The organism is Paraburkholderia sp. CNPSo 3281, from assembly GCF_024206515.1.
Taxonomy (GTDB): domain Bacteria; phylum Pseudomonadota; class Gammaproteobacteria; order Burkholderiales; family Burkholderiaceae; genus Paraburkholderia; species Paraburkholderia nodosa.
Genome location: NZ_JAMBPS010000004.1, coordinates 228164 through 283525, shown reverse-complemented (window position 1 = coordinate 283525; position 55362 = coordinate 228164). Strand labels below are relative to the sequence as shown.

57 protein-coding genes, 6 pseudogenes and 2 riboswitches (2 of these 65 only partly in view) are annotated in these 55362 nt (G+C 64.0%); of the genes and pseudogenes, 18 read left to right on the top strand and 45 right to left on the bottom strand.

What is annotated here, in order from left to right; all coding sequences use genetic code 11:
- A riboswitch (cobalamin riboswitch) is annotated at positions 1-102 on the bottom strand (it extends 33 nt beyond the left edge of the window).
- A gap of 90 nt (positions 103-192) precedes the next feature.
- Positions 193-375, top strand: a riboswitch (cobalamin riboswitch).
- 102 nt (positions 376-477) lie between these two features.
- Positions 478-2424, top strand: coding sequence for a TonB-dependent receptor domain-containing protein (locus M3I56_RS07240; protein WP_254353177.1), 1947 nt, complete (start codon positions 478-480; stop codon positions 2422-2424).
- Positions 2425-2472: 48 nt separating this feature from the next.
- Here the strand turns inward: M3I56_RS07240 and M3I56_RS07235 are convergent, their stop codons facing one another.
- Positions 2473-3114: a glutamine cyclotransferase gene (locus M3I56_RS07235; protein WP_254353176.1), complete on the bottom strand. Its 642-nt coding sequence runs from the start codon at positions 3112-3114 to the stop codon at positions 2473-2475.
- A gap of 35 nt (positions 3115-3149) precedes the next feature.
- Positions 3150-4370, bottom strand: a complete 1221-nt coding sequence (locus M3I56_RS07230) for a helix-turn-helix domain-containing protein (protein WP_254353240.1) — start codon at positions 4368-4370, stop codon at positions 3150-3152.
- A gap of 148 nt (positions 4371-4518) precedes the next feature.
- On the opposite strand from M3I56_RS07230, the gene M3I56_RS07225 reads away from it, so the two are divergent.
- Together M3I56_RS07225 and M3I56_RS07220 are read left to right on the top strand one after the other, a co-directional pair.
- Complete coding sequence (locus tag M3I56_RS07225) at positions 4519-5283, top strand: DUF899 domain-containing protein (RefSeq protein WP_254353175.1); 765 nt, start codon at positions 4519-4521, stop codon at positions 5281-5283.
- An 8-nt stretch (positions 5284-5291) separates the two neighbouring features.
- Complete coding sequence (locus M3I56_RS07220) at positions 5292-6101, top strand: DUF2182 domain-containing protein (RefSeq protein ID WP_254353174.1); 810 nt, start codon at positions 5292-5294, stop codon at positions 6099-6101.
- 234 nt (positions 6102-6335) lie between these two features.
- Here the strand turns inward: M3I56_RS07220 and M3I56_RS07215 are convergent, their stop codons facing one another.
- The 10 genes from M3I56_RS07215 to M3I56_RS07170 form a co-directional block, all read right to left on the bottom strand.
- Positions 6336-6713: a BON domain-containing protein gene (locus tag M3I56_RS07215; protein WP_254353173.1), complete on the bottom strand. Its 378-nt coding sequence runs from the start codon at positions 6711-6713 to the stop codon at positions 6336-6338.
- Positions 6714-6746: 33 nt separating this feature from the next.
- Positions 6747-7898, bottom strand: a complete 1152-nt coding sequence (locus tag M3I56_RS07210; protein WP_254353172.1) for a porin — start codon at positions 7896-7898, stop codon at positions 6747-6749.
- A 109-nt stretch (positions 7899-8007) separates the two neighbouring features.
- Positions 8008-9639, bottom strand: coding sequence for a 3-(methylthio)propionyl-CoA ligase (locus M3I56_RS07205; protein ID WP_254353171.1), 1632 nt, complete (start codon positions 9637-9639; stop codon positions 8008-8010).
- A gap of 59 nt (positions 9640-9698) precedes the next feature.
- Positions 9699-10031 carry a Rieske (2Fe-2S) protein gene (locus tag M3I56_RS07200; protein ID WP_254353170.1) on the bottom strand — a complete coding sequence of 111 codons (333 nt, stop codon included), beginning with the start codon at positions 10029-10031 and terminating at the stop codon, positions 9699-9701.
- 31 nt (positions 10032-10062) lie between these two features.
- Positions 10063-10773 (bottom strand): DsbA family oxidoreductase, encoded by a 711-nt coding sequence (locus M3I56_RS07195; RefSeq protein ID WP_254353169.1) that lies wholly within the window; start codon positions 10771-10773, stop codon positions 10063-10065.
- Positions 10760-11320: an alpha/beta hydrolase gene (locus M3I56_RS07190; RefSeq protein ID WP_254353168.1), complete on the bottom strand. Its 561-nt coding sequence runs from the start codon at positions 11318-11320 to the stop codon at positions 10760-10762. Before M3I56_RS07190 ends, M3I56_RS07195 begins: the two co-directional genes overlap by 14 nt.
- A gap of 22 nt (positions 11321-11342) precedes the next feature.
- Positions 11343-12191 carry a TauD/TfdA family dioxygenase gene (locus tag M3I56_RS07185; protein WP_254353167.1) on the bottom strand — a complete coding sequence of 283 codons (849 nt, stop codon included), beginning with the start codon at positions 12189-12191 and terminating at the stop codon, positions 11343-11345.
- 10 nt (positions 12192-12201) lie between these two features.
- Positions 12202-13182 carry a quinone oxidoreductase gene (locus M3I56_RS07180; protein WP_254353166.1) on the bottom strand — a complete coding sequence of 327 codons (981 nt, stop codon included), beginning with the start codon at positions 13180-13182 and terminating at the stop codon, positions 12202-12204.
- Positions 13183-13256: 74 nt separating this feature from the next.
- On the bottom strand, positions 13257-14588 hold the full coding sequence (locus tag M3I56_RS07175) for an MFS transporter (RefSeq protein ID WP_254353165.1): 1332 nt from the start codon (positions 14586-14588) through the stop codon (positions 13257-13259).
- A gap of 127 nt (positions 14589-14715) precedes the next feature.
- The gene (locus tag M3I56_RS07170) at positions 14716-15771 is read right to left on the bottom strand and encodes a 3-keto-5-aminohexanoate cleavage protein (protein WP_254353164.1); all 1056 of its coding nucleotides are present in this window, start codon (positions 15769-15771) and stop codon (positions 14716-14718) included.
- A gap of 234 nt (positions 15772-16005) precedes the next feature.
- On the opposite strand from M3I56_RS07170, the gene M3I56_RS07165 reads away from it, so the two are divergent.
- Positions 16006-17007 (top strand): AraC family transcriptional regulator, encoded by a 1002-nt coding sequence (locus tag M3I56_RS07165; RefSeq protein WP_254353163.1) that lies wholly within the window; start codon positions 16006-16008, stop codon positions 17005-17007.
- 52 nt (positions 17008-17059) lie between these two features.
- On the opposite strand, the gene M3I56_RS07160 is transcribed toward M3I56_RS07165, so the two are convergent.
- Together M3I56_RS07160 and M3I56_RS07155 are read right to left on the bottom strand one after the other, a co-directional pair.
- The gene (locus tag M3I56_RS07160; RefSeq protein ID WP_254353162.1) at positions 17060-17701 is read right to left on the bottom strand and encodes a response regulator transcription factor; all 642 of its coding nucleotides are present in this window, start codon (positions 17699-17701) and stop codon (positions 17060-17062) included.
- The gene (locus M3I56_RS07155; RefSeq protein WP_254353161.1) at positions 17698-18996 is read right to left on the bottom strand and encodes an ATP-binding protein; all 1299 of its coding nucleotides are present in this window, start codon (positions 18994-18996) and stop codon (positions 17698-17700) included. Before M3I56_RS07155 ends, M3I56_RS07160 begins: the two co-directional genes overlap by 4 nt.
- Positions 18997-19196: 200 nt before the next feature.
- On the opposite strand from M3I56_RS07155, the gene M3I56_RS07150 reads away from it, so the two are divergent.
- The 3 genes from M3I56_RS07150 (at position 19197) to M3I56_RS07140 (ending at position 22513) form a co-directional block, all read left to right on the top strand.
- Positions 19197-19376: a hypothetical protein gene (locus M3I56_RS07150; protein WP_254353160.1), complete on the top strand. Its 180-nt coding sequence runs from the start codon at positions 19197-19199 to the stop codon at positions 19374-19376.
- A gap of 693 nt (positions 19377-20069) precedes the next feature.
- The gene (locus M3I56_RS07145; RefSeq protein WP_254353159.1) at positions 20070-21584 is read left to right on the top strand and encodes a DUF3300 domain-containing protein; all 1515 of its coding nucleotides are present in this window, start codon (positions 20070-20072) and stop codon (positions 21582-21584) included.
- An 11-nt stretch (positions 21585-21595) separates the two neighbouring features.
- Positions 21596-22513: a DUF2950 domain-containing protein gene (locus M3I56_RS07140; protein WP_254353158.1), complete on the top strand. Its 918-nt coding sequence runs from the start codon at positions 21596-21598 to the stop codon at positions 22511-22513.
- A 41-nt stretch (positions 22514-22554) separates the two neighbouring features.
- Here the strand turns inward: M3I56_RS07140 and M3I56_RS07135 are convergent, their stop codons facing one another.
- The 14 genes and pseudogenes from M3I56_RS07135 to M3I56_RS07070 all read right to left on the bottom strand — a co-directional run bounded on the left by M3I56_RS07135 (position 22555) and on the right by M3I56_RS07070 (position 34247).
- Positions 22555-23388 (bottom strand): hypothetical protein, encoded by an 834-nt coding sequence (locus M3I56_RS07135; RefSeq protein WP_254353157.1) that lies wholly within the window; start codon positions 23386-23388, stop codon positions 22555-22557.
- 19 nt (positions 23389-23407) lie between these two features.
- A complete protein-coding gene (locus M3I56_RS07130) occupies positions 23408-24040 on the bottom strand; it encodes a PqiC family protein (RefSeq protein ID WP_254353156.1) in 633 nt (210 codons plus the stop codon).
- Positions 24037-25656 (bottom strand): intermembrane transport protein PqiB, encoded by a 1620-nt coding sequence (locus M3I56_RS07125; protein ID WP_254353155.1) that lies wholly within the window; start codon positions 25654-25656, stop codon positions 24037-24039. The genes M3I56_RS07130 and M3I56_RS07125 overlap by 4 nt, the downstream gene beginning before the upstream one ends.
- Positions 25640-26974, bottom strand: a complete 1335-nt coding sequence (locus tag M3I56_RS07120) for a paraquat-inducible protein A (RefSeq protein WP_254353239.1) — start codon at positions 26972-26974, stop codon at positions 25640-25642. The genes M3I56_RS07125 and M3I56_RS07120 overlap by 17 nt, the downstream gene beginning before the upstream one ends.
- Positions 26975-27046: 72 nt before the next feature.
- A complete protein-coding gene (locus tag M3I56_RS07115) occupies positions 27047-27433 on the bottom strand; it encodes a response regulator transcription factor (RefSeq protein WP_028208093.1) in 387 nt (128 codons plus the stop codon).
- Positions 27434-27529: 96 nt separating this feature from the next.
- Positions 27530-28120, bottom strand: a complete 591-nt coding sequence (locus M3I56_RS07110; RefSeq protein ID WP_254353154.1) for a copper-binding protein — start codon at positions 28118-28120, stop codon at positions 27530-27532.
- Between the two features lie 12 nt (positions 28121-28132).
- Positions 28133-28711, bottom strand: coding sequence for a YSC84-related protein (locus M3I56_RS07105; RefSeq protein WP_254353153.1), 579 nt, complete (start codon positions 28709-28711; stop codon positions 28133-28135).
- A gap of 188 nt (positions 28712-28899) precedes the next feature.
- On the bottom strand, positions 28900-29361 hold the full coding sequence (locus tag M3I56_RS07100; protein WP_254353152.1) for a glycine zipper family protein: 462 nt from the start codon (positions 29359-29361) through the stop codon (positions 28900-28902).
- A gap of 302 nt (positions 29362-29663) precedes the next feature.
- Entirely contained in the window at positions 29664-30830 is a 1167-nt protein-coding gene (locus M3I56_RS07095; RefSeq protein ID WP_254353151.1) for a porin, read from the bottom strand.
- A gap of 197 nt (positions 30831-31027) precedes the next feature.
- On the bottom strand, positions 31028-31312 hold the full coding sequence (locus M3I56_RS07090) for a DUF3325 domain-containing protein (protein WP_254353150.1): 285 nt from the start codon (positions 31310-31312) through the stop codon (positions 31028-31030).
- Between the two features lie 59 nt (positions 31313-31371).
- Positions 31372-31515, bottom strand: a pseudogene (locus M3I56_RS07085) (PepSY domain-containing protein); the annotation flags it as partial.
- Between the two features lie 344 nt (positions 31516-31859).
- Positions 31860-32630, bottom strand: coding sequence for an SDR family oxidoreductase (locus M3I56_RS07080; protein WP_254353149.1), 771 nt, complete (start codon positions 32628-32630; stop codon positions 31860-31862).
- 35 nt (positions 32631-32665) lie between these two features.
- The gene (locus M3I56_RS07075) at positions 32666-33517 is read right to left on the bottom strand and encodes an alpha/beta fold hydrolase (RefSeq protein ID WP_254353148.1); all 852 of its coding nucleotides are present in this window, start codon (positions 33515-33517) and stop codon (positions 32666-32668) included.
- A gap of 34 nt (positions 33518-33551) precedes the next feature.
- The gene (locus M3I56_RS07070; RefSeq protein WP_254353147.1) at positions 33552-34247 is read right to left on the bottom strand and encodes an alpha/beta fold hydrolase; all 696 of its coding nucleotides are present in this window, start codon (positions 34245-34247) and stop codon (positions 33552-33554) included.
- A gap of 123 nt (positions 34248-34370) precedes the next feature.
- Between M3I56_RS07070 and M3I56_RS07065 the strand changes: the two genes are divergently transcribed.
- On the top strand, positions 34371-35003 hold the full coding sequence (locus tag M3I56_RS07065; RefSeq protein ID WP_254353146.1) for an ABATE domain-containing protein: 633 nt from the start codon (positions 34371-34373) through the stop codon (positions 35001-35003).
- Positions 35004-35088: 85 nt separating this feature from the next.
- Entirely contained in the window at positions 35089-35280 is a 192-nt protein-coding gene (locus M3I56_RS07060) for a hypothetical protein (RefSeq protein ID WP_254353145.1), read from the top strand.
- A 91-nt stretch (positions 35281-35371) separates the two neighbouring features.
- On the opposite strand, the gene M3I56_RS07055 is transcribed toward M3I56_RS07060, so the two are convergent.
- A complete protein-coding gene (locus M3I56_RS07055) occupies positions 35372-36031 on the bottom strand; it encodes a glutathione S-transferase family protein (protein ID WP_254353144.1) in 660 nt (219 codons plus the stop codon).
- A gap of 175 nt (positions 36032-36206) precedes the next feature.
- On the opposite strand from M3I56_RS07055, the pseudogene M3I56_RS07050 reads away from it, so the two are divergent.
- A pseudogene (locus M3I56_RS07050) lies at positions 36207-36621 on the top strand (hypothetical protein).
- A gap of 37 nt (positions 36622-36658) precedes the next feature.
- Here the strand turns inward: M3I56_RS07050 and M3I56_RS07045 are convergent.
- Positions 36659-37141, bottom strand: a pseudogene (locus M3I56_RS07045) (SDR family NAD(P)-dependent oxidoreductase); the annotation flags it as partial.
- Here M3I56_RS07045 and M3I56_RS07040 point away from each other — a divergent pair.
- The 3 genes and pseudogenes from M3I56_RS07040 to M3I56_RS07030 form a co-directional block, all read left to right on the top strand.
- Positions 37129-37575 (top strand): annotated as a pseudogene (locus tag M3I56_RS07040) (LysR substrate-binding domain-containing protein); the annotation flags it as partial. The pseudogenes M3I56_RS07045 and M3I56_RS07040 overlap by 13 nt on opposite strands.
- Before the next feature lie 38 nt (positions 37576-37613).
- A complete protein-coding gene (locus M3I56_RS07035; protein ID WP_254353143.1) occupies positions 37614-37829 on the top strand; it encodes a DUF3820 family protein in 216 nt (71 codons plus the stop codon).
- A gap of 58 nt (positions 37830-37887) precedes the next feature.
- Positions 37888-38298: a VOC family protein gene (locus tag M3I56_RS07030; protein ID WP_254353142.1), complete on the top strand. Its 411-nt coding sequence runs from the start codon at positions 37888-37890 to the stop codon at positions 38296-38298.
- A 15-nt stretch (positions 38299-38313) separates the two neighbouring features.
- On the opposite strand, the gene M3I56_RS07025 is transcribed toward M3I56_RS07030, so the two are convergent.
- On the bottom strand, positions 38314-39597 hold the full coding sequence (locus tag M3I56_RS07025) for an adenylosuccinate synthase (RefSeq protein WP_254353141.1): 1284 nt from the start codon (positions 39595-39597) through the stop codon (positions 38314-38316).
- Positions 39598-39742: 145 nt separating this feature from the next.
- Between M3I56_RS07025 and gcvA the strand changes: the two genes are divergently transcribed.
- From gcvA to M3I56_RS07010, 3 genes are all read left to right on the top strand, one after another.
- Positions 39743-40642 (top strand): transcriptional regulator GcvA, encoded by a 900-nt coding sequence (gene gcvA, locus M3I56_RS07020; protein ID WP_254353140.1) that lies wholly within the window; start codon positions 39743-39745, stop codon positions 40640-40642.
- 130 nt (positions 40643-40772) lie between these two features.
- Positions 40773-41084: a winged helix-turn-helix transcriptional regulator gene (locus tag M3I56_RS07015; RefSeq protein ID WP_254353139.1), complete on the top strand. Its 312-nt coding sequence runs from the start codon at positions 40773-40775 to the stop codon at positions 41082-41084.
- A gap of 34 nt (positions 41085-41118) precedes the next feature.
- Positions 41119-42504, top strand: coding sequence for an MFS transporter (locus M3I56_RS07010; RefSeq protein WP_254353138.1), 1386 nt, complete (start codon positions 41119-41121; stop codon positions 42502-42504).
- Position 42505: 1 nt separating this feature from the next.
- Here M3I56_RS07010 and M3I56_RS07005 read toward each other — a convergent pair.
- The 8 genes and pseudogenes from M3I56_RS07005 to M3I56_RS06965 form a co-directional block, all read right to left on the bottom strand.
- Positions 42506-42737, bottom strand: a pseudogene (locus M3I56_RS07005) (GNAT family N-acetyltransferase); the annotation flags it as partial.
- Between the two features lie 202 nt (positions 42738-42939).
- On the bottom strand, positions 42940-43326 hold the full coding sequence (locus tag M3I56_RS07000) for a BON domain-containing protein (protein ID WP_254353137.1): 387 nt from the start codon (positions 43324-43326) through the stop codon (positions 42940-42942).
- Positions 43327-43358: 32 nt separating this feature from the next.
- Positions 43359-44504 carry a porin gene (locus tag M3I56_RS06995; protein ID WP_254353136.1) on the bottom strand — a complete coding sequence of 382 codons (1146 nt, stop codon included), beginning with the start codon at positions 44502-44504 and terminating at the stop codon, positions 43359-43361.
- 81 nt (positions 44505-44585) lie between these two features.
- A pseudogene (locus M3I56_RS06990) lies at positions 44586-44972 on the bottom strand (long-chain fatty acid--CoA ligase); the annotation flags it as partial.
- Between the two features lie 277 nt (positions 44973-45249).
- On the bottom strand, positions 45250-46086 hold the full coding sequence (locus tag M3I56_RS06980; protein ID WP_254353135.1) for an SDR family NAD(P)-dependent oxidoreductase: 837 nt from the start codon (positions 46084-46086) through the stop codon (positions 45250-45252).
- Positions 46087-46088: 2 nt separating this feature from the next.
- Complete coding sequence (locus M3I56_RS06975) at positions 46089-47369, bottom strand: MFS transporter (RefSeq protein ID WP_309249133.1); 1281 nt, start codon at positions 47367-47369, stop codon at positions 46089-46091.
- A gap of 74 nt (positions 47370-47443) precedes the next feature.
- A complete protein-coding gene (locus M3I56_RS06970; protein WP_254353134.1) occupies positions 47444-48499 on the bottom strand; it encodes a 3-keto-5-aminohexanoate cleavage protein in 1056 nt (351 codons plus the stop codon).
- A 44-nt stretch (positions 48500-48543) separates the two neighbouring features.
- Entirely contained in the window at positions 48544-48951 is a 408-nt protein-coding gene (locus M3I56_RS06965) for a carboxymuconolactone decarboxylase family protein (protein WP_254353133.1), read from the bottom strand.
- 142 nt (positions 48952-49093) lie between these two features.
- Here M3I56_RS06965 and M3I56_RS06960 point away from each other — a divergent pair, with 142 nt between their 5' ends.
- A complete protein-coding gene (locus M3I56_RS06960; RefSeq protein WP_254353132.1) occupies positions 49094-50125 on the top strand; it encodes an AraC family transcriptional regulator in 1032 nt (343 codons plus the stop codon).
- 233 nt (positions 50126-50358) lie between these two features.
- Here the strand turns inward: M3I56_RS06960 and M3I56_RS06955 are convergent, their stop codons facing one another.
- Positions 50359-51216, bottom strand: a complete 858-nt coding sequence (locus M3I56_RS06955; protein ID WP_254353131.1) for an MBL fold metallo-hydrolase — start codon at positions 51214-51216, stop codon at positions 50359-50361.
- 410 nt (positions 51217-51626) lie between these two features.
- On the opposite strand from M3I56_RS06955, the gene M3I56_RS06950 reads away from it, so the two are divergent.
- Positions 51627-52814, top strand: coding sequence for a TIGR03118 family protein (locus M3I56_RS06950; protein ID WP_254353130.1), 1188 nt, complete (start codon positions 51627-51629; stop codon positions 52812-52814).
- A gap of 314 nt (positions 52815-53128) precedes the next feature.
- On the opposite strand, the gene M3I56_RS41545 is transcribed toward M3I56_RS06950, so the two are convergent.
- From M3I56_RS41545 to M3I56_RS06925, 5 genes are all read right to left on the bottom strand, one after another.
- Positions 53129-53209 (bottom strand): BBE domain-containing protein, encoded by an 81-nt coding sequence (locus M3I56_RS41545; RefSeq protein WP_375541689.1) that lies wholly within the window; start codon positions 53207-53209, stop codon positions 53129-53131.
- Positions 53206-53532, bottom strand: coding sequence for a Tar ligand binding domain-containing protein (locus M3I56_RS06940; protein ID WP_302056685.1), 327 nt, complete (start codon positions 53530-53532; stop codon positions 53206-53208). Before M3I56_RS06940 ends, M3I56_RS41545 begins: the two co-directional genes overlap by 4 nt.
- A 71-nt stretch (positions 53533-53603) precedes the next feature.
- The gene (locus M3I56_RS06935) at positions 53604-54347 is read right to left on the bottom strand and encodes an SDR family NAD(P)-dependent oxidoreductase (RefSeq protein WP_254353129.1); all 744 of its coding nucleotides are present in this window, start codon (positions 54345-54347) and stop codon (positions 53604-53606) included.
- Between the two features lie 30 nt (positions 54348-54377).
- Entirely contained in the window at positions 54378-54923 is a 546-nt protein-coding gene (locus tag M3I56_RS06930) for a hemerythrin domain-containing protein (RefSeq protein WP_254353128.1), read from the bottom strand.
- 27 nt (positions 54924-54950) lie between these two features.
- Positions 54951-55362, bottom strand: partial view of a cupin domain-containing protein gene (locus M3I56_RS06925; protein WP_254353127.1) — the 3' portion only. It continues 122 nt past the right edge of the window; 412 of the gene's 534 nt are visible here — the last part of the coding sequence; its start codon lies beyond the right edge, outside the window; it ends in the stop codon at positions 54951-54953.

Here is a 55362-nt window from a genome sequence, read left to right as displayed (position 1 = left end):
TGGCTCGATTGACAGCCAGTCACAGTGGCGCGACCGCGCCGGCTTCCCACCGGCTTCCCTGCTGCATTTCGCTCGTGCAGCGCCTACGCGCGAAAAACAGCTGCAAGGATAGCGTAAGTTGCGGGAGTGGCCAAACCGGGTGTTTTCGCCACACGACGTTCGTCAAAGGTTGACGCGACGAATGCGCGGCCATTACCCTTGCGCGCTGATGGTTCCCGGCGACGGGATCAAAAGGGAACGCAGTGCAAGACTGCGGCTGCCCCCGCAACTGTAAGCGGCGAGTCCATGCCAGAGCGTGCCACTGGGAAACCGGGAAGGCCGGCAACGGATGTCGACCCGCGAGCCAGGAGACCTGCCATCAGCCGAGTCCAGCAGCCGCAGCGGGCGGGGATCCCCAATGCGCAAGCACCGCCCACGCGGCGATCGCCCGTTGCCCGGACAGCCCGTATTTCAGGAGCTGTTTCCAGCCACCGCATCATGAAGTTTCGCCAATTCGTATTGACCTCCGCTGCGCTCGCCTGTGCGTGGCAAACCGCGCATGCTGCCGACGCCGACGCCGCCAATTCATCGTCCACCGAGACGCAGCAGCAAGCCGGCGGCGACACCACCCTGCCCAATATCCTCGTCGTGGGCGACACGCAGCATCTGCCGCAATCGTTCGACCAGCGCTACGCGACCACCCAGGTGCTCACGCGCGAAGACCTCGACCGCGTCTCCCCCGTCGACCCCGGCATCGCGCAGGCGCTCGCCACGCTGCCGGGTGTCACCGTCTCGCAGACCGGCGGCCCGGGGTCGTACACGGGGGTGAGCATCCGCGGCTCGTCGGCTGACCAGGTGGCCGTGTTCATCGACGGTATACGCGTGGGCTCCGTCACCACGGGCACGGCCGAATGGGCCGATCTGGCGACCGCCTCGTTCGACCGCGTCGAGGTGATCTCGGGGCCCGCGGCCGCCTCGTTCGGCGCGGATGCCATGGGCGGCGTCGTGCAGCTCTTCACGCGCCATGCGTCGAACCAGCCGAACCAGACCATCGTCTCGTTCGGCGGCGGCTCGAACAAGACCTTCGACACGCAGGTGCGCACCTCGGGCACGATCGGCTCGACAGGGCCGCTTTCCGCATTGAGCGGCCTCACCTACTCGCTGGGCCTGCACGACTACAACACGGCGGGCATCGACGCGACGCAGCCCTGGGCTTACGGCCACGAAGACGGCCGCAACCCGTACCACGCGCAGAACCTGGACGCACGCCTCGGCTACGCGCACGACAACTGGTCGATCTCGACCTTCGCGCTCTACCACCGCTCCGATCTCTCGTACGACAACGCGGGAGGCAACGACCGCCAGCGCGACACCCAGCTCACGACCGGCCTCGCGTTCCACCTCGACATCACGCCGACCACCCAGTTCGACCAGTCCGTGGGCTACGCGACGGACCGTCAGTTCCTCTATTCGAACGACCCGACTATCCCGACCGACGAGATCGACTCGACGCGCTTTTCCACTTCCACGTCGATGACGCATCAGGAAAGGGGCCACATGCTCTTCGGCATACCGCTCGACGGCGAGACCAAGTTCGCTTACGACTACACGCGCGAGATGGCATTCCTGCCGGTGGATGTGCCGGGCGGACTGCCCGCGCGCAACGATTCGGCCGTGTCGATGCATCAGTCCACCACGCTCGGACCCCTCACGCTGTTTCTGGCGGGGCGACACGAAATCGTGCAAGGGCAATCGGTGAATACGGGCAACGTCGCGCTTTCGTGGGCGGTCACGCCGGTCTATACGGCGCGCGTTTCGTACGGCAATGCGTTCCGCCTGCCGACGTTCAACGACCTTTACTATCCGGGCTACTCGAACCCCAACCTGCTGCCCGAGCGCAGCGACTCGGTCGAAGCCGCGCTCGATGCCACCACGTCGATCGGCACGTTCACGGCAGCCGTGTACGACACGCGCGTGCACGATCTCATCACGTACAACTCGCAGACTTTCCTGCCCGTGAACGTGGGCCGCGCGCACATACAGGGGCTCGACCTCTCGTACAAGGGCACGCTCGGCAAGTCCACGCCGGTGAGCCTCACGGTGGGGATTCTGAATCCGCAGGACGTGACCGACCAGACCTGGCTCAATCGCCGCCCGCGCCAGACGGTGAGCCTGAGCGTGGATCACACGTGGGACGAGTTCCAGCTCCACGCGCTCAGCACCGGCGTTTCGCTGTTGTATAACGGCTCGACGTTCGACGACCAGCTCAACACGATCTACCTGCCTTCGTGGACGACGGTGAGCCTGCGCGCGTCGTACAAGGTCAACGCGCATCTCGCGCTTTCGGCCACGCTTTCGAACGTGTTCAACCGGCAGTACGTGAGCGCCTACGGGTACAACACGCTGGGGCGCACGGCGTTCGGCAAGGCCACCTATACGTTCTGAGCGTTGCATGCAAGCGGGTGCGCTTGAGCTTCTCCCACGCCCGCTCGCCTAGCCCTCGCGCTTCGGCCGCCGCACAGCGCGAATCTTCCCGCTGTTGCCGCCGCCACAGAAAAACTGCTCGCCGCCATCGGACTCCAGCCCCGAAACGGCGGTGCCGGGCGGCATGTCGAGTTGTTCCAGCACTTCGCCCGTGCCCGGATCGATACGCCGCAAGTCGCTCTCGTCGCCTTCCCAGGTGCCGTGCCACAGCTCGCCGTCCACCCACGTCACGCCCGTGACGAAGCGGCTCGATTCGAGCGTGCGCAAAATCGCCCCGGTCTGCGGATCGACCTGATGGATCTTGCGTTCGCGATACACCCCGACCCAAAGCGTGCCGTCCGCCCAAGCGAGTCCCGAGTCGCCGCCGCCTCCGGGCGCGGGAATCGTGGCGAGCACACGGCCCGTTTCAGGGTCGATCTTGTGGATGCGGTCCTCGGCGATCTGAAACAGATGCCGGCCGTCGAAGGCCGTGCCCGCGTGCGCCGCGATGTCAATCGAGCGCTGCGTCTCGCCGCTCTGCGGATCGAGCGACGCGATGCGCTCGCCCACGGCGAACCACACCTGCTTGCCGTCGTACGAGACCCCGCCCACCTTCTCGATGCCGGGAAAAGGGCCGTACTCGCGGACGATTTCGGCGGTCGAACGTTTCATGGTTTCCTCCTTGAATGACGGGACAGGCGTTCATCCTAATCGCCTGGCAGCGGCGCGGGGAGTAACAAGGTCGTCGCGAATCCCGGGACGGGCGGCGTGGTCCAGCGGCGCGCGCGGCCGTAACCGAACGACTGCACCTTGTCCGCCGCGGCAAGCGCATCGAGCGCGCGCTGCACGGTGCGCTGGCTCGCGCCGAGCGCGACCGCCAGCGCCGAACTCGACCACGATTCGCCATCGGCGAGAAAAGCCAGCACGGCAGCGTACTTTTCTTCCACAGGCCGCGCCAGCACCACCACTTCGCTCGCGTGGCGCGGCGCCAGCGCAAAGCCCTGCTGGGTCGCGCCGATCTCGGCCACGTCGCGCATCAGCGTGCGCAAGCGGCCGATTTCCACGCGCAGGCGGGCACGGTGCGTTTCGTCGGCGTGCCGGGTGCGAAAGGCGCGGGCGATGAGCGCGTCGCGCGGCACGTCGGCGGGCCATGCCTCGGCGAGCGCGCGGGCGAGCACGAACAGCACGGGCCGTCTTGCCAGTTCGATGACTGTCGCGCCCTCGCGGGCGACGTAGCGACATGCGTCCACGACGAGCGCCTTCGAGGCGAGTAGCGCCTCGACGTCTTCCAGCAGCAGCACCCGCTCTTCACCGCGCGCGATAAGGCGCGCAGCCGGCGAGGTCAACAGCTGCGCGGCGCTCTCGATCTCGGCGCTCAGCGCCGCGATGCCCGCCGCGCGCGCAGCGCGTGCGGCCTCGGAGAGCGAGCGCCGCGCCACCTGCGTTTGAATGCGCCGCATGGCGATGCCGGCGGCGATCAGCTCATGCGCCGCGCGCAATGCGGGCGGCAGCGGCGCGGGATCGGCTTCGGCAAGCATGCCCCCGGCCTCGTCGAGCCGGCCGATGAGCAGCAAACGGCGAATTTCCAGGTAGCGCGCGTGCGCCGCATTGAGGCGGTCGCCATGGGCTTCCAGCGTTTGCCGCGCCGCAGCGAGCGTATCGGTCGGCCAGCCGAGATCGCGTGAGGCGAGCGCGATTTCGGCCTCGGCGACGACGCAGCGCGCGCGAGCCACCGCCTCGCGCGCGCCGAAGCCGCGCGCCGCGCTGCGCAGCAGCGCTTTGGCGCGCGCGAAGTCACCGAGCTGCGCCATGGCGATGCCGCGCAGCGCGAGCGCGGGCGCGTCATCGCGCAACGCGACCCGGTTCAGCGCGCCAAGCGGATCACCGGCCGCAAGCGCGCGCGCCGCAGCCGTGATCAGCGAATCCATGGTCATGAGAATCCCGCCACACTTGTCACTCCCCCCCTTCTCGGTCCGGACCTAATCTAACACGGCGATCAAACGAATCATCGATCGAACGACACGGCGATGCGCGCAGTGCGCCGCCACCATAGTGAATCCATAGGAGGACCAGGCAATGGCAACCCATACCACAGGAACACGCGAAGACTGGCTTGCGGCACGCATCGAACTACTCGCCGCCGAGAAAGAACACACCCGCCGCGGCGACGCACTGGCGCAGCAACGCCAGGCGTTGCCGTGGGTGCGTATCGACAAGACGTATCGCTTCGAAACCGAAGATGGCGGCGCCCCGCTCGCCGATCTCTTCAAGGGGCGCTCGCAGTTACTGGTTTATCACTTCATGTTTGGGCCGGATTACGCGGCGGGCTGCCCGTCGTGTTCGTCGATTGCGGATGGTTTCGACGGTATCGCCGTACATCTCGCGAACCACGACGTGCGGCTCATGGCAGTGTCGCGCGCGCCGCTCGCGAAGCTGCTCGGCTACCGCAAGCGTATGGGATGGCATTTCCCGTGGGCCTCGTCGAGCGGCAACGACTTCAACTTCGACTTCAACGTATCGTTCACTACGGCGCAGCAGCGCGCGGGCGATATCGAATACAACTACGCGCGCAGCGGCCACGCCATGGACATGAATCCGCCGCCCGCGCCCGTTGCCGAGTTCGCGGCGAGCTGCGGCACCGACGCGGCGACCTATACGCGCGACCGACCGGGCCTCAGCGCATTCGTGCTCGAGAACGGCGTCGTCTATCACACGTACTCGACCTATGCGCGCGGCCTGGATGGCGTGTGGGGCATGTATCAGTGGCTCGACCGCGCGCCGAAGGGACGCAACGAGGCCGGCATCTGGTGGCACCGGCACGACGAGTACGCGCAAAGCTGAGGCACATCATGGATAACATCGGCATGACGGTACGGCGGCACAGCGGTACGCCGCGCGCGATTTTCTTCGGCGTTGCGTCGCTGGTCGTTGCGGCGAGCGCGGCGGCAACGTTCGTCTGGTGCGCTTCGATGCAGGCGATGGGTGGCACGCCAATGCCTGGCGGCTGGACGATGTCCGCGTTCTGGACACCCATGTGTGGACGCACCTGGTTCGACGCCGCCGTATCGTTTGCCGGCATGTGGAATGTGATGATGGTCGCGATGATGCTGCCTGCGGTCGCGCCGGCATTGTGGCGGTATTTCGAGGCGGTGGGCGAGGCACGCGCGGCGCGGGCGGGTGGGATGACCGTAATGGCCGGGGCGGGATATTTCTTCGTGTGGCTCGTGGTTGGGGTGCTCGTGTTCGCGGCGGGGACGCCACTGACCGCACTGGCGGTGGAGGCGCCTGCATTGGCGCATACCGCGCCAGCCGTGGCAGGTGTTGTCGTCGTGATTGCTGGCGTGTTGCAGTTCTCCGCGTGGAAAGCGCGGTGGCTTGCTTGCTGCGGGAATTTGCCGTCGTGCTGGCATGCGCGGCTCGATGTGCAGGCAGCGCTGCGACACGGCTTGAGGCTCGGCCAGCATTGCCTTTACTGCTGCGGGAATTTGATGGCGGCGCTGATTGCGGCGGGCGTGATGGATCGGCCTGCGATGGCGTTGGTGGCGGCGGCGATTGCTGCGGAGAGGTGGATGCCGGGTGACGCAAGAGTCGCACGCGGGATTGGCGGGGCTGCGATTGCGGCGGGCGTGGTGATGGTGGTGCGGGCCGTGGCTGCATAAAAAAATCGCCGTTCCGCACCCGCGAAACGGCGATAAAACGCTCCGACTCTAACGTCGAACTCACGCCTCCAGACTCGCGCCTGCACACGAGCCTGATCGACGCCCCGGATTGTTATTAGCAGTCCGGAGTAACAGCAAGAGGCCGACTGGATTCAACCTCTGTGCTGCTGGGCGAAGCGCGGCGCGACCAGGGGGACTCCCGGCCTCGCCGCACTCCGCGCCTCTTGTGGCGGCTTACATGCCGCCGAAAGACTTCTTGACCGTCAGCTTGTTGGTCACCGAAGTCACACCGGGAACGCCCCTCGCGATCTCCTCGACCCTGGCGATCTGCGCGGTGTCCGAAACGGTCCCGTTCAGCGTAATCGCGCCACCCCTGGCGCCCACGCTGATGTTGCCCGCGTTGATCGACTTGTCCTTACCGATGGCCGCATACACCTTGCGGCGCATGGCGCGATTCGCCTGCCTGTCTGTGGGAACCGCCGTGGGCGCCGCCGTCGCGGACGCCGCCTGTGCCCCCGCCGGCATGCTCGCCTCACCCTGCGCCCACGCACTCATGGAAGCCGCCGCGACGAGCATCGCGATCGCCAATCCAGCTACCGTGGTCTTCTTCATGAAATACTCCGTTTCTTCTTGAGTTTATGAGGATCAGAACGCGTGACGAATACCCACCATCGCCGCCGTCGTCGACTGGCCCGGCGCGACCGGCGCACCGTAGATAATCGTCTGGTTCATGGTCCCCTTGTTGCTGACGTAGCCGACCTGGGCGTAAGCCTTGGTCGCCTTCGAGAGGTTGTATTCGGCGCCCACGGCGACTTCGCTCGAATGGTTCGCCGAGTTGTTGCGGTCCTTTAAATAGTAGTAGCCCGACGTGACCTTGAAGACCGGGCTGAACTGGTAACCCAGGCCGGCCGAGATCATTTCGAAGTTATAGGTCGCTTTGGTGAACAGGCTGGACGCGTTGGACGAGCTGAACGAGCCGGATATCGAGAATCCGCTGATCGTGTACATCGCGCCGACATAATAGAAATTGTTGTTGTTGCGGCCCGTCGCCGGCGCGGCCGGCGTCGTCGGGTAAGTGCCCGCGTACGGGTTGGTGTCGTGCCCGCTGTAATAGACCCCGGCCAGGTTCAGGCCGTAGTTCGAGTACTTGAGCACGGCCGACTCGCGCGTGCCGCCCTGGAACTGCCCCGGCACACCGCCCGGCGCGTACTCCAGCGCGAGCGAAGCACCATAGAACTTCGGCGAGTTATAGACGATCGCGTTGCTGTCATAGAGCGCGCCGATCGGCGCGTTCGTGCTCGTGCCCGGCCAGCCGGCGGCCTGATTGAGGCCCAGCCACGCGGTGAGAATACTGCCGAAGTACTGCGCGCCGCGTACGTCCGTGTCCGCCATCGCGTAGATCATCGGGATGATCTGGCGGCCCGCATCGATCGAACCGAACCAACCCGATCCGCCGATGGTCGTGATCTGGTTGAACAGCGCCGTTACGCCCGGCGTGTCGGACAGGCCCGGCTTGCCGTTGTTCGACGTGAACGACCCTTGCAGCTTGAAGTTGATCTTGTAGCCGCCGCCGATGTCCTCGGTCCCCTTCAAACCCCAGATGCTCGAAAAGATGCCGCCGTCCTTGAGTTGCCAGACGCTGCCCAGATTCTTCGCAGTCCCCGAAAAGTTTGCGGCCGAAGTGCTCTGGTACAGCACACCGGTGTCGACCACGCCATAAAGCGTGACCGACGATTGCGCATGCGCTGCGCTGGCGAACAGGACCAGCGCTGCCACGCTGCCGAACTTCAATTTCATTGCCTCTCTCCGTGTGTGTGGCTGCCGGGTGGTCCCGGCACCTTTTGTTGTTGCCTGATGGGGATTACCTGAAGGGTATTGCCTGAATGAAACTCTGTGACCAGGGGCCTTAACCAGCTTGCAAGTAGTGGCCGCCGTATTGATCGCGCAACAGGTTCTTGAGCACCTTGCCCGTCGCGCCGATCGGCACCGCGTCGATGAACAGCACGGCGTCGGGTTTCCACCATTTCGCCACGCGGCCGTCGAAGAACGTCAGCAGATCGTCGGCTTCGAGCGCGCTGCCCGGCTTCTTCACGATCAGCAAGAGCGGCCGCTCATCCCACTTCAGGTGGCGCGCCGCAATGCACACCGCCGTCGCGACTTCGGGGTGCAGGCTCGCGACATTTTCAATGTCGGCGGAACTGATCCACTCGCCGCCCGACTTGATGACGTCCTTGCTGCGATCCACGATCTGCATGAATCCGTCGGCATCGATCTTCGCCACGTCGCCGGTCGGGAACCAGTCGTCCTGCAGCGGCGAGGCGTAGTCGCCGCCAAAGTAGTCGCTTGCGACCCAGTGGCCGCGCACCTGCAAGTCGCCGGCGGCATTGCCGTCCCAGGGCAGTTCCTTGCCCGCGGCGTCGACGATCTTCATGTCGATGCCGAACACCGGGCGCCCCTGTTTCGCCTGCAGCGCATAGCGCTCGTCTTCCGCCAGCCCGGTCTGGTGCGCCTTGAAGCTGCACACCGTGCCAACCGGGCTCAGCTCCGTCATGCCCCACGCGTGCAGCACGTCGACGTGATGGCGCTCCTGGAACGCCTGGGTCATCGCGGTCGGGCACGGCGCGCCGCCGATGACCGTGCGGCACATGGAGGAGAACGAACCCACTACCGACTCGACGTGCGAAAGCAGCCCTTGCCAGACAGTCGGAACGCCAGCCGACACGGTGACCTGCTCTTCCTCGATCAGTTGATACAGCGACTTGCCATCGAGCGCGGGGCCCGGAAACACGAGCTTCGCACCGGTCATGCAGGCGATGTACGGCAGGCCCCACGCATTCACATGGAACATCGGCACCACTGGCAGGATCGCGTCGCGCGCCGAGCAGTTCAGCGCATCGGGCAGCGCCGCCGCGTAGGTGTGCAGCAGCGTCGAGCGGTGGCTATAGAGCACGCCTTTCGGATTGCCGGTCGTGCCCGACGTATAGCAGAGCGAGGAGGCACTGTTTTCATCGAGCAACGGCCATTCGAAATCGTCCTTGTGATTGTCGATCAGGTCCTCGTAGCAGAGGAGTCTCGATCCAAGGCGATGGTTGCGCGGCATATGTGCGCGACCGGCCATGGCAATGAAGAACTTCGGGGTCGTCACGCGTGACGCGACGCTTTCGATGAGCGGCAGGAACGTGAGATCGAAAAAGATCACGCGGTCCCGCGCATGCTCGATGATGTACACGAGCTGGTCGGCATGCAGGCGTGGATTCAGCGTATGGAGCACGGCGCCCGAACCCGATACCGCGAAGTACAGCTCCATGTGCCGGTAGCCATTCCATGCCAGCGTCGCCACCCGCTCGCCCGGCGCAATGACGAGGCTCGACAGCGCATTCGCCATGCGGCGCGCACGTTGCGCGAGATCCTGATAGCGGTAGCGGTGAATGTCGCCTTCCACGCGGCGCGAGACGATTTCCCGCGCGCCGTGATGGCGTTCTGCGTGCTTGAGCAGCGAAGCAACCAGGAGCGGCTGCTCCATCATCATACCTTGCATGGTTTGCTATCCTAAGTGACTTTTATACGTGTGCAGTTCTTGAATGCGATGTCGCTCTGCTATGCCTGGCTGGAAGCCGGCGTTTCCATCACACTCACCAGCAGCTTTCCTTCCACGGCTCGCACAGGAAATGTCGTGAGCTTTAGTCCGCCCGCGCCCTGCATACAGCCGCCACGCACGTCAAAGCGCAGTCCATGCGCCGGACAGCGCACCATGTATCCTTCGAGCGGGCCGCTCGCGAGCGAGGCGCCGTTGTGGGGGCACGAATTATCGATCGCGTGCATCTGTCCTTCGATATTGAACAGAACGATGCTGCGGCCATCGACGAAAACCAGCTTGCGCTGGCCCGGCGCCAGGTCGTCGGCCATGCCGACCGGTACTTCACGTGTCATTCCCGTTCCCCTCGACTTCCTTCAGTCCGCCTCAGTGTTCGATCGCCAGCGCCATCGTGCCCGCCATCGCCACCGGCGAATACACGCCCGAGAGCGAATAACCCGTGTTGAACACGAAATACGGTACGCCGTTCACCTGCGGATCGGCGTAGGGCGCGCGCTGACCGGTCGGGTCCGCGAGGCGCTTCGATGCGGCAACGTGCGCCGCCAGACTCTCGCGCGCGAGGCCGCATTCGAGACCGAGGCGCTCGAGCACCGCGCAATCGCCGATGTTCTGGCCTTCCATGAAGTAAGCCTTGAGCAGGCGGTCGATCAGCGCCGCGCTCTGTTCCCGTGTGCCGCGGCTGGCGGCAAACGTGACGAGGTCGTGCGCGGCGCCGGTGTTCGGCAGCACCTCGATGCGCTCGAACGCGAACTCGACACCCGCGTCGCGTCCCGCGCGCTGCACCTGCGCACGCCGTGCGGCGACCGCTTCGGCGCTGCCCAGGCGATCGCGATAGAACGCCTGATACGGCATGCCTTCGAGCGGCGTCCACGGCAGCAGTTGATGCGAGCGCCACTGGACACGCACGCGCACGTCGGGCCGCGAACTCGCGAAACGCGTGAGCGCTGCGTCCAGATTGCGCTTGCCGATCAGGCACCACGGGCAGATGAAGTCGAAGAACGCTTCGATCGTCAGCACGGGTGGTTCGCCCGCGTCGCGACTCGCCGGCGCCGCCCACGTTTGATCAGACAAGTTCATGAATCAACATCTCCGCCATCGGCCATGCGCCGAAACCCGCTGCGGGATTCAGATGGCCGACTTCACCCAGGTCGACGAGGCTGCTGCCCCAGTCCTTCGCCATGGCCTCCACGCGCTCGAAGCGCGCGAGCGGATCGTTGCGGCTTGCGCCCACGATGCTCGGGAACGGCAGCGGCTTGCGCGGAATCGGGTTCCAGCCGTTCCTGGCCAATGCATCGAACGACGGGTAGCCCGGCGGCAGCGGCGTTTCGAGGTCGGCCGGCGCGGCGAGCAGTGCACCGTGAATCTTGCGGCTGTGCTGCTGCGCCCAATGCACCGTGATCATCACGCCCGCACTGTGCGCCACGAGAATGACGGGACCGTCGATCTTCGCGAGCGCCGCGTCGAGCGCGGCCACGCGCGCCGCGCAGCTGAGCTTGTCGTGTTCGAGCGGCGGCACCGAAGCCGCGTTGGGCAGCGTTTGCTGCAGCAGCGTTTGCCAGTGCTCCGCCACGTGGTCGCGCAACCCCGGGACCATCAGGATGGTCGGTGTGGTCTTCAGCGTCATTTGCTTTGGTCTCCTGCGCGCTTCAGTACGGCTTGTCGCCGATAATGCCGGCGCGTTCCATCTTGCGGTGGCACGGCGGATAGTCCATCACCGCATAGTGCTGGGTACTGCGGTTGTCCCAGATCGCGAAGCTGTCCGGCTTCCAGCGCCAGCGTACCTGGTACTCCGGAATATAGGCCTGGCTCACGAGATAGCGCAGCAGGTCGCCCGCGCCCGGGTTGGCGTCCTGCCCGAAGCGCACGCGCTCGGGCGTGTGATAGTTCGTGAAGTGCGTCGCGAATGCGCTCACGAACAACACCTTCTCGCCGGTCTCCGGATGCGTGCGCACCACCGGGTGTTCCGCATCGGGAAACTGCGCCTTCAAGGCATGGCGCTTCTCGATCGGCATGGCCGCGCCAAAGCTCGCCTCGATGCTGTGGCGCGCATACAGTCCGGCGATCTGCGCCTTCACGTGTTCCGGCAGCTTCTCGTAGGCGAGCACCATGTTCGCCCACATCGTGTCGCCGCCCACGGGCGGGCACTCCACGCAGCGCAGCACCGCCCCGAACTGCGGCGCCTCGCGCCAGGTGGCGTCCGCGTGCCACGCGTTTTCGTAGCGGTCGTTGGGCTGGTCCGGGTTCTTGTAGATACGCACGAGGCCCGGATGGTCAGGGTCGCTGCCCGCAACCGGATGATCTTCCAGCTCGCCGAAGCGGCGCGCAAACGCCACGTGTTCGGTGCGCGTGATGTTCTGATCGCGCAGGAACAGCACACGGTGCTTGAGCAGCGCCGCGCGAATCTCGGCAAAGAGCCCGTCGTCGTGAACGGCATCGGCGAGATTCACGCCGGTCAGTTCCGCGCCGATGGCATAGGTCAGTTGTTCGACTTTCATGCTGCGCTCCTCAGATGACGAAGACCGACGACCCCGTCGTCTTGCGTGCTTCGAGGTCGCGATGCGCCTGCACCGCGTCTTCCAGCGCGTAACGCTGGTTCAGTTCGATCTTGATGCGGCCCGCGGCAACGTGGGCGAAAAGCTCGCCGGCAAGCTCGTTCTTCTCCGCGGGGTCGGCGATATAGTCCGCCAGCGCCGGGCGCGTGAGATAGAGCGAGCCCTTCATCGCGAGGATCTGCGGATTGAACGGCGGAATCGGACCGGAAGCCGTGCCGACGCAAACCATCAGGCCGCGGCGCTTGAGCGAGTCGAGCGACGCCTCGAAGGTATCTTTGCCCACGCTGTCGAACACCACGTTCACGCCCACGCCGTTCGTCAGTTCGCGCACGCGCTTCGCGACATCTTCGCGGCCGTAGTAGACGATATGGTCGCAGCCATGCGCGCGCGCCACTTCGCCCTTCGCCTCGTTCGACACCGTGCCGATCACCGTGAGGCCCAGCAGCTTCGCCCACTGCGAGACGATCAGACCGACACCGCCTGCCGCGGCATGCAGCAGGATCGTGTCGCCGCCCTTGAAGTCGTGAATGCGGCGCATGAGGTACGACGAAGTGAGGCCTCGCATGGTCATGCCGGCCGCCGTTTCGCACGCAATCGCGTCGGGCAGCTTGATGAGCGGGGCCGCCGGAATCAGGCGTTCGGTGCTGTACGCGCCGAGCGTGTTGATGAAGCCGGTGTAGGTCACGCGGTCGCCCACCGCGACGTTGCTCACTTCGGGGCCCACGGCCTCGACCACGCCCGCGGCTTCCACGCCCATGCCGGCAGGCAGCGGCACGGGGTACAGGCCGGAGCGGAAGTAGGTATCCGCGAAATTCAGGCCGACGGCCTCATGGCGCAGGCGGACCTGTCCGGGGCCGGGGTCGCCCACTTCGACGCTCTCGTAGCGCAAGACTTCGGGACCGCCGGTTTCGTGGAAGCGCACTGCTTTCGCCATGTTCAATCTCCTATCCTTTACTCAAACGCATTGACTCGAACCCGGTCAAGCGGACTCAATCTTCCGATTCAAATTCATCGTTGTGCGTGGCCACCGGCTTCTTCGCGCAGTGCGTTCACACGATCCAGATCGACGGCGTAGTTGCGCTTGCCGATCAGGAAAACCACTGCCGCCACGAGCGGCGCGAACGGTACGAGCTGCAGCGCGCCCAGCAGGCCGATGTGGTCGGCCGCCATGCCCGTGAGCACCGCGGCGGGTGCGAGGCCGAGCAGGTTGTTCGCCAGCGTGAGCGTAGCGAACGCCGAGGCGTGGATCGACGGCGGCGTGAGGTTCGCCACCATCGCGCCCGAGGGGCCCGCTGCGCCTGCGCAGAAGAACATGGCCGCGCCGATCAGAACCAGTTGCGCCGGGCCCACCGGCATGCGCAAGCCGACCGTGAGGAGCGCGAAGCAGATCAGGCAGTACGCAATGGCGATGCTCCATTTGCGCGCGCCGATATCCTTGCTGAAGCGGTCCGCGAGGTTGCCGCACACCACCATGCCAATGCCCGTCACCAGCACGAACACGGCGGCAGTCCCGGCCGCTTTGCCGGTCGCCATGCCGTAGTAGCGGTTCAGGAAGCTCGGCAGCCAGCTCCACACGGCCGCCGGCACGAGCAGATGCACGCCGCTGCCCACATACGCACACACCACGGAGCGCGTGGAAAACAGGCCCTTGAGCAGCGCGCGCAGGCTCATGCGCATCCCGAGGCCATTCGCCTCGCGGCTCACGTTTGCCGGCTGCAACGGGGCAAGGCCCTTTTCCGTGACGACGAGGCGATAGATCACGACCAGCACGATCCCCATGGCCGCCATCGCGCCAAACGCCGCGCGCCAGCCAAGCTGCGCCGCCACCGCACCGCCCAGCGCCATGCCCAGCACCGAACCGAACGCGCCGCCCGCCATGAACGCGCCCGTAATCGTGGAGCGCAGCCGCACCGGAAAAATACTCAGGACAACGGCAATCCCCACGCTGCCATAAGCCGCTTCGCCGATGCCGACGAACGCCCGTGCAAGCAGCATTTCGCCGTAGTTCGTCGAGAGCGCGCAGCCAAGCGTGGCGATGCTCCACAGCGCCGCCATCAGGACGATGCTCTTCACACGGCCCCAGCGGTCGGCGAGCACCGAAAGCGGAAACGTGAGCACGCCCACCATCAGCGCGACCACGCTGCTCAGGGAGCCGAGCTGCGTGTCCGAAAGATTCCATGTGGTCTTGAGCAGCGGAAAAACCGCATTCAGGACCTGGCGCGACATGTAGTCCGAAAGCAGCAGCCCGACCGTCAAGGCGAACACCACCCACGCGTAAGCGGGCACGCTCGTTTTGGTCGTCATCAATTCGCCCGCGGTGGGCTCGGCATGCGTAAGCATGGGTTGTCTCCGTGGTAGCCCGCTCTTCGTCGGGTTCCGTTGTTCTCTCGGGTCTGCCGGCGGCCACAAGGCAAGCGCCGGACACCCGCAGTGAGGCCCGCGCCCGCGGCGCCGGGCCTCACTGCGGTTACGCTGCGCGCAGCGGCATGTTCTTCACGCCGGCCACGCGGTTCGGCGCCATGCCGTTGGCCGCGAGCGTTTCGTCGATCGTCTCGTACTGCACGCCAATCTTGTAGATCGCGCGCGCTTCCTTGCCCGTGGCAATCTCGCGGCCCAGTTCGCGCGCCACGCGCACGCACTGCTCGATCTGCTGCACGGACGTGAAGCGCTTGCCGTGCTGGTCGATGATCGTGTCTTCAATGCCGCAGCGCGGGTGCAGCCCCATGGACATCGCCATCATATTGAACGGCAGCACGTTCTTGAGCAGCGATTCCGCCGTGATCGTGCAGCCATCGGGCGCGCGATGCACGAAGTTGAAGAAGTTGAACGGGTTCGGGCCGTCGAAGCCGCCGCCAATGCCGATCCACGTCAGGTTCAGCGGGCCCTTGTACACGCCCTTGCGCACGAGGCGGTCGAGCGTTTCGAGCGCGTGGATGCCGGTGAGCTGGAAGTGCGGCTGAATGCCCGAAGCCTGCAGGCGACGCAGATGCTCCTCGACCCATGCCGGACCGGCGGGGACCGTCATTTCGCTATACGCGGCCATGAACGCCGGGTTGGAGAGCGAGGTGCCGGCCAGGTATTCTGGGTAGAGCAGCTCCATGATGTTCATCTGCGTGGTGTTGATCGCCACAGTCACCTGGTCCGGCTTCGGCTCGAGGTCGGCCAGCATGTGACGCGTGTCGTCCGAGAGCCACTTCGCGGCTTCGCCTTCGTCTTCCGGCGCGAACGAGATCGACCCGCCCACCTGGATGATCATGTCCGGCACCGCGGCGCGCACGCCCGCGATCAGCTCGTTGAACTTCGAGAGGCGCTTGGAGCCCTTGCCGTCGAGTTCGCGCACATGCAGGTGCAGCACCGTTGCGCCCGCGTTGTAGCAGTCCACGGCCTTCTGGATCTGTTCTTCCATCGTCACCGGAATGTCTTCCGGGAAGTCTTCGGGCATCCATTCCGGGCCATACGGCGCGGTGGTGATCACAACCTTGTCCTGGTTCTCGGGGTGCAGCGAATCGTCGAGGAATTGCATCGTGTTCTCCATTATGGGGGACGGTATTTCAACGTTTGGCAACGTGGCGCGGAGCCTGAAATGCCGCTCGGAACCTGGCTGTCCGTTGAGATGCACGATACGGCAATCCTGCGGTACACTTTTCTGATCGCGCGCCATCGTTTTAGTTTTTCGCGCCACCAGGCGTTAACACCGAGATAAGCGCAAGCCCATGTTTTACGGGCTGACGAGGCGCAGCAAGGAGGAGTCGCGACAATGGAAACAACGCTGAGCTCGGTCTCGCTGAGCGGCTATTTCGACGTGGCAAAGCGCGTGGGATTGAACCCGGTCGAGCTTGCGCATGAGGCCGGCGTGGACGCCGCGGCGCTCACGACCCCCGACCACCGCATTCCCGCCGCCGCCGCGTGCCGGTTGCTGGAGCGTTCGGCGGAAAAGGCCGCGTGCCCGACCTTCGCGCTGCAAATGGCCGAGACCCGTCACAAGTTCGGCACCGGCGTGGTCAACATTCTGCTCGCGCACAAGCGCACGCTGCGCGAGGTGCTGCTCGCCACGGCCGAATATCGGCATCTGCTCAACGAAGCGCTCGCGGTGTACGTCGAAGACACGGGCGCAACCGTCACGATCCGCGAGGAACTGGTCGTCGATCCGGGCACCCCGACTTATCAGGCCATCGAGCTTGCCGTAGGCGTGCTCGCGCGCCACTCCAGCGCGCTGCTGGGCGAGCACTGGAAACCGCGCGCGGTGCACTTCGTCCACCGGGCGCCCCCCAGCCTCACGTTTCACCGGCGTTTTTTCGGCTGTCCGCTGGAATTCGGCAGCGACTTCAACGGCTTTGTGTGCACGGCCGCCGATCTCGACTACCCGAACCCCGCCGCCGACCCGGAACTGGTGCGCTATGCGGAGAGCCTCGCCGAATCGCTCAACGCGACGGGCGTCGATTCCACGGCGCTCGAGGTGCGCAAGGCGATCTACCTGCTGCTGCCGCTCGAGCAGGCTAGCGTCGAAGGGGTGGCTGCGCATCTGCGGCTGAGCGTGCGCACCATGCAGCGCCAGCTCGGCGTCGCCAATACGAGCTTCACGCGGCTCGTGGAGGAAGTGCGGGGCGAACTTGCCGTGCGCTACATGAGCAACTCGCGCTATCCCATCGGACGTGTGTCCGCCCTGCTCGGCTACGCCCAGCAGGGCTCGTTCACGAACTGGTTCAGCGCGCGCTTCGGCATGACCCCGCGCGACTGGCGCAATAGCCATTTGAAGTGACCGGACGACGGCGCGCGTGCCCTGTCCCTTGGTCCCTAATTCCCCTGGTCCCTCAGCCCGTGTGCGGAAACGGGTGCAGCTCAGGCGCGTCGGCATCGAACGTGGTCATGAGCCGCACCAGATCCGCAAGCGAGTTCGCTTTCATCTTCTCCATGACGCGCGCCCGGTGAATCTTGATGGTTTTCTCCGCCGCGCCCAGCTCGTCGGCCACGAGCTTGTTCGGCCGGCCCGTCACCACGAGCGCCATGACCTCGCGCTCGCGCGGTGTGAGCTTTTCCATCCGGCGCTGGATCTCCGCGTGCTGCTCGCGTTGTTCGTATAGCTGGCACGCGCGTTCGAGTGCGCGTGACGTGGCTTCGAACAGCACCTGCGCGTCGATCGGCTTCGTCAGGAAATCCGATGCGCCCGCCTTCATCGCCCGCACCGCCGTATTCATGTCGCCGTGGGCCGAAACGAAGACGATCGGCACGCTGCCCTCGAGCCGCTGCTGCAACTCAATGCCGCTCAGGTCGGGCAACTGGAGGTCGAGCAGCAGGCACGCCGGCGCGCTCGTCAGATCCGCGCCGTGCAGGAACGCGCTGGCGCTGCCGTAGGCCTCTACCGTGTAGCCGCCGGATCGCAGCAAGCGGCAGAGTGCGTTGCGAACGTGCTCGTCGTCGTCCACGACGAACACGATGGAGGCTGGCGAGTTCATGGTGAAAAACGCGTAGTCGTCTGCACGCACGCGCCCTCCGCGGGAAGTTCGATATGGAACGTCAGGCCACTATCGGCGTTGCGCTCGGCCCATAGCTGGCCGCCGTGCGCCATGACGATGGTGCGGCTGATGGAGAGGCCAAGGCCCAGCCCTTGCGGCTTGGACGTCATGAACGGCTTGAACAGCGTGACGAGCCGGTCGGCATCGACACCCGGCCCATGATCGCGGATGGCGAGGCGCAGCTTGCCGCGATCTTCGCTCGCCGTGACGACGATGCACACCCTGCGATCTTCCGCGCGGCAGTCGTGCACCGCATCGAGCGCATTCAACAGCAGATTGACGAGCACCTGCTGCAGTTGAACCGCATCGCCGCGCACTTGCGGCAGACCGTCTTCGATGCGCGCGCCCACTGCCGCGCCACAGGTTTCCGTCTCGCGGCGCAGCAGGCGAACCACGTCGCGCACGAGGCTGCCGACATCGACCGGGCATAGCTCGGGCGGCTCGCAGCGCGCCGACTGGCGCATCTTGCGGATGATCGCGTGCGCACGCGTGCTATCGGACACGACCTCGCCAAGCAGTTCCCGCAGGTCGCTCATGGCCGGCGGGCTCTGGGCGAGAAACCGCTGCGCCGCCTGCGCGTTGCTGAGAATGGCCGTGAGCGGCTGGTCGACTTCGTGTGCGAGCGCGGCGGCCATGTCGCCCACTTCGGATGCCCGCTCCCGACGCAGCCGGCGTGGTTCGTTGCTGGACTCGGCGAGCGTCGTGTCGCGACTTTCCGGTTCGATGACGACCACCATGCGCGCCGTGGGACCGGCGGCGAGCGACGCCGAAGCGCTCACATGCACGTCGATATCGGCGCCGTTCTTCGCGCGCGCGATGGCCACGCGCGTCACGCTATGCGGCAGCCCTTCCGCGGTCTTCAGTGCGCCGAACGATACGGGGCGCGCGTCTCTTCGCCAGGCGACGAGCACGTTTTCAATGCGCATGCCGATCAATTCGCCCAGGGCGTAGCCGAGCACGTGGGTGGCCATGCCATTGGCCCCTGCGACGCTGCCCGCCTCGTCGATCACCAGCGCCGCCGCGGGCACGACTTCGAGGACGCTGTGCAGGCTTTGCGCGATGGCTTGCGTGGCCTGCACCGATACGTGAGCGGTGTTGCGCGCGGCCAATAGCCGCCCGTTCGGGAGACTGCGTGGCTTGATCCTGTCGAGCCACGCCAGCAGGCTCGCCGCTGCGTGCTCGGCTCTCGACCTGTTCAGTTTTATTTTTTCGTTCCCCATGTCTGCCCTGATCACGGTGTCCTCCGACTAGCTGCCCTGCTCGGGCCTGCGAAACGTTTCAAACGCTTCAGCGCCTGAGCGGGGCGGATTGACGAGCACCAGAATTCCGGCCGTTTGTGAGGCAGGTTGCGCCCCAATACTGACTACCGCCTACTTTTGATTTTCGAAGAACGCTCCGGGAGTTGCGGAGACTGAGTCAGTCATTGAAGAAAAGAATGAATGGGATCATGACTGCGGAACCGCGTCGCTGTACGCTTACACCGCGCGTTTATTATATGAAAGAAATTGCCGGTGATTCGTTCCGTGCGCAATTGTTTTCGACAATTTTTTCCGCATACAACGCCATTCAAGCGCTCCATGCCTTGAATGCGCTTGCGCCAGCCTATATACACTGACTATTTGCCGGAATATTTGCGAACGTCCTCTTTGATTTCGATAATGGCTCGCGCAATGACCTCTACTCAATTTGAATAGAAATGAAACTTTTTTCACGCGAATTATCTATTATGTTTTTTATGAAATAACCGCAGCCATTATTTCGACATGGAAACGCGCTAGATGAGCCGTGCAGGATCCGTCACATTGTCAGCGCGTGACGGCTCGTTCGGTGCCGTTGGCGATCAAGGCGCCGAAGCGGGCGCGGCTGCACTCGCCGCATGATGCTGCGTCGCATTTTGCTGGCTATGTTGCTGGGACTGGTTCGAGCGGGCCTTATGCTCCGCTTTGCGTTGCACGTCCCGCATCTGCTTCGTACCCATCGTTCCCGCTTGCGCAAATATTTCAGACATGAAAACGGGCGCACAAAGCAGGAGCGCCATCGCACACGGCGCAGCAAATCGCATTTTCACTTTGGATCTCCAGGTATCGGCGCTGCCAGCCTCGACGAGTGAATAGCATCATTGCGGCGCCATTCCGGTGTCAATAGGACTCTGGTCCGATTGCCAGCACAGAGCGGCTTACCGGACTATACCCGTGGGGCTCTCCGCCTCGCCACACTCGAAAAAGAATGCGCGCGCACGCGCTCGCCCCTTCACGTTGTCGCTATCCGTCCCACAGTCCGGTTGAGCAAACGAATGGAAGGATCGGCCATGACCTCATGGATCAAACAACGCACGTACACGGTCTGCCTGCTCGTGTTCGCGTTGCTCGTGACAGGCGCTCAGGCGGTGCGCGCGCAAGACGCGCCGCAGCCCGCCCCCTACAAACCCGAGGAGCTCGAGGCGCTGGTCGCGCCCATTGCGCTCTATCCCGATTCGGTGCTGGCGCAGGTCCTGATGGCATCGACTTACCCGCTCGAAATCGTGCACGCGGCCCGCTGGGTCAAGGAGCACCCGAAGCTGAAGGGCGACGAAGCCGTAAAGGCCGTGCAGGACCAGCCTTGGGACACGAGCGTGAAATCGCTCGTCGCGTTCCCGCAGGCGCTTGAACCGATGAACGACAAGCTCGACTGGACCCAGAAGCTCGGTGACGCATTCCTCGCCCAGGAAAAGGATGTGCTCGCCGCGGTGCAGCGCCTGCGTGCGCGCGCACAGGACTCGGGTAACCTGAAGAGCAACGAGCAGCAGAAGGTCGTGGTCGAACAGCCGCCCGCGCAAGGCGGCCAGACCAGCCAGACCATCGTGAAGATCGAGCCTGCCAACCCCGAGGTGATCTACGTGCCCGCGTACAACCCCACGGTCGTGTACGGCGCATGGAGCTACCCGGCTTACCCGCCGTACGCCTGGCCGCCGTATCCCGCTTACTATCCCGGCGGCGCGCTGATGACCGGCTTCGCGTGGGGCGTCGGGCTCGCCGCCGCGGGCGCGATCTTCAGCGACTGCAACTGGGGCGGCGGCGACGTCAACATCAACGTGGACAAGGCGCGAAACGTCAATCGCAATTTCGACAGCACGAAGGTCCAGGGAGGCAGGTGGCAGCACGATTCGAGCCACCGCCAGGGCGTTGCCTACCGTGACAATGCTACGCGCGAGAAATTCGGCAACAACGTGGCGGGCGCCGACGGCCGCCGCGACTATCGCGGCCGCAACGGCCAGAACGGCCAGAACGGCCAGAACGGCCAGAACGGCGCCAGCGTGGCTGACCGCGCCGGCAACCGCGGCGGCGGCGCAGGCGGCCAGGGCCTGGGCAATGGCAACCGCGGGAATCAGGGCAACACCGGCAATCGCGGCGGCGCGGGCAATAACGCGAGTGTCGGCAATCGCGCGAACTTCGCCGACAATGGGGCGGGTGGAAATCGCGGGAACCCTGGCAATAACGGTGCTGGCGGCAATCGCGGGAATCTCGGCGATAACGGCGCCGGCGGCAACCGCGGGAACATCGGCAATAACGGCGCCACAGGTAGTCGCGGCGGCATGGGCAACAATGCCGGCGTGAGCAATCGCGCGAGCACCGGGGCAGGCGGCGGGTATGGCGGAGGCGGTGGCGGGAGCTACGGTGGCGGAGGCGGCCGCGATGGCGCCTTCCAGGGTGTAGGCAGCGGCGGCGCCACCCAGCGCGACGCGAGCCGCGGCCGCTCCAGCATGCAGTCCTCAGGGTTCAATCGTCCGAGCGGCGGCGGCGGTATGCGCGGCGGTGGCGGCGCTCGTGGCGGCGGCAGACGCTAGGGAGAACGGCCATGAACAGACATGAGTTTCTCCGTCCGGCTGCATCGGCAGCGCTCGCAGCGGCGATCGCCATCGCACTCCTCGCGTACGCGCCGCGGCCTTGCGCGGCCGCCGGGCAAAGCACCTTCGCTACGCCCGACGCGGCGATGGCCGCGTTCGGCGACGCCGTGGCCGGCAACGACGAGGCGGAACTGCGCACGCTCTTTGGCGCCAATTTCCGCCAGCTCATCCCGCCGGTTGGGGCGGAGATCCGCGACAAATTCCTGAGTGAATGGCAGACCTCGCACGCCATTCAGGATTCCGATGCGAATCATGCGATGATCGCCGTTGGCGACGACGGCTGGACCTTTCCGGTCCCGCTCGTCAAGACCGCCCACGGATGGCACTTCGACACGCACGCCGGTGTCGAGGAAATGCGCGTGCGCCGCATTGGCCGCAACGAGCTTGCCGTGATGCAGACGATGCTTGCGGTCTACGACGCGCAACGCGAATATGCGCAGACCTATCACGACGGCAGCGACATGCTGGTCTACGCCGGCAAGCTCGCGAGTTCGCCGGGCAAGCAGGACGGCCTCTACTGGCCGACCGGCCCCGACGCCACGCCGAGCCCGCTAGGCGTCGAATTCCTCAAGGCCGGCGCACGCAACGCCCAAAACGCCGGTTACTACGGCTACCACTACAAGCTGCTGACCTCGCAGGGTCCGCACGCGCCGGGCGGCGCGTATAACTACATGGTCAACAACAAGCTGTTCGGCGGTTTTGGTGTCGTCGCGTGGCCGGTCCGGTACGGCGACACCGGTATCAAGACATTCATGGTGAGCCACGACGGCCAGGTCTACGAGCGCGACCTCGGCCCGGACGGCGCGACGAAAGCCGAAGCGATGACGTCCTTCGATCCGGGCCCGGGCTGGTCGAAGGCTTCGCCGTGACACGTCACACCGGCGCAACACCGACGCAGCGTCGCGGCGTGTCAAGGCGCGTGGGCGGGTTCGGGAGCAGACGGTCGCGCCGGGGCGTGTTCGCCCAGCATGTACAGCAGTAGCGCGTCGCGATCGGGTCCGCTCATCGCCGCCGTCGAGCGCATGAGCACCGCGCTCGCCCAGCAGATGTCGGCCATCGTGGCGCCAGGGCCGCCGTTCGTGACGCGCTCGAGCCGCGCCACGGATTGCGGATCGCCAGCGAGGGCGGCGTTGACCGCATCGTCAAGATGCTGCAGCGCCAGCTCGTACGCCACGGGCGTGGGCAGCGTGACCGGCGCGGCGAGTACGGAACGGATCACCACGCGATAAAGCAACGTGAAATACTCGGCCGTGTCGGCATCGCTCATGCTGCCGATCGACATACTCCCGGCAATGTCCTGCACGCTCGCCATGCCCTGGCAATTGCTGCGCGTCACGCGGCCCATGTATTTCGCGAGCAGCGTGAAGTACGCCGACCGATCCTGCGGCGTCAGACGCGCAATGCCGCCGCGGATCAGGCTCTCGCGCGCCGCGTCGCCGCGCAGCCGCGCTTCGAGGCCCGCCACGCCGCCGGGCACGGCGACCGCTACGGCCGGGTCCGCACGCAGCCGGTAGAACCAGGCTTCGACGATGCGCGCCTTGATCGTCTCCTGCTCGACGCCGGCCTCGCGCAACGCCACCGCGCTCTGCGCGGACGTCGGCTCGGCGGGCGCAACGACGTAATCGAGCACCGCGAAGAGTCCCGCTGACGTGTCCTCGTTGCGCGGCACGCTGCCCGACGCATCGTGGCCCGCCAACGCCAGCGCCGTGGTCAGCGCGAACAACGCACAACGCATCGTCTTCATGAGACCCCGCGTGGCACGCTCAATCCGTCGCACTACCAACGGTTGCATGGTCCGCGCGAATGGCGGCGGCAATGTCCGCGCTGATGGTGGCGAGGGCGCGATCGTGCGCGTCGACGAGCGCGCCGTAGTCCTGGCTCGTCACCGGCTCGTGCGCCACCGTGTGGCCGAGCGTCAGCGCCTGGTGACCCGGCGGGCGCACGACCCATTGCGCATCGATCGTCACCGAATCTCCCAGCACGCTGTCAATGCGCGTGATATCCACGCGCACGCGCCAGACCGGCGGGGTGGCCGCGCCATCGAATGTCGAGACGTGCGCCGTACCGAGCCGCTGCGCAAGGTCCGCGGCGACGACGCGCCCGACGTCCAGTTTGAGCGGGGTGGCCCAGCGCGCGAACTCGTTCATCTGGATCGTGTTGTCAGGATTGCGCGTGACGATTTGTGGCCGGTCAACCATGTCGGGCACGGTCACAGGACCGACGACGACATCTATCGCGGCAGCGCCCGTTGGCACGGCAGGCGATGCGCTCGACGTCGCAGCGCTCGCTTCGTCGGCGCGCAGCGCATAGAACGTGGGCGACGGCGAGGAGCAGCCGGCGAGGCACGCCAGCGCAGCGGCGAAAGCGGTAGGCACGGTCAGGTTGCGGCGCTTCACTGCTTGCCTCCTGGTTTGCCCTGCACCACGGCCTCGGGATGGCGCTCGAGATAATCCGTGAGCATGCGCACCGAGGCGGCGGTGCGGGCCAGTTCACGCATGGCGTCGCTCGTATTCTGCTGGAGCTGCGAGTCGGGCTGCAAGGCGTCGGTGGCCGAGTTGAGCGTGGATTTTGCCGCCGAGAGCGTGTCGTGCGCCTGCGGCACGACGTCGGTGCCGAGCTTCGCCACCACGTCGTTCGCGCTTTGCAGCGTGCGCTGCGCACTCGCACCGATGGCCTCGAACGGAATGCCGTTGAGCTTCGCGAGCAGCCGCGTGAGCGAATCCTGCAACGACTGCAGCGTGCGCGGCACCGTCGGCAGTTCGGGTGGCGTTCTCGACCAGTCGATCTTCGCCTTCGGCGCGTCCGGGAAAACGTCGAAGGCGACGTAGAGCTGCCCCGTGAGCGGATTGCCCGAGCGCAGCTGGAACCGGAAGCCGCTGGCTATCAGGAACTCGGCAAGCTGGCGTGGTTGCGAAGTGAGGCGCCCGGCCGGCTGGCCATTCTCGAAGCGCGACGTAAAGCGCTCCGGATAGAGATTGATTTCGACAGGAATGCTGAACTGTTTCTTGACTGGGTCGAAGCGCGTGTAGATGCGTGTGACCTCGCCGATCACGACGCCGCGGAAATCGATGGGCGCGCCCACGGTCAGCCCGCGCACCGAGTCGTAGAAGGTCACGACGTAGGTGTCGACAATGCGGTCATGCTCCTTCAGCGAGTCGGCGTGCGTGGCGTAAAGCTCGAACTTCGAGTCGGCGTCGGCCTCGGGCGATTCACCGCCGGCGTCGGGCGCTTCGAACGCCACGCCGCCAATGAGCAGCGACACCACGGACTGCGTGTTGATCTGCACGCCGTCCGGGCTGAGCGAGACGTCGAGCCCGCTCGCGTGCCAGAAGCGCGTATCGCTGCGTACGAACCTGTCATAGGGCGCGTTCACGAACACGCGTAGCGTCACGCCCTTGCCGTTCGGGTCCATTTCATAGGAGGCGATCTGCCCGACCTGAAGACGGCGGAAAAACACGGGCGACCCGACATCGAGCGAGCCCATGTTCATGCTGTGCAGCACGAATTCGCGCCCCGGAATGTCGCTCGGGATCGCAGGCGGCACTTCGAGCCCCACGAAGTCGCGGCGCGCTTTGCTGGAGTTGCCGTCGTCCATGCCGACAAAAGAGCCCGAGAGCAACGTGCTCAGGCCCGAAACCGTACCGCCCGAAATGCGCGGACGAACGACCCAGAAGCGCGTGTTGTCGACGAGCATGCTCGCCGCGTCCTTCACGAGTTCGCCCGTCGCGATCACACGCTTGTGATCGGGCGAGAGCGTGACCGCCTTCACTACGCCGATATCGACGTCCTTGTACTTGATCTTCGTTTTGCCGGCCTCGAGGCCGTCGCCGGTCTTGAAGCTGATCGTGATGGTCGGCCCTTCCTCGATGATCGCCTTGGCCGCGAGCCAGCCGCCAATGAGCACCGCGACGATCGGCACGAGCCAGACGATCTGCATGCGCCAGCGCGAGCCGCGCACCGGCTTCGCCTCGGGCAGGTCCGGCAAGGAATTGTCGTTACCGGGCGCTGCCATTTTCGCGCTCCATCGCGTCCCAGATGAGACGAGGGTCGAACATGTTCGAGGCGAACATCGTGAGGATCACGACGGCGCCGAAAGCGATCGCAGCGGGCCCTGCCCTGATCGTGGCGAGCGCGTTGAACTGCACCAGCGCGACGAGCATCGTGATCACGTAGATATCGAGCATCGACCAGCGGCCGACCAGCTCGATCAGTCGATAGATGCGCGTGCGTTGCTCGGGTAGCCATGTCCAGCGGCGTTGCGTGGACCACGTCAGATACGAAAGCCCGAGAATCTTCAGCATGGGCACGGCGATGCTGGCAATGAACACGAGCAGCGCGAGCGGCCAGGAACCCGACACCCACAGATACACCACACCGCTCATGATCGTGTCCTTTTGCGTGCCGAACAGCGAACTCGTGTCCATGACGGGCAGCACGTTCGCTGGCACGTACAGCACCATCGCCGCGACCAGAAGCGCCCACGTGCGCGAGAGGCTCGCAACCTTGCGCATATGCAGCGCGCTGCCGCAGCGCGGGCACGTCGCCGCATGCGCGGCTGCCGGCATGCGCGCAAGCAGCCCGCACGCATGGCAGCGCGCGATGCCGCAGGCGGCGCCCGTGAGCGGACCTGCAGCGCGTTCGCCTCGTGCTCCGGCCTCCTGGCCACGCGCGAAGTTCGTTGTCACGCTGGGCGCGTCGGCCACCTTGACCGCGTTGGCCGGCTGCGTCGCGCGCGCCACGCGCGACCAGAACTGCCTCGCGTCGAACGCCGCGCTCGCGCCCGCGAGCACCAGCATCAACGCGCCAAACGACCACAATGCAACACCCGTCACGACCGTTGCGATATGTGACAGCTTCACGAGCGCGACCAGCAGGCCGAGTATCAGCACCTCGGTCATGCCCCAGGGCCGCGCGGTGTACATCACGCGAAACAGGAGCGGCGCCTGCCAGGGCGCGCGGTTGAGCGCAAGCGGCACGAGGAGGGCGAGCAGGCACATGACCTGCATGCCCGGCATGAGGATCGTCGTGGCGAACACCAGCGCCGCGATGGGCCACATGCCGTCCAGGTAGAGAATCTCGACCGCATGCCACAGCGTGGTGCGCACGAGATTGCCGTTCACCGAGAGCCCGACGATCGGATACAGGTTGGAAATGACGAACAGCACGAGCGCACCCAACGCGAATGCGAGCGCACGCCCGAGGCTTTCCGGAAGATCCCGCTCCAGTTCGGCGTTGCAGCGCAGGCAGCGCAGCGTGCCACCGGGCGAGCAAGGCGCGCCGCGCTGCATGAGATCGCAGTCGTGGCAAACAAGAAGCTCGGCGCGCTTCATGGCGGGGCCTTGCTGGATCCGGTCATGGCGTGGTCGATTCATCGTCGCTGTACCGATTCGGCATGCGGGGCGTCAGCCTGGCGGCGGCACGCCGAGCACCGCATGGACCGCGCCGATGAGCGCGGAGTCGTCGAACGGCTTGCGCAGGTACGCAACCGCGCCGGCTGCCTGTGCCTGCTCGCGCACCCGCGCATCGTCGTGCGCCGTAATCACGATGCACTGGATGCCGGTGCCGCCAAGCCGGCGCTGCACCTCGATACCGTTGATGCCAGGCATCTGGATATCGAGGACCACGCACGCCGGCGCGTGAGGCGCCGCGGCCGCCAGCGCGTCTAGAAATGCCTCGCCGCTGGTGTACACGTCGGAGTCGATGCCGACCGACTTCAACAGGCGCTGGATCGCTCGCCCGACCGACTCCTCGTCGTCGACGACGGCCACGGATCGTGTCACGTTGTTCATTTGACCAAGCGTCCGGTTACCGGTGAGGACAGCCAGACCGGCGCCGCCGTGCGCGCCGACCGGCATCCTGAGCGCAAGCGGCTGTCCCATGCGCGACTACTTGTGTTGTGCAGGCTTGACGGATACGGCGAACGCTTCCGTATACACTGCCTCGACCTGATCGCCGACCTGCACGCTTGCAAGCTGTTGGGGATCCTCGACCCGCAGGTCCATCGTCCCGCCTTCGGGTCCCATCAAGGTGACAGTTTGCGTTTTGGCGTCGACGGCCACGACATTCGCCGTGACCTTCACCTCACGCCCGACCATGCCGCCGGGCTTCTCGCCGGCAGCCGCGCGCTCGGCCTTCGGCGTTTCCTGTACCGAGGTCTCGCCGTCGCCTCCCTTCTTCAGGCTCAGCGTGAGGGATTCTTTATAGGTCATCGTCACGACATCGCCGACTTTTAGTTGGTCGAAGTTTCTGACTTCCGGTCCCAGCTCGGCTTCCACCATCTTGCCGTCGTGACGCTTGAGCGTGACGGTGCGGGTATCGGCGTCGATCTTCGTGATGGTCGCCGTCACCTTGTGCATGCCGGTGACGGTGGCCTTACCCGGCTCGTGCGTCACGTTGGCCGTCGTCTGGCCCTGGGCCGCGGCAAGCTGCGCCGCGGCGACGATGACTGCTGAAACAACCCACTTGAGGTACGGCATCGCGATCTCCTGTTACAGATCGAGCTTCGTCACCTTGGTGCCGGCGACCGACGCATCGGCCATGATGCCCGTATTGGTCATCACGATCGCCTGGACCGGCGCCGTTGCGGTTCTCGTGTCGATCTGCCCATTCGCACCGACCTTGACGAGCGCAACGGCAACGTCGCCGCCAACCGACCAGCCCTTCGAGTTGCGGAACTTGTCGAGCGAGTCCTGCGTCATGAAGAGAAAGATCACGGCGGTCGACTGCACCCCTGCCTGCAAACCGAACGAAGCGGCCGCCGTGCTGTAGTACCCGACTGTCGATCCACCTACGCGCAACGCACCCTGGCCGTATGACCCGCCAATAATGAACGCTGCCTTGCCGACCGAAGGAAACACCAGCACACCTTGCGACTTGGAAACGAGTTCCTGCGAGCCCGGGACAGTCGAGAACAGCCGGGACATCGTGCCGTCCACGGCCGCATCGATCTCCTGGCGTTTTGCCGCGTCGGTCGCGCCGCTCGTCCCACTGCTCGTGGTCGTGCTGCAACCCGCAACAGCGAGCCCAACCGCGGCCGCCGCCGTAAGCACAAAAATCCGTCGCTTCATTGTTGTCCTCCATTGAGTTTTTACAGCCCGGACACGGCACTCACGCATGCGGATCAAAGCTCACGCGAGAATGAGACGTTGCTCGCACATCGTTGCTCATCGTCAGTTACATAGTCTCAGACGCCCCGCACAGGACAAATCGGACCTTGGTCTTACGCCGCCCGAAACCACAGCGCGCTCCGCGCGGGCTACTGCACCGTGTAGCCGCGCCCTTGCATGCACGCGGCAAAGGCACGGTTGAACGTGTCGATCGCGCCCTGCTGCTGTTGCTGGGCGTTCGCCTGCTGGGCACGCCGGTCCTGCCGCGCGCGTGAGCCACCCACCATCGTGCCGGCCGCCGCGCCCACTGCCGCGCCCCTGCCCGCGTCGCCGGTGATCGCGCCAATCACCGCGCCGCCCGCCGCGCCGCGCGCCGCGCCCTGGACACGCTGGCCGCCGCCCACGGCCGGGCCCGAAGGCGGCGGTGGCGTCGACGCAACCTGCTTCGGGTCGATTCCCGTGTTGCTCTTCGCCCACGAGTAGCACGCCGATTCGTCCGCATGCTGTTGCTGCGCGCTCTGCCCCTTCGCGGGATAGGCAATAGGCGTTGCCTGCGCGGCACTCATCAGAAGCAGCACGGCGGCGCACAGGGCGCCGGTCCGACGATTCATATAGGTATCCATATCAACTCCTTGAGCGCGTGCGAGAGCGCGCCGATTACGCCTGCTGCGATCGGCGGGAGGTTGGCAAGCGACAGTCGTGCTGACGGCACGACGCCCGGATGCGGGGCAAACACCGCGCCGTGCGACCGGCGCAGTGGTCTGTTCAATGATGTGGGAGCGGCACAGCGAAGACAATCAGACCATGGTCCTACCGTCAGCGATAACGGCTGGCCGGCGCGATGACACACCCGCCGGCGCACGGCCGGAACGGCCATGCGGTGCGGCGGGCGCAAAAGCGATGCTGCGGGAGATCAGAATTTGTGGCGGATGCCGAGGCTCACCATGATTTGCGAACTTGAGCTGCCGTTCAGCCCATAGTCCGCCACGGAAGCGACCGCGGTGGTCAGAATGGAACCCGTTGCGGTCGGTACGCGCTGCGTGCCGTTGGCGTGCTGCCACGCGCCGACAAGGTACACGTCGGTACGCTTGGAGAGGTTGTAGTCGCCCCCCAGCGAGACCTGGTTATAGGTCGCCGAGGTGTCGCCCGCGCTGTGCGTCCACGTATAGCCAACGCCGATGAGCGACGCCGGCGTGAGCGCATAGTTCACGAAACCGCCAGCGACGTTGTAGCGCTGATTGGACGGGAAAAGCGATTGCGCGTCGGCCTTGTACTGCGCATTGCTATACCGGCCGCCGAACGTCCACGGTCCGGCCACGTATTGCAGCGCGACGGAGCCAATGCCGACCCACTTGGCGGTTTCGTAAGCAAGGTTCTGAAAACCGCCATCGAACGTGCCGTCCGAGGTGCTGGTCCAGTTGGTGCGGGGAATCGTGGAGTTTGCGTTAGTCATGCGGAGGTAGCCCGCCGCGATGCTGAATGGGCCAGTCACATAGCTCGCCGCCGCCGACCAGGTCTGCTGCGAACCCGTCGCACCCGCGACGCCGCCGAACGCATACATGCCCTCGATCTGGAAGCCCGCGAACTGCGGCGAGAGATACTTGATCGCATTGTTCGTACGAGAGCTGTTGTCGTTGTTGTCGACGTCGCCTGGCGTCGCGAAGGTGCTGCCCCAGTAATTGTCTGCGGTAAGGGGCTGGACCATGTCGACGACCGGGTCATATTGACGACCCAGGGTGAGCGTACCGTACTGCTGGTGCGTCAGGCCCACGAACGCCTGGCGGCCGAACAGGCGGCTGCCCTGCTCCGAAGTCCCGCTATTGATGTCGAATCCGCTTTCCAGCTGGAAGATCGCTTTCAGGCCGCCGCCCAGATCCTCCGTTCCCTTCAACCCCCAGCGGGACCCTTGCAGATTGCCGCCTTGCATCCGATACAGGTTTTTGCCCTGAGCGTCGGCGTTGTGGACGAACTGAAAGGCTTCGTCGATCACGCCGTACAGGGTGACGCTGCTTTGCGCTTGAGCGACCGGCGCCAGCATGGTGAGCGGAACAGGAAGCAACATAAGCGCAAGCTTTTTCATGTTTGCAACTCCTTCACGCACCAGGTAATTGGTATTCCTATACTAGTCGCTTGCTTCGGAACGACCTCGGCGCGAAATTGGTTCCGTTGTCGGCGCAAGACACCCAATGCGACATGAATGAAGGCCGCCGATCTGTAACCGCAGCTTAAATAAAGCATGAAAACCGGCATGTTTGCAAATGCCGCGAAGCCCTTACCTCACCGCGCCGACGCTCGTTGCGCATAGACAATCAGGACTCCATATACGATGCCCGCTGCCAGGATCGTGCAACCGCCATACCAGACGAGCCCGGGCGCCCAGCCCTTCCCCGCCACCGCCAGCCACAGTGCAACGAGCAACGCGCACCATCCGGCACAGCGCAGAACGCGGGAGAGCGCGGCGGGCAACCGCGCGCCGAACAGCGTCTCCTGATGACGCTCCATGGCCGCCGCGAGGCACGCAAAGGCGGGCACGCACAGTATCAAGGCGAAAGGCGGCATCATGCGTCCTCCTGCGCCGCAAGCGCACTCACGCGGCGCTTGTCCGCCGGCTTCGCACGCGACCGGTGGCGCGGCGTGCAGCGCCGCGAGCGCCATGGCATGTACATCATCATCAACGTGACGAGGCCCGTGTACGTGATCATAAGGTGGAACGGCAGGCCGAACACTGAAAGCGCGTTATGGGCGTCGAGCCACGAGCGCTGGCCCGACGAGCAGACCGGCCCACGTATGGAGATCGGCCATGCTCTGGCGCACGCCGCGCGCTTGCGGACGTTTGTCCGCATGCTTCATGGGTGCGCGCCTCCCGCCGCCGCTGCAGCCGTTGTGGCAGACGTTGCGGACGCAACCGACGACGAAGCCCACCATGCCGCCAGCGCGAGCGGCAGCGCCACGAGCAGCAGACCGGCGCACGCGGTCGAGCGCGGCGCTCATGGCGCCGCTCGCACGGCTGCAGCGGCGTCCCCCCGACGACCGCGTACACAACACCCACCCCGCCGAATCTCGTTTCATGACCAGGCGCGCCAGCGCGGGAACCAGCGCGCCTCGCCACTCAGATCGACTTGACCTCGCCGCCGTCCATCCTCAGCGTCGTGCCGGTCATCCAGTGCGCGCCGGGCGATACGATGAACGCCATCAAGTCGGCAATTTCCCCGGGCGTTCCGTAGCGCGCAATGCCAGCTTCGGCCGGGAACTTCGCCGTGGCTTCCTCGACGCTCATGTCATGCAGCGGCGCCCAGTACTCCAGATACGACTGGCGGCGACCCGTCATCACGGGTCCGGGCAGCACGCTGTTGACCTGCACGCCGTCCGCGATGCCGCGGTCCGAAAAAGCCTTCGCCAGCGCGACGATCGCCGCGTTGATCGTGCCCACGGCCGCATAAGGCGCCTTCGGGAACACGGCCGAATTGCCCGACATCAGCACGACCGCGCCCGCGCTGGCCTTAAGTGCCGGCCACGCTTCGATCGTCAGGCGCCGCGCGCCGTGCAGTTTGAGCGCGAGACCGCGCTCCCATTGCTCGTCGGTCATCTCGAACAGATCGATCTGCGGCACCGCGCCCGCAATGTTGAGCAAGGCGTCGATACGCCCATATGCCGCAAGCGTTTGCTCCACCACTTGCCGCGCGGCATCGGCAAGCGAGAGATCGATGTCGATGACGAGCGCCTCGGCGCCCGCGTCCCTCACCTGCGCGGCGGTCTCTTCGAGCTGCTCGCGGCTGCGCGCCACCACGACGTTCGCGTCGAAGTCACGCGCCAGCCTCACGGCCGTCGAACGGCCAATGCCCTGGCTCGCGCCCGTTACGATTGCGACTTTTCCGGCCATCTTCCCGCTCCTCACTCGATCAGTATTGCCAATCATTATTCGAGAAATTCCGTGATCGCCGTCGCGATCTCGTCGGCGTGCGTTTCCAGTGCGAAATGGCCGGTGTCGAAAAAGCGCACCACGGCTTGCGGCAGGTCGCGCTTGAATGCCTCCGCGCCCGGAGGCAGAAAGAACGGATCGTTCTTGCCCCACACGGCGAGAAACGGCGGCCGATGCGTGCGGAAATACGCCTGAAACTCGGGGTACAAAGCAACATTGTTCCGATAGTCGCGGAACAGGTCGAGCTGGATCTCGTGCGCGCCGGGGCGGTTCATATAGTAGTCGTCGAGCGAATAACCGTCCGGCGACACCGCCGACGCATCGGGCACGCCGTGCGTGTATTGCCAGATCGTCGCTTCGCGCGAGAGCAGTGCACGCAGCGCGTCGCGATTGGCCGGCGACGGGTCCTGCCAGTAAGCGCGAATCGGATTCCAGCCGTCGCTCAGGCCTTCTTCGTAGGCGTTGCCGTTTTGCGAAATGATCGCCGTGATGCGCTCGGGATGCGCGAGCGCGAGGCGAAAGCCCGTGGGCGCGCCGTAGTCGAACACGTACACCGCGAACCGGTCGAAGCCGATGCGCTCGGTGAAACGCGCGATCACCTTCGCGATATTCTCGAACGTGTACGCGAATTGGCCCCGGTCCGGCAAGTCCGATTGACCGAAGCCCGGCAGATCGGGCGCGACGATATGAAAGCGGTCGGCGAGCTTCGGGATGAGGTCGCGGAACATGTGGCCAGAACTCGGAAAGCCGTGCAACAGCAGGAGCTTCGGCGCGTCGGCGCGCCCGGCTTCCCGGTAGAACACGTTGAAGCCGTCGACATCGGCACGGCGGTAGGCAATGGCAGTCATGGGTTCCTCCAGAGGTGAACGGAAAACCGCGCGTTTAGCGCGCACAGACGGACCGAACGGCTTCGGCGATGACGTCGGTCACGGCGTCGGGGGCCGTGACGCTCGGCGTGTGATCGACTTCATGGGCGCGGACTTGAGCGTTCATCCGGCTAGCCATGAAGCGCTGCGTATCGGGATCGATCATGCGGTCCTCGTCCGCGACGAGAAACCAGGCAGGCCGGTCTCTCCATAGCGGCCGCGCTACCGCTTCGCCGATACACGCCGCCGCAATCGGGCGCTGGATCGCGGCGAGCGCCGCCGCCTCCTGCGCGGTGGCGTGCTGCGCGAACGCGTTCGCAAACGCCTCCTGCGGCAGCCAGATCCAGCCGTGCCGGTCGGGCGCGAGTTGCGGCGCCTGCGGGTGCGTCTTCCCGCGATAGAACACGTCGGCCACGGTTTCGCCTTCGTCGGGCGCGAGCGCGGCCACGTACACCAGCGCCGCGACGTTCGCAGCACGCGTGGCGCCGATTACGGCCCCCGCGTACGCGTGGCCGGCCAGCACGACCGGTCCGTCGATCCGTTCGAGCGTGCGCTCGAGCGCCGCCACATCGTCAGCCAGCGAAGCGAGCGGCAGTGGGGCCGCGACGGCGTCGATGCCCTGCCGGTTCAGCCGCTCGATCACCTTGCTCCAGCTCGACCCATCCGCCCAGGCGCCGTGCGCCAGCACCACACTCGTTTTGCCGTGGGACATACCCGCTCCTTATGTAACCGTTTTAACGATATTTTAGAGGTTACTCACCAGAGACGTAACTTGTCAAGGATGATTTTGCTGGTTACACTGAATGCACCCTGATTACCCTTCTGCGGCAAGAAAATGGACTTCCGTCCCATACCGGCGATATTCGTGGCCGACGCGCCGGGGCTCGACTTCCTGAACTCGGTTGCAACACCGGTGGACGTGCCGGTCGACTGGATCGCCGACGGCGAAGGTTTGCTGTCCTGGCTCGAACAGGCGGGCATGGTCCCCGCGCCAGCGCTTGCCGCCATGCGCGCGCAGTTCAGCGCAGCCGAGTTCGACAGCGTCGCGGGCGAGGCGCGCGCGCTACGCGAATGGTTCAGGACCTTCGTGCGGGAAAGAAAAGGCCTGCCGCTCGCCAGCGGCGATCTCGGCGAACTTGCGCCGCTCAACGATCTGCTCGCGCGCGACGACCGCTATGGCGAAGTCGTTGCGTCCGGCAGTGACGGCGCAGCGGCGTTTGAATACCGCGTGAATCGCCGCTGGAAAACGCCGGAATCACTCTTGATGCCCATTGCCGAGTCGTTGGCGAAACTCGTCTGTGAGCAAGACTTTACGCACGTGAAAGCCTGCGAGGGCCCGAAATGCACGCTGCTGTTCGCCGACCATACGCGCGGGCACGCGCGCCGCTGGTGCAGCATGGCGATCTGCGGGAATCGCGCGAAAGTTGCCGCGCACCGCAAACGGCTCAAGGAACGCGAAAGCGCTTAGGGTCGATTCACGCTGACAACAGGCGTGCGGCCCCGGGAGCGGGCCTTGCGGGATCTGGCGGGCCTACCGGAATGGGAGAGGAACGATGACCGCCAGCACCCCAAAGCCCCATGAAAATGGCGCCAGCAACGCCACCGAAAAACCGCAGCAGAAACACACCGAGCATAGCGACGACAAGCGCAGCGCCATGCCCGAGCGCGATGACAAGTCGCGCAAGCAGTCGCCCGCCGACCGCCCCGGCAAGCAGTCCGGCGAAGGGGAGCCTTCGGTGGGCTGATTTCGTTGTCTGCATAGCGAAAGAGGCTTGCATGGTGCAAGCCTCTCTCACGTTGCCGTCTCACATACTTCGCATGCGTTATCGAATCGCGTCAGTCGCGATCCGGGGCGCCGAGTGGAAAGAGCGGACGATACGGCCGCGCCTCGTTCACGGCCCGCGCGAAGGAAGGGCGCGCGAGCAGGCGCTCGCGATAGGCACGCAGCATGGGATAGGCCGGGGCAATGCGATGCGTCCAGTCCGCATAGAAAAGCGACGAAGACGCGGCGCAGTCCGCCATCGTATAGTCCTCGCCCGCCGCCCACGTTTTGCCTGCCAGATGGCCTTCGAGCCATGCGTAGGCGAGTTCGAGCTTTTCCTGCGCGAAGGCGCGCCCTTCGTCGCGCCTTGCCGGGTCGCCGGTCAACGCGCCGTCAACAGCGCGTTGCACGGGCGTCATGACATGCAGGTCGAAGAAGCGGTCGAGAAAGCGCACGTCGAGCGCGGCCATGGGATCGGCGGGCAGCAGGCGCACCGGCCCGGGATGCGCGAGCTGCAGGTATTCGATGATGATGCTGGTTTCCGCAACGTTGCGCTCGCCGTCCACGAGCACCGGAAACTTGCGCAGCGGCCAGCGTTGCAGCCACTGCGCCGTATGCTCGGGCGAATCCGGACCGACGCCGCGGAACTCGAAAGGTGTGTTGTTCTCGTACAGCGCGATGAGCACCTTCTGCGTGTACGAGGAAAACGGATGACCATATAGCGCGAGCGACATCGGTGGTGTCTCCTGGTTCGAGCCGGGGAAAGTCGTTGAACCATGCACCGGTTGCGTGCGGATTGCAAGCGTTGCCGGGAACTGCAGCGGCGCGTGGTCGAGGAACTGTACATGGCGGCGACCACATGCGTGGCGTATCGTGGACCGGCGCGGCTCCCACTTCTTTCCTTTCGATATGCTCAACATCTTCGGCAAAGCATCGTCCATCAACGTTCGCAAGGTGCTCTGGACCTGTGTCGAATTGAACCTTCCCTTCGAGCGCGAGGATTGGGGCTCGGGCTTTTGCTCGACGCAAACGCCGGAGTTCCTCGCATTGAACGTCGCCGGCTCATCAGGCCACCAGCGAAATCGCGCTTTCCATCGAGAACTGGACCCGGCATATGCGCATTCTCGACGCACGGCTGCAGGCGACCGGCGCGTTCGTCGCCGGCGCGCAATTCTCGCTTGCGGATATCCCCGTTGAGTTGTCGGTGAACCGCTGGTTCGGCACACCGTTCGAGCATCCGCATTTGCCCGCTGTTGCTGCGTATTTCGAACGGCTTGCCGAACGGCCCGGGTTTGCCGTGCATTGCGCAAACGGGACGCCGTGAGGAACGGCGCGGGCCGCAGGTCAACTTGCGAGGTCACTCAGGCAGGGAAGTCAGTCGATGTCGACAGCGCCTGCCACGTTTGCGTTTCCTGCGTCACGTAAGCGTTTTTCGCAGCGATGGCAGCGAGCGTGTCCGTGCCGAGCGGAAGGCGCAACGGCGGGTTAGACGCGTCGACGAGCGTGATCAACGCTGCGGCAAGCTTCGTCGGGTCGCCGGGCTGGTTGTGATTCATTTGCACGGCCTTGCGGCGAACTGCGCCCGAGGTTTCGTCGTAGTCGTCGATCACGTGGGGCGCGACGAGCAGCGAGGACGCATCCAGAAAGTCGGTACGAAAATAGCCCGGCTCGACAACGGTCGCGTGAATGCCCAGCGGCTTCAACTCGGCATGCAACGCTTCCGTAATGCCTTCGACGGCAAACTTCGTCGACGAGTACACGCCAAATCCGGCCGGGGCCCGGTAGCCGCCAATCGATGAAATAATGATCACGTGGCCCCAGCGATTGGCGCGCATCGTCGGAATATATCGAGCGCAACGGCGTGCCGCAGACCATCGAAGAACTCGCTCAACATCGCTGCACCGGGTACCGGCGCGCCAACACGGGCAAGCTCGCGCAGTGGCAGTTCCGTGTCGGCGACGAGATCGTCTATCGCGACGTGCCCGCCGCCATCTGCGTGAACGACACGGAACTGGAAACGCGGGCGGTGCTTGCGGGTCTCGGCATCGGGCAGCTGGGCAGCTTCAACGCCACGACGCCTATCCGAAGCGGACGACTCGTTCCGTTACTGATGCAGCACGTCACCGAATACGGCACGATTTATATCTACTACAGGCATCGAACCGAACAATCGCTGCGCGTGAAGCTGCGCGTGAAGACGTTCATCGACTTCATGGTCGGGCGCATGGCCGGCAACCGAAACTTTTTCCTCGATCCGGCCGAGCTTCGCGCCGGGTAGGATTCGCGCGTGAGCGCCGGGCCGTGCACAATACCGTCATGCAAGCTCAAGACCTCGAACGCCTTGTCACCCTCGCCATGCCCTTCGGCAAATACAAGGGCCGGCTCATGGCCGACCTGCCTGGGCATTACCTCAACTGGTTCGCCCGCGAGGGGTTCCCGCCGGGCGAGATCGGCCGTCTGCTCGCGCTGATGCAAGAGCTGGACCATAACGGCCTGAAGGGCTTGCTCGAGCCGCTGCGCAAACGCGGCTAGCGCCAACCCGGCACCTGGCGGAGAATGCCCGTGCGAATTTCTTGCGAGGCTGCCCGACATGGCGACATTTCAGCCCGATGGATGGCATACCGTCACGCCCCGAATCGTCGTACGCGACGCGGAGAACCTGGTCGCCTTCATCAAGACGGTGTTTGAGGCACAGGGCGCGTTCCGCCACGGACTGCCTGCCGAAATCAGGATCGGCGATTCCGTGGTGATGGTTAGCGGCTCGGACGGTCTGCGCGAGCCGATGCCGGCATTTCTGTACGTCTACGTTCAGGACACCGATTCGACCTACCAGCGAGCGATTGCGGCTAACGCGGTCTCGCTCGAAGTTCCGGCCGACCTGCCATACGGCGACAGGCGCGCGATGGTCAGAGATCCGTGGGGAAATACCTGGCAGATCGCCACCCATCAGCGCGACCTCCCGGCTGCCGAGATCCGTTCAAGGATGGCCAGCGAAGGTTAGGCCGATATTCGAGCATTACGCGAATGGGGATTGCAGGACAATCGCGTCGTCGCGTTCTGGGCCGGTGGTGACCATCGCCGCGGGAACGCCGACTTCGTTCTGAATCGCTTCGATCAGCGCCGCTGCCTGCGGCGGCAGGTCGCCATAGGAACGGACACCGCGGGTCGAACCGGCCCAGCCCTCGAAGCGCCTCAGAACCGGCTGCAGGCGCTGCTGCTCGGCGTTCGTGGATGGCATGTAGTCGATGCGCGCCCCATCGAGCATATAGCCCACACAGAGCTGCACCGACTCGAAGCCATCGAGCACGTCGAGCTTGGTCAGCGCGAGCTGGTTGATGCCCGCGACTTTGCAGCTTTGACGCAGTTGCACGGTGTCCAGCCAGCCGCAGCGGCGCGGACGGCCGGTGTTGACCCCGTACTCGCCGCCGCGCTGCCGGAGCACGTCGCCGAGCGCGCCGTCCAGTTCCGACGTGAACGGGCCTTCGCCAACACGCGTTGCATAGACCTTGCTGACGCCAAGCACGCGCCCTAGTTGCGACGGAGCGATGCCGGCGCCGCTGGCCGCGCCGGCGGCAATGGTGCTCGACGACGTCACATAGGGGTAGCTGCCCCAATCCACGTCGAGCATGACCGCTTGCGAGCCTTCGAACACCACGCGCTTGCCCGACGAATGGGCGTGGTCGAGCTGCTCCCAGACGCGGCCCACGAACGGCAGGATGCGCGGCGCCATGGCGAGCAGGCCGCTCAACATCGGCTCGCGCGGGAATGGCGCCTGCCCCGAGCCGCGAAGCCAGGCGTTATGGTGCTCGAGCAGAACATCGAGCTTCTGGGCCAGCAGTTCCGGTTCGGCCAGATCGCACACGCGCAGGCCGCGGCGCCCGACCTTGTCTTCGTATGCCGGACCAATGCCGCGCAAAGTGGTGCCGAGCGGCTTCGCGCGCATCCGCTCCTGCGCGGCGTCGATCGCGCGATGCACCGGCAGGACCAGCGTGGCCGTCTCGGCGATCTGCAGTACCTCCGGGGTGACGCGGATGCCCATCGCCGCCATGCGGTCGATCTCCGCGAGCAGCGCCTCGGCATCGAGCGCGACGCCATTGCCGATCAGGCCCAGCTTCCCGCGCACGACGCCGCTGGGAAGCAGCGCCAGCTTGTAGGTCCGGCCGTCCACCACCAGCGTGTGCCCGGCGTTGTGCCCACCGTTGTAACGGACGACGATATCCGCGTTCTCCGCGAGCCAATCCACGATCCGGCCCTTTCCCTCATCGCCCCACTGCGCGCCGACCACGACAACATTCGACATGCGAGATTTCCCCTGGTGAGTTAATCGAACAGATCCACAATCGGAACTGCTGCAAAGGGGCTCAATATAGGGCTACGCTCGCAACACGAAAAGCGATGTAAACTCACCCAACTTGTCAGGAAAAGTCACATAGGAGTGTGGGTTGATGTCGCGTCGTCTGCCGCCGTTGAACGCCCTGCGCGTATTCGAAGCCGCCGCCCGCGCGGAGAGCTTTTCGGTGGCGGCCGAGGAGCTTTGCGTCACGCACGGGGCCGTTAGCCGACAAGTTCGGCAACTGGAGGACTGGCTTGGACTCGACCTGTTCGAGCGTCGCGGCCGCAGGGTCGTCTTGACCGCGTCGGGGCGCGCCTACCTGGCCGAGGTATCGGCGGCGCTGGATCGCATCGCGCTGGCAACCAGTGAGCAGCTTCGGGCCACGCGCGCGCAGATCGTGAGGGTCAACGCGCCGACGACGTTCGCTTTGCGCTGGCTATTGCCGCAACTTTCCAGCTTCCAGCTGACCAATCCGGCGGTCGAGGTTCGGCTGACGACTTCGGATGAGCCAATCGAAAAGCTCGGCGACGAATGCGACGTGGCGATTCGCGGCAGCGAGCAGAAGTCGGCGGGGTATGCGGTCAAGGAGTTTTTATCGGAAGTCCGGCTGCCGGTGTGCTCACCCAAGGTGCTGGAGTCTCACCCGATACACCGCGTCTCGGACCTGGCGCACCACACCCTGCTTCACACGGCGACCTACCCCGGCCTTTGGGCGGAATGGCTTGCGGCGAGCGGCCACCCAGGGCTTGCCACGCGCCATTCCCAGCAACTGGATCACTTTTATTTGACCCTGCAAGCCGCCATTGACGGTCTGGGGATTGCAATGGGCCCTACCGCGCTTGTCGCGCTCGACGTCAAAGAGGGCCGTCTCGTGTTCCCGTTCGACGGCCCCGCCCTACCGGCATGGCGCTACTGCAGCTATGTCCGCGACGCGCGCCTCGACGATCCGGCAATCAACACCTTTCTGGCTTGGTTGCGCGAACTCGGCCAGCGCTTTTCACATCATGCGTAGCGCTGGATCGACGCATCGCATGTTCCGCGCTCACGGGTTGACAGCCCGGATTCGATGCTTTAAAAAGTAAAGCATGAAAATTCCACGGCCAGGACAACCCGTCCGCGGCTCGACCACCGGACGGCCGATCATGGTCGTGCTGGACCTGCTCGGGCGGCGTACCGCACTGCGGATACTGTGGGAACTTCGCGGCGAGGCGATGACGTTTCGCGCGCTCCAGGAAGCGTGCGACACGAATGCCCGCCTGCTCAATACGCGGCTCGCGGAATTGCGGGCGTCCGGTCTCGTCGAGCACGGCGATGGCGGTTACCGAATGACAGCCGAAGGCAGGAAGCTTTTGACCGCATTGCAGCCGCTGCTGGCCTGGGCGCATCAGTGGGCCGAGCGCGATCCGCAAGGGTTTGAAGCCGCCGATCCCGATCACGCCGACCGCGAGGCGTAATTCGCGGTTTTTCATACAAGGGATGTTGCACACCGTGAACCATCTCCGCTGGAAGATCGTGGCATTGCTCGTTGCGCCACTGACGTTCGTGATGACGCTCGACCGCACGGCCATGGCCGTCGCGGCCCCGACGATACAGAACGAACTGGGCCTGTCGATCGTCGAGATGTCGATGATTCTCACGATCTACTTCTGGGCCTATGCAATCGGGCAGATACCGGCCGGCCGCGCTGCCGAACGCTTCGGGTCGCGCAAGGTGCTGTTCGGCACGAGCACGCTCTGGTCGCTCATGATGCTCGCCACGCCCCTGGGCACCTCGTTCGCCTGGCTCTTCGGGTGCCGCCTCGTGCTGGGCGGGGCGCAGTCGGCGGACTGGTCGAGCAGTGTCGTCGCGCTCAAGCGCTGGGTTCCGGCCAGCGAGCGCGCAAAAGGCAATGCGCTCCTGCTCGCAGGACTTTATCTCGGCCCGATCGTTTCAGCGCCGCTTACGGCGTGGACCATCGCGCGGTTCGGCTGGCATGCCGTCTTCTTCGGATTCGGCGCACTGGGCCTGCTGCTCGGCGCGATCTGGTGGTTCGGCTACCGCGACACGCCGGCGGCACATCCGCTCATCACGAAGGCAGAGGTCGAGTACATCGCAGCCGGCCAGCCACCCGAGCGCGCGGCAGCGAGAGGCGCGCTCAGGCGCTGTCTGAGGCAGTGGCGCTTCTGGATCTTCGGTGTCCAGTACTTCCTGCTGGTGCTGATCCAGAGCTTCTATACGACGTGGCTGCCAACCTACCTCATGCGTGCACGCGGGCTTTCGCTCAAGGCGATGGGCCTCTACGCATCGTTGCCCTGGGTTGCCGTGTTCGTGGCGGTATTCGTCGCGGGCGCGTTCAGCGACTGGCTGCTTCGAAGGACCGGCTCGATCTATCGGGCGCGCACGCCCGTTGCGATGACCGGATTTGTCGTGAGCGCAACCGCATTGACGGCGGCTTCGCGCGCGGATTCGATTGCGATGGTCATCGGCTTGCTGTGCCTGTCCTTTGCCGCGGTGGGATTCGTGCAGGTGGTCGTGTGGTCTGCCACGCAGGATCTCGGGCGCGCGTTTGCCGGTGTCATGTCGGGCTGGACAAACGTGTGGGGGGCCCTCTCGAACGTCGCGGGCCCCATGACGCTGGCTTTGATCGTCAAGGTCACGCATAGCTGGGCAAGCGGCATGATCGTAATCGGCGCGGCGGCCGCCTGCGGTGCGCTGCTATGGCTGTTCGTGCATCCCGAGCGCCCCTTGCTCGGTGACGAGGCGGCCGGACCGCTGCCGCCCGCTGAGACGGGCGCGGCAACAGAGTCCATCGGGAACGCAGGAGTTTCGCGCCATGATGCGCGCGAGACCGATGCCGATGCCGATGCCGGAGAGGTGTCCGAGCAGAATCGCTGAGTCAGAGCACGAGGATCATCTCGTGCCACACCATGCCACCGTGGTCGGAGTCGGACGGTCTCACGTACTCGTAGCCGAACCTCCGGTACAGATCGACGTGCCGGTCAGTCCTTGCACATCAGGTGGATGGTGGCTTTGTCCAACGCTCGCATGCGGCCAACGAAGGTCTCCATCAGCAGCGTCGAGTAGCCTTTGCCTTGCTTGGCGGGGTCGACGACGACGGACAGCGAAACTGAGCGCGAAATGAGCGCGCCCCGCCGCGAGATCTTCCAGCGAATCGCGATGACTGGAGTACACGACGTTCACCCGCAAGTCAGGTGCAAGAGCCGGTATGCGCGACAGCGCGTGACTGCATGCAGATGCGCTCAATGGATTGGGCGTTAAGCGCCTGCCCCGACATCACATCAGGCTCTGTCGGATCGCCGCCAAGCCCAGTTACTGCCCGCCAAACGGCTTTTTGACCGTCAACTTGTTGATAACGGATGTGACGCCCGGAACGCCTTTCGCGATCTCGCTCACTTTGTCGATCTGCGATGCATCGACCACGGTGCCGTCGAGCGTCACTGCGCCGCCCTTCGCGATGACGCTGATGTTGCCAGCGTTGATCTCGTTGTTGTGCGTGACGATCGCGGAGTAGACCTTGCGGCGCAGCGCATGATCGGCTTTTCGGATGTCTTTCGCCGTCATGCTGCCCGAGGCCGCAACCGCGGTTCCGTTCGAAGCGGCGCTCGTTTCGCTTACACCCGCCTGCGCCCAGGCATGAACCGATGCCAACGCGATCAATACGCCGCCCGCGATCCCGAGCGCCCAGTTTGTTTTCATTGCATGTTCCACTTGTTATCTGCGTGGGGAGATCAGAAGCTATGGCGGATACCGACCATCGCCGCCGTGGTTGACCTGCCTTCCGGAACGGGCGCACCGTAGGTGATTGTCTGGCTCATGTTGCCGCGGTTGTTGACATAGCCGACCTGCGTGTAGGCGAGGGTGGTTTTGGACAGGTTGTATTCGGCGCCCAGCGCAAACTCGTTCGATTGACTGGATGAGTGGTTACGATCCTTCAGGTAATAGAAGCCCGAGGTGATCTTGAAAGCCGGGCTGAACTTGTAGCCGAGCCCCCCGGAAATCATCTCGAAGTTGGCGTGGCCACTGTTCGCGGGGTTCTTGCCGATGCTGTATGACGTCGACACGGAAAAATCGTGGAAGGTGTACTGCGCGCCCAGATACCAGAAGCGGTTGTTGGCCAAGCCGGTCGACGGCGCCGTGACGATTGTCGTGGGGCCCGTCTGCGTGAATGGATTCGTGTCGTGACCGTTGTAGTAGACAGCTGCCAGGTTCAGGCCATAGTTCGAATACTGCAGCACGGCGGACTCGCGCGTGCCGCCCTGGAACTGACCCGGAACGCCGCCGGGAGCATACTCGAGCGCAAGCGACGCGCCGTAGAACTTCGGCGACCGGTAGACGATCGCGTTGTCGTCGTACAGGGCGCCGATCGGGCCGTTCGTGCTGAGGCCCTGCCAGCCCGCGGCCTGGTTCATGCCTAGCCATGCGGTCAGGATACTGCCGAAGTACTGGGCGTTCCGTACGTCCGTATCTGCCATCGCATAGATCATCGGCACGATCTGCCGGCCCATGTCGATCGTACCGAACGGGCTCGATACACCCACCGTCGTCTGCTGGTTGAACAGCGCTGTGGCGCCCGGCGTGTCGGCCAGCCCGGGCTTGCCGTTCGAACTGTTGTATGACCCCTGCAACCTGAAACTGACCTTGTAGCCGCCCCCGATGTCTTCGCTGCCCTTGAGACCCCAGATGCTCGAATAGATCCCGCCATCCTTGAGCTCGTAGACATGGCCGAGGTTCACTTTCGACTGAAAGTTCGCTGCATTCGCGCTCTGATACAACAACCCCGAATCGATGACGCCATACAGCGTCACCGATGACTGCGCGTACGTGGTGCCTCCCATTGCAGCCAGCACAGCCGCCACCAACCACTTCAGTTTCATTTTGTCTCCTGTTTGGTATATCCAAGCAACCCGTAACGACGTCCATCCGCGTTCGATACCAAGCAACCGTCCGCCCGGAAATCAGACCAGCAGATAGTCGTGGAACGCTTCGCGCAGCTGGTTCTTCAGCACCTTGCCGGTGGCACCCATGCGCAGCGCCTCGACGAACACGACCGCGTCCGGCATCCACCATTTCGCAATCTTTCCTGCGAAAAACGCGAGTAGCTCCTCCGCCGTTACCCGCGCATCGGCGCGCCTTACGACGACAAGCATCAGCCGCTCGTCCCATTTCGGATGCCTCGCCGCAATGCAGGCCGCGCTTGCGATGGCTGGGTGCGCGGCTGCGATGTTCTCGATGTCGATCGAGCTGATCCATTCACCGCCGGAATTGAGCAGATCCTTGCTGCGGTCAGTGATCTGCATGAAGCCGTCCGCATCGATCGTCGCGATATCGCCGGTCGGGAACCAGCAACTGCTTTTGCAGCATCAATCCGTTTCCTCTCGCAGTCCATTTTCTAAAACATCGCAGTCGTGGCGCGGCGTCACACGGCACGCGAATGTGGGTCGGCGGCGTTCGACCGCCGCTGCGATTTCGGCCTTATGCTGGTCGGTCATCTGATCCCATAGGCCAATCTCACGGAGCGTTCTCCTAGCACCCCTGGCAGAACTGACCGTTCGGGTCCATCCGGCAGATATTGATGCACGGGTTGATGACGTGATCGCTTCGGGTCACGTGGCGCTCCGGTCAGATCACCACGCCACCGTTGGGGCTGATCACCTGGCCCACGAGGTAGTGATCGCCAGCCAGGTGGGTCACCGTCGAGGCGTATTCCTCCATCGTGCCCAGGCGTCCGGCGGGTATCAGCTGCCAGAACTGGTTGCACTTTTCCTCGCCTGCGGCCTTGAAGTATTGGGTGAATTCGGGCGTGGCCACGCCGCCTGGCGCCATCGCATTGACGAAGATGTTGGCACCCGCCACCTCGGCCGCAACCGACTTCGTGAAAGCAATTACCGCACCCTTGGTCGCACAATAGTGCGGACTGTGCGCGCTCATTGCCGACATGCCGGCAATCGACGCGATGTTGATGATCCTGCCGTCGCGCTGCGGCTCCATCAGCCTGAGCGCTTCGCGTGTGCAATAGAAGAGGCCGTGCACATTGACATCCCAGTAGCGATGCCACTCTTCATCGCTGATGGTGCCGGTAAAGCCCAGTGACTGCCGCGGCACGGGCGTGGTGATGTAGGCGTAGTGCTGGTTGCGGCGCATCGTATCTAGCGGCGTGTTCGGCACGCGCGCAGCATTGTTGACCAGAATGTGCAACGTGCCGAAGCGTTGGACGATGGCGGCAAACAGCCGGGCAACTTCGCTGCTCGACGAGACATCGCAGCGTAGCGCGAGACACTGCGCGCCGGCTGCTTCCACCGCCGCGCGCGTTGCTTCGAGCGCTGGCATGTCGATGTCGCAGATCGCGACGTCTGCGCCCGTGCGGGCCAGGTCGATGGCAATGGCGCCGCCCATGCCGCGGCCGGCACCCGTAACAAGAGCGATACGCCCAGCCAGATTCTGACGTTGGTTTTGCATTCTCAGGATCTCGCAGGTTGAACATGTTCGGTTGAGGCAACGCGCTGCCTGCCTGAGGCGCGCGCCGCAAGAGCGAACCAGACGGCCGAGCTGATCGCCAGCACATCGTTGACGAACAGGACGCCCGTCAATGGTGCGGTGCTGCCTGCATGCTTCAAATGGTCAGCCAGCATGCCAATGGCCACCGTGCCAATGGCGAGCGCGAATACATTGATCAACAACATCGTGAAGCCAGTCACCGTCGAGCGCATCTTTGCCGGCGTCATGCTGGTTATGGCCGTCAGGGCCGAGCCATAGGCCGCCATCGGCAGAAAGAACCCGGCACACATGCCGATATAGAACAGGGGCGAGCCGGCCGGTACGAATCGATATGCCAGCATCGACGGCGCGCAGACCAGGACGAGCAACGCGATGAAGCTTGCGTGTCCCCCGTGCAGGCGCCTCGCCGCCCGATCCCCCACTGCACCTCCCGCTGCCGCGCCAAGCGTGCCGAATACCAGCTGCAACGCCCCGATCCGTGTGGCAATACCGGCCGCATCCATGCCTCGCTCGTCGACGAGCCAGAGCTGCGTGAAGGAGAAGCTGGCAAAGATCAGGTGCACCAGCACGAAACCGACAATCGTGAAAGCCAGTGCAGGATTACTGCCAACGGTGCGCAACACGGCGAGTGCCTGCTCGACGAATGGTGCGCCGCGCTCATGCGGTGCGACTATGCTTCGGTCTTCCCTGAGCAGCGCCAGCGGCAGCGCAATCGCAATGCCAATCACGCCCAGCGCATGGAACGTGGAGCGCCATCCGAGCGTGGCGCCAAAGCTGCCAGCAAGCAGGAAACTGCAGCCGACACCCAGCGGAATGCCCATGAAGAAGAGCCCCAGTGCCGTGCCACGCCGCCTGCCGGAGAAGAGTTCAGCCAGCAGGGCCACTGCGGCAGGGACCAGCGCCGCCTCTCCGCTGGCAACAAAAAAACGGGCCACCACCATCTGCCCGAAGCTCTGGGCGTGGCCCGACGCCAGGGTGCAAACGCTCCAGATCAGCACACCGGCAGCGATGATCCGGGGGCGGCTGAAACGGTCGGCGAGCGTACCCATGAACATCGCCATCACGCCAAAACTCAGTACCCACACCGCGCCGGCGAGAAACCCGTATTGCGTATGGCTGAGCGCCAGGTCCCGGATGATCTGCGGCGAGAACCCCAGCAGCATGTTGCGGTCGATGTGCGCCAGCAGGTGAATTACCAGCAGGGTCGCCAGGACGGCAGCGGGGCTTTTCTTCCAGAACATCATCTGTCTCCATGCCTGATGGGTTGGACTGCATGCGAGGCGCAGTATGTTGCCGCCCCTGCACCTCGACATGCCGGTCAGGCAACCTTGCGTGCCGGCACGCCGCGCTGCTCGGGTGCCCGGTTCGCCACCATGCCCAGCCTGTCCAGCGTCTCCTCAACAGACTTCCATTGGGTACCGATCTGGTAGATGTCGCGTGCCTCCGCCGCACTGGCGACGTCACGATTGAGTTCGCGCGCAATGCGCACCATCTGCTCGATCTGCCGCACGGAGGTAGCACGTTTGCCGTCCGGGCCGAGCAGCGTGTCCTCGATGCCGACGCGCACATGGAGGCCCAGCGCGATGGCCATCGTGTTCATCGGCACGACATTGCGGCCCAGCGTTTCGATCGTGAGCACGGCACCGTCCGGCGTGCGACGCGCGAACTCCAGCATGTCGGCCGGATGCAGCCCTGCAGCGCCGCCGCCGATGGCCACGTAATTGAGGTTGAGCGGGCCGGTATAGACGCCCTTGCGGATCAGACGCTCGAGCGTTTCGAACTGCGCGAGATTGCCCAGCATGAATTGCGGCTGGATGCCGGCGGCAAACAGCCGCCGGATGTGCTCGACATGCCACGACGGATTGGACGGCGAGATCATGTCGCGGTAAGCCGCCTGCAGCGCGGGGTTCATGAACGAGGTGCCGGCGATGTCGGCCTCGGTCAGCAACTCCATGATGTTCATCTGGCCCGTGTTGATCGCCACGGTCACCTGTTCGGGACGCGGGTCCAGTTCCGCGAGCATGTGGCGCGTGTCGTCGTTCGCCCATTTCGCCATTTCGCCGTCGCTTTCCGGTGCGAACGAGATCGAACCGCCGACCTGCAGGATCATCTTCGGCACCGTTTCGCGCAGAAGGGCGAGCATCTCGTTGAACTTCGACAGACGCTTGCTGCCCTTGCCATCCTCTTCGCGCACGTGCACGTGCAGCACCGTCGCGCCTGCGTTGTAGCAGTCCACGGCCTTCTGCACCTGTTCGTCCATCGTGACCGGGATATCGTCTGAATCACCGGGGATCCATTGCGGCCCGTACGGCGCCACCTGAATGACCAGTTTTTGCTGATTTTCAGGCAGCAGCGAGTCGTCCATGAAATGCATGATGTGTATTCCTTATCAAGAATGGGGTGGGTGTGTTGGTGGCGTCAGGCAGCAGCCTGCGCACCCTCGCTCTTTGCCTGCTCAAACGCGGCCAGCTCCTCCAGCAGGATTGGTGCGCCGAGACTGGACGAATGAATGCCGAGGACACTGACGGCCTGCAGAACCGCTGCGATCTCTTCCTTCGTGGCGCCCAGTTCGAGCGCCTTGCGGATATGGCGGCGCGTGCCCGGCGCATACATGTGCGTGCAGGACGAATCGACTGCGATGGCAATGAACTCGAGCACCTTCGGTTCAAGCACCCCGGACATCATGGTGTGCGCGCCCATCGTCATGAATTTCTCGGCCCAGACGGGATCGAGTTCGGCAATGGCATCCCACGCGGGATTCCAGTCGCCTGTGGCGCGCAGCTGATCGCACACTGTCGTGGCGCTGTGGTTCGTCTCATTGCTCATTGCCTGTATCCTCGGTATTCCTGAAAGAATCGGTAGATTGCCCGGTGCTGTGCCAACGGAGACAAGTATCCGGGTTCGGCAGGAAGACGTTTGACGGATTGGGACAAATAATTTACATTCTGGGACGCTACGGGAAAACGATATGTCCTATCTGCTTCGCAGTGCAGCCCTCACCAATTACGTCGAGGTGGCCCGGTCGCTGGGTCTCGATCCCTATCAGCAGTTGGGCGACGCAGGAATTGAGCGGTCTGTGCTGCTCGACCCCGACATCATGATTCGGGCCGAGGCGGTCGCGCGGCTGCTGGAGACATCGGCCCGGTCCGCAGCGGTCGAGGATCTGGGGCTGCGCATGGCCGAGACCCGCCACATCTCGAACCTCGGCGCGCTCGGATTTGTAATGCGGGAACAGCCAACGCTGCGAAAGGCGCTGGAATCCGCGTCGCACTACCTTCGGCTGCAGAACGAGGCAGTGGTGATGCGTATCGAGGAATCGGAGGGTCTGGCGGTCATCCGCGAGGACATCGTGGGCGGCATACCGGGTTCGATGCGCCAGGCAACGGAGCTGGTACTGGGGGTCCTCTACCGCGTACTGGGCATGGTGCTGGGCGCCGCCTGGAAACCCCGCACCGTCTGCTTCACGCATCATGCTCCGGCCGGCACGACGATTCATACGCGCGTATTTGGCGTGACCGTCGAATTCAACCAGGATTTCGACGGCATTGTGTGTCTCGCGTCCGATCTTGACGCCGCGATCCCTGCCTACGATCCGGTCATGGCGCAGCAGGTGCGCCGCTACCTGGATTCGATGCTGCTGCAGTCCAGCGCGACGATGCCCGACAAGATCAGGAAGCTGATCGTTGCGCTACTGCCTTCAGGCACCTGTTCGGTCGATCGGATTGCGCAGCATCTGGGCATGGATCGCAGGACTGTGCATCGCCATCTCGCACCGTACGGCGAGAGTTATCTGTCGATTGTCGATTCGGTACGGATAGAGATGGTGAAGCGGTATGTTGGTAGTGGCAACAGGCCGCTGTCTGAAGTCGCCTCGCTGGTTGGCTTCTCATCGTTGAGCGCGTTCTCCCGCTGGTTCAGCGGACGCTTTGGTTGCAGCGTTTCGACGTGGCGCCGCGAAGAGGCCCAACGAAGCGCAAGCGCCGATGATAAGTTCGTTTAGCGTTGCAAGCGCATTGGTCTGCGAATGATGGGAGCAGGATGGGCGGTTTGGTCGAGGATGCAACGAGTTTGATCATCGGTGGATTGTCCGTTTCCCGAGCTGAGCCGACGTTCGAACGTGCGCGAGAAAGCGCGGTCGAACGGCCGTAGGTGGCCGAGTTGCCACCTCATTGCAGGGCTGGAATCAGGGAGGATTCGAAGCGCCTCATGCCGGAAGGAGCTATCCCGGCGACTTCAACCATTTCGCATGCGTGCAACTAATGCGACCAAGCGAGCACTCATTTCCTTGGCCGGCAAGTGCGCGAGCCAGCCGTGACCAGGAAGCAGCCATTCGAAACGATACACGGCCAGCTTGCTGAGCGATTCGGTGAGCTCGGTCCATGAGTACCAGCACGCGTCCCTGAATGCGACGAGGTCCTGCTCGCGTGGGCTCCAGGCAAGCGAATCACCCGAGCAGAGAATGCGATCGTCGAGGAGATACACGACGCTACCCCGAGTGTGACCGGGCACGGGGACTGCCTGTACGCCGGCCGCAATGGTTGGCGCCGACACGTCGTCGAGCAGATCCGTTGCATAGGGGGCAGCCGAACTGTCCTCCCGGTGAATCCAGACGCGCGCGCCGAATCGACGCGCGTATTTGTCCGCGTCTGCGACGTCGTCACGATGCGACAAAAGAATGTGTGCGATGCCACCGGCGTCGTCGAACCATTTGACGAGCTCTGCCGCATAGCGCGGTGAGTCGATCAGCAGATTGCCGTCCGCACGCGAGGCAAAATAAGAATGTGCGCCAAACGATGAGCGTGAGTTGAATCCGCAGCGCCACACGCCTGATGTGATCTGCTGTGGAAAGATCGCCGCGTTCGGACGAAGCTGTTTCGTTTCGCTGCGTACCGATGCTGTCGGGCATACGAACACCGCACGCCACGCAGCAAGCTGCTCTTCCGGCGTGCCGGGCTGCCGAACGAAGATACTTTTGTCGTTTCGCTCGACGATCAGCCCGGGCGCGACATGACGCGATGCACCGCAATTGATGCACGCTGTGTCGATATACCACTCTCCAGGCGCGGAGTCGGTATTGCGTGGTGGCTTCATTCGATGCTCGGGTCCTGACAACGCATGGCAACCTCACAGTCCCATCATAGACCTTTCAACCGCCAAGACACGACCGGAGCAACGGGAGGAAGTCGGAGCCACGAGCTTCGTAGCGCGTCACCTCTTGCCTAACCGTCATTGCACGGAATTTGGGCCACTGGCGAAGGCGCCAGATCCATTGCCGTCATTCGAGCCTTCGCGACGGTAACGACGGTTTTCGGACGTGCAACGGCCATTCGCTCGTCTCTGGCTCGCGAAACCATGAATCGAGTCGAAAAGCCGTGCTTGTCCCCTATCGCGTCATGCGACCGGGTGGCTAGCGGAATTTTTTGCGTCGAGCGGGAATATTTGCAGTACAGCGGTCGTTTAGCCTGCGGCGATTTCTCGCCAGTCAGACGTGGAGGGAAGTTATGTCTCAGATCTCGAGGGGTCTCAAAGCGGCGGCGGTGATCGTCCTCGCCGCCGGTTTCACAATCGGACGTGCTGCTGCCGATGAAGCTTACGTCGTCACACCACTTGTATCCAACCTGGCAGGCTCGGCTCCGAAGGTCGACGGGGTACTGCAGAACGCCTGGGGTATTGCCTTTAGTCCGGCAGGAAGTCCATTCTGGATCAACGACAACGCCACAGGCTGCTCCACGCTTTATGACGGCGCGGGCACCAAGGTAGCACTGCAGGTTTCCATCCCGCTTCCAGGCAACGTGATACCGGCCAGCGACTGTCATCCCGTCTTTGCCAGCAGGCCACCGAATCCCGCACCTGCGGCGCCGACCGGCATCGTATGGAATCCTTCGTCGGCATTTCTCGTGCCAGCTACCCAGATCCCGGCCGTATTCATCTTCGCGACCGAAGACGGGACGATTTCCGCTTGGGCCGGTGGGTTGAATCCGGCCAACAACGCCGTGATCGCGGTCGATAACTCGTCCAATCCCACCGCTGGCAACGGGGCCGTCTACAAGGGTCTCGTCTTCGGTGTGAACGCGCGAGGCGCATTCCTGTTTGCGACAAACTTCCGATCGGGCCGGATCGACGTATTCGGGCCGAACGGCACGAATGGTTTGTTTACGCCCGCGATGACGGACGGAGGCTTCGCCGACCCGAACATCCCAGCCGGCTACGCCCCGTTTGGTATTGCGAACATCGATGGTGACCTTTTCGTCACCTATGCGCAGCAGGACGGTCAGAAGCATGACGACGTTGCAGGCCGCGGTCATGGATTCGTCGATGTATTCGATACCGACGGCCACCTGCTGCGCCGCTTTGCGAGCCAGGGACCGCTCGACTCGCCGTGGGGCATTACGCGCGCATCGTTTGCGTTCGGCCGTTTCAGCGGCAAGATCCTCATCGGCAACTTCGGCAATGGCCGAATCAATGTCTTCGACAATGACGGCACGTTCGTCGATCAGTTGGAGAATGAGTTCGGCAATCCACTGGCGATTGACGGCCTGTGGACTCTGACACTCGGAGGCGGGCGCAATTCAAGCCCAGACACGCTGTACTTCTCGGCAGGTCCTAACAAGGAGTCAAATGGACTCTTCGGATTCATTGCTCCAGCAAATGGCTCCCAAACACGAACGTCCGCTCAGAACGGGCAATAGCCCGCAGCATGGCTCCCCGGCCAACTCCTGAAGCGCGACAGCGCTAACCATTGACGACGTTGATTCGAGTCGAGCCGAAGGACCCCACCTCAGCCGGTCGCGGAACTCGTCAGACGCGACCGGCTCTTTAACGGCAAGTCTCGAGACCTCTCCGGACCTTCATCCAGGCGCAACCTCTGCAACTGCCCTGTCGGCATCGCATGACCTCAAAAATGTCAGCCAACCGGTCCGTCGCGATTGACATGTATCGCGTCATGAGCGGCGGCGTCGTTGTCGAAAACGAAAATGTACTCAGGCGGGAGCGATGTTCTGATTCATGTGGAACAATTGTCGGGATCGTACTGGCGTTTGATGGAAGCCAGCCGCGCGTAATTGTTGCCATAGGCCTCCTTCACGCGTTCCTCGCCTTCCTCTCCGAGGTTGTTTGCATAGCTTGATCCCCGATTTTCATATCACTCTTGAAGCTCTGAAGCTTCGCATCGATATACGCTTGCTTTGTATCCAGCGCCGAGGACGCAATGGTGAATCGCAGACGATTCAGCGCTGTGTTCATTAAATCGATACGCTGAATGGGAACCAGTCTCGCTTCGTAGACTTCGTGTAGCGAATCGTTGACTCTACTTATGCACCAGAGCCCCATCAGGCCCCCCGCTAGCAGCAGCACACTCAATGCAGTCATGACGGCGATCAGTCGCGCCTTGATCGTGAGGCTCTTCAAAGTTCAATTCCCCGATTAATACAATTGACGCAAGCGTATTTTCGCCGTCTTCAAAGTCCGGTCCTGCGACGTCAGATCGTCATGCCGCCGTCAACGCTCAGGGTCGTCCCCGTCACGTATCGAGATTGATCCGACAGTAGCCATATCACAGCACTCGCCACCTCATCGGGCTGACCGATTCGATGCATCGGAATCATTGCATCCAGCAGATGGACGTCACCACTCGTACTGCGCATGTAATTCGGCGTCTCGGTGGCTCCCGGACACACAGCATTCACGCGAATGTTCCGAACCGCGTATTCCTTGGCGACTGCACGGGTCAGCCCCACCACCGCGTGTTTGGCCGCCACGTAGTGGGCAATGCCGTCCATACCGCGCAATCCAAAGATCGAGGCGTTATTGACGATGGCGCCCCCGCCCGAACGCAGCATCGCGTCGACCTGATACTTGACACCGTAATACACGCCCTTGAAGTTCAGATCGATCACCCATTCCGCTTCATCGATTGGCGTTTCGTGAATGGGTTTGAAGTCCCCGTGGCCGCCGGCGTTGTTGAATGCGAAATCGAGACGACTGAACGTTTTTTCCACGAATTCAACGAGCGCCTGATTGTCTTCTCGCTTCGAAACGTCCGCCTGGAAGATTGCCGCCCGACCGCCCAGGGCTTCGATTTCTTTCTGGACGGAAACCAGCTTGTCTTCGTCACGACCGGCCAGAACGACCGTGGCCCCTTCCGTGGCGAGTGCCAGCGCAGCGGCCCGACCCATTCCAGAACCGCCGCCGGTCACCAGACCAACCTTCCCTTTCATCAACATCTTTGTCTCCCTTTTTTTTGTCACAGCGAGTTACACGGCCTCTGCCTGCGATTCGTCAGGCACCCGATCTTCGTGCACCAGATTGCGCCGCAATACCACGGCCTGACCGCCATGCGTTTTACCGTTGATCCACGCAGACAAGGACGAGTCCATATAGTCCGCGTGACCCGGAAACCAATCCATCAGCGATTGTGCAAGTCTATGCACGGCGCCCAACCCAATCTGACCGATAGCTGCCAGTTGATGCACGTGAAACACTGAACCAAGCACTTCGTCGTGTTGATCTCGATGGCACCTGGAATAAACCTCGGGAAAAGCCGTTTTGTCCATCCACGCGTGTTCAAGATCGAAGTGGGCTATCAAATGTTTTTCCACTGCATCGAGAGCAGCCAAAGCGGTGTGCGCCGTACTATTGCGCAATGCAGTGACAACCCGAACAAACTCACGATGTTCATCATCCATAGGGCCATGTCCGAGTAGCAGAGCATCGTTCCATTCGAGCTTTTCGACGCTGTTGGTCTTTCGCTGTGCATGGTGTGCATGATGGTCATTGCGATTGGTCTGTTGAGCGTTCATTTTTCATTCCCCCACTTCGGTTCCAGGTTAGGCCTTCCGTTCGGCTCCAATCAGAATCGAAGCCATCACGGCAGGTGCATTGCTTGTGTTACGCCATGCGTGCCGTGTGCCGTTCTGAACCACGATATCGCCGGTTTTCAGAACACGCGTTTCCCCGTCATCGAGTTCCAGACAGAGTTCGCCGCTAAGGACGATGTCGTAGTCAACCGAGTCGGTGATATGAAAGCCCGAGCCATCGGGTTCGAAGCATTCAGCCAGACCCGGCAGGATGGCTGCATACTCGGCGCCGGCGGCAGCGCCGTCGAACGAAGGATCCGCCATCACCGCATCAGGCGGGAACTGCACGATCATCAGACGCGTGCCATTCAGCGCCGGCATCACCGTGGCTGCGCTGGTAACGGGGTCCCCAGCCGAATGCGGGAGTATGGTTTCGGGACTC

Coding starts and splice junctions, on each gene's coding strand:
- M3I56_RS07240 (WP_254353177.1), top strand. CDS start 478: ATGAAGTTTCGCCAATTCGTATTGACCTCCGCTGCGCTCGCCTGTGCG.
- M3I56_RS07235 (WP_254353176.1), bottom strand. CDS start 3,114: ATGAAACGTTCGACCGCCGAAATCGTCCGCGAGTACGGCCCTTTTCCC.
- M3I56_RS07230 (WP_254353240.1), bottom strand. CDS start 4,370: ATGGATTCGCTGATCACGGCTGCGGCGCGCGCGCTTGCGGCCGGTGAT.
- M3I56_RS07225 (WP_254353175.1), top strand. CDS start 4,519: ATGGCAACCCATACCACAGGAACACGCGAAGACTGGCTTGCGGCACGC.
- M3I56_RS07220 (WP_254353174.1), top strand. CDS start 5,292: ATGGATAACATCGGCATGACGGTACGGCGGCACAGCGGTACGCCGCGC.
- M3I56_RS07215 (WP_254353173.1), bottom strand. CDS start 6,713: ATGAAGAAGACCACGGTAGCTGGATTGGCGATCGCGATGCTCGTCGCG.
- M3I56_RS07210 (WP_254353172.1), bottom strand. CDS start 7,898: ATGAAATTGAAGTTCGGCAGCGTGGCAGCGCTGGTCCTGTTCGCCAGC.
- M3I56_RS07205 (WP_254353171.1), bottom strand. CDS start 9,639: ATGCAAGGTATGATGATGGAGCAGCCGCTCCTGGTTGCTTCGCTGCTC.
- M3I56_RS07200 (WP_254353170.1), bottom strand. CDS start 10,031: ATGACACGTGAAGTACCGGTCGGCATGGCCGACGACCTGGCGCCGGGC.
- M3I56_RS07195 (WP_254353169.1), bottom strand. CDS start 10,773: ATGAACTTGTCTGATCAAACGTGGGCGGCGCCGGCGAGTCGCGACGCG.
- M3I56_RS07190 (WP_254353168.1), bottom strand. CDS start 11,320: ATGACGCTGAAGACCACACCGACCATCCTGATGGTCCCGGGGTTGCGC.
- M3I56_RS07185 (WP_254353167.1), bottom strand. CDS start 12,191: ATGAAAGTCGAACAACTGACCTATGCCATCGGCGCGGAACTGACCGGC.
- M3I56_RS07180 (WP_254353166.1), bottom strand. CDS start 13,182: ATGGCGAAAGCAGTGCGCTTCCACGAAACCGGCGGTCCCGAAGTCTTG.
- M3I56_RS07175 (WP_254353165.1), bottom strand. CDS start 14,588: ATGCTTACGCATGCCGAGCCCACCGCGGGCGAATTGATGACGACCAAA.
- M3I56_RS07170 (WP_254353164.1), bottom strand. CDS start 15,771: ATGCAATTCCTCGACGATTCGCTGCACCCCGAGAACCAGGACAAGGTT.
- M3I56_RS07165 (WP_254353163.1), top strand. CDS start 16,006: ATGGAAACAACGCTGAGCTCGGTCTCGCTGAGCGGCTATTTCGACGTG.
- M3I56_RS07160 (WP_254353162.1), bottom strand. CDS start 17,701: ATGAACTCGCCAGCCTCCATCGTGTTCGTCGTGGACGACGACGAGCAC.
- M3I56_RS07150 (WP_254353160.1), top strand. CDS start 19,197: ATGAATGGGATCATGACTGCGGAACCGCGTCGCTGTACGCTTACACCG.
- M3I56_RS07145 (WP_254353159.1), top strand. CDS start 20,070: ATGACCTCATGGATCAAACAACGCACGTACACGGTCTGCCTGCTCGTG.
- M3I56_RS07140 (WP_254353158.1), top strand. CDS start 21,596: ATGAACAGACATGAGTTTCTCCGTCCGGCTGCATCGGCAGCGCTCGCA.
- M3I56_RS07135 (WP_254353157.1), bottom strand. CDS start 23,388: ATGAAGACGATGCGTTGTGCGTTGTTCGCGCTGACCACGGCGCTGGCG.
- M3I56_RS07125 (WP_254353155.1), bottom strand. CDS start 25,656: ATGGCAGCGCCCGGTAACGACAATTCCTTGCCGGACCTGCCCGAGGCG.
- M3I56_RS07120 (WP_254353239.1), bottom strand. CDS start 26,974: ATGAAGCGCGCCGAGCTTCTTGTTTGCCACGACTGCGATCTCATGCAG.
- M3I56_RS07115 (WP_028208093.1), bottom strand. CDS start 27,433: ATGAACAACGTGACACGATCCGTGGCCGTCGTCGACGACGAGGAGTCG.
- M3I56_RS07110 (WP_254353154.1), bottom strand. CDS start 28,120: ATGCCGTACCTCAAGTGGGTTGTTTCAGCAGTCATCGTCGCCGCGGCG.
- M3I56_RS07105 (WP_254353153.1), bottom strand. CDS start 28,711: ATGAAGCGACGGATTTTTGTGCTTACGGCGGCGGCCGCGGTTGGGCTC.
- M3I56_RS07100 (WP_254353152.1), bottom strand. CDS start 29,361: ATGAATCGTCGGACCGGCGCCCTGTGCGCCGCCGTGCTGCTTCTGATG.
- M3I56_RS07095 (WP_254353151.1), bottom strand. CDS start 30,830: ATGAAAAAGCTTGCGCTTATGTTGCTTCCTGTTCCGCTCACCATGCTG.
- M3I56_RS07090 (WP_254353150.1), bottom strand. CDS start 31,312: ATGATGCCGCCTTTCGCCTTGATACTGTGCGTGCCCGCCTTTGCGTGC.
- M3I56_RS07080 (WP_254353149.1), bottom strand. CDS start 32,630: ATGGCCGGAAAAGTCGCAATCGTAACGGGCGCGAGCCAGGGCATTGGC.
- M3I56_RS07075 (WP_254353148.1), bottom strand. CDS start 33,517: ATGACTGCCATTGCCTACCGCCGTGCCGATGTCGACGGCTTCAACGTG.
- M3I56_RS07070 (WP_254353147.1), bottom strand. CDS start 34,247: ATGTCCCACGGCAAAACGAGTGTGGTGCTGGCGCACGGCGCCTGGGCG.
- M3I56_RS07065 (WP_254353146.1), top strand. CDS start 34,371: ATGGACTTCCGTCCCATACCGGCGATATTCGTGGCCGACGCGCCGGGG.
- M3I56_RS07060 (WP_254353145.1), top strand. CDS start 35,089: ATGACCGCCAGCACCCCAAAGCCCCATGAAAATGGCGCCAGCAACGCC.
- M3I56_RS07055 (WP_254353144.1), bottom strand. CDS start 36,031: ATGTCGCTCGCGCTATATGGTCATCCGTTTTCCTCGTACACGCAGAAG.
- M3I56_RS07035 (WP_254353143.1), top strand. CDS start 37,614: ATGCAAGCTCAAGACCTCGAACGCCTTGTCACCCTCGCCATGCCCTTC.
- M3I56_RS07030 (WP_254353142.1), top strand. CDS start 37,888: ATGGCGACATTTCAGCCCGATGGATGGCATACCGTCACGCCCCGAATC.
- M3I56_RS07025 (WP_254353141.1), bottom strand. CDS start 39,597: ATGTCGAATGTTGTCGTGGTCGGCGCGCAGTGGGGCGATGAGGGAAAG.
- gcvA (WP_254353140.1), top strand. CDS start 39,743: ATGTCGCGTCGTCTGCCGCCGTTGAACGCCCTGCGCGTATTCGAAGCC.
- M3I56_RS07015 (WP_254353139.1), top strand. CDS start 40,773: ATGGTCGTGCTGGACCTGCTCGGGCGGCGTACCGCACTGCGGATACTG.
- M3I56_RS07000 (WP_254353137.1), bottom strand. CDS start 43,326: ATGAAAACAAACTGGGCGCTCGGGATCGCGGGCGGCGTATTGATCGCG.
- M3I56_RS06995 (WP_254353136.1), bottom strand. CDS start 44,504: ATGAAACTGAAGTGGTTGGTGGCGGCTGTGCTGGCTGCAATGGGAGGC.
- M3I56_RS06980 (WP_254353135.1), bottom strand. CDS start 46,086: ATGCAAAACCAACGTCAGAATCTGGCTGGGCGTATCGCTCTTGTTACG.
- M3I56_RS06975 (WP_309249133.1), bottom strand. CDS start 47,369: ATGATGTTCTGGAAGAAAAGCCCCGCTGCCGTCCTGGCGACCCTGCTG.
- M3I56_RS06970 (WP_254353134.1), bottom strand. CDS start 48,499: ATGCATTTCATGGACGACTCGCTGCTGCCTGAAAATCAGCAAAAACTG.
- M3I56_RS06965 (WP_254353133.1), bottom strand. CDS start 48,951: ATGAGCAATGAGACGAACCACAGCGCCACGACAGTGTGCGATCAGCTG.
- M3I56_RS06960 (WP_254353132.1), top strand. CDS start 49,094: ATGTCCTATCTGCTTCGCAGTGCAGCCCTCACCAATTACGTCGAGGTG.
- M3I56_RS06955 (WP_254353131.1), bottom strand. CDS start 51,216: ATGAAGCCACCACGCAATACCGACTCCGCGCCTGGAGAGTGGTATATC.
- M3I56_RS06950 (WP_254353130.1), top strand. CDS start 51,627: ATGTCTCAGATCTCGAGGGGTCTCAAAGCGGCGGCGGTGATCGTCCTC.
- M3I56_RS06935 (WP_254353129.1), bottom strand. CDS start 54,347: ATGTTGATGAAAGGGAAGGTTGGTCTGGTGACCGGCGGCGGTTCTGGA.
- M3I56_RS06930 (WP_254353128.1), bottom strand. CDS start 54,923: ATGAACGCTCAACAGACCAATCGCAATGACCATCATGCACACCATGCA.